This window comes from Aquisphaera insulae (genome assembly GCF_011064615.1).
Taxonomy (GTDB): domain Bacteria; phylum Planctomycetota; class Planctomycetia; order Isosphaerales; family Isosphaeraceae; genus Aquisphaera; species Aquisphaera insulae.
The window spans coordinates 1-57,671 of sequence record NZ_JAALJH010000030.1 but is presented as its reverse complement, the minus strand read 5'-3'; the positions used below and the strand labels follow the sequence as shown (position 1 = coordinate 57,671).

36 protein-coding genes are annotated in these 57,671 nt (G+C 68.5%); 16 read left to right on the top strand and 20 right to left on the bottom strand.

The features are described 5' to 3' along the window. Nucleotides 1–190 precede the first annotated feature (190 nt). Nucleotides 191–3,133 carry a beta strand repeat-containing protein gene (locus G6O54_RS17195; RefSeq protein WP_165226892.1) on the top strand — a complete coding sequence of 981 codons (2,943 nt, stop codon included), beginning with the start codon at nt 191–193 and terminating at the stop codon, nt 3,131–3,133. A gap of 204 nt (nt 3,134–3,337) precedes the next feature. Then, nucleotides 3,338–4,306 (top strand): tryptophan--tRNA ligase, encoded by a 969-nt coding sequence (trpS, locus tag G6O54_RS17190; RefSeq protein ID WP_165226891.1) that lies wholly within the window; start codon nt 3,338–3,340, stop codon nt 4,304–4,306. 49 nt (nt 4,307–4,355) lie between these two features. Here the strand turns inward: trpS and G6O54_RS17185 are convergent, their stop codons facing one another. The 6 genes from G6O54_RS17185 to G6O54_RS17160 all read right to left on the bottom strand — a co-directional run bounded on the left by G6O54_RS17185 (nt 4,356) and on the right by G6O54_RS17160 (nt 12,840). Then, entirely contained in the window at nt 4,356–5,570 is a 1,215-nt protein-coding gene (locus tag G6O54_RS17185) for a prenyltransferase/squalene oxidase repeat-containing protein (RefSeq protein WP_205678868.1), read from the bottom strand. A gap of 117 nt (nt 5,571–5,687) precedes the next feature. Beyond that, nucleotides 5,688–6,098, bottom strand: a complete 411-nt coding sequence (locus G6O54_RS17180; RefSeq protein ID WP_205678866.1) for a peptidase associated/transthyretin-like domain-containing protein — start codon at nt 6,096–6,098, stop codon at nt 5,688–5,690. Then, nucleotides 6,088–7,203: a DUF1559 domain-containing protein gene (locus G6O54_RS17175; RefSeq protein WP_165226890.1), complete on the bottom strand. Its 1,116-nt coding sequence runs from the start codon at nt 7,201–7,203 to the stop codon at nt 6,088–6,090. Before G6O54_RS17175 ends, G6O54_RS17180 begins: the two co-directional genes overlap by 11 nt. A gap of 131 nt (nt 7,204–7,334) precedes the next feature. Further along, nucleotides 7,335–7,817, bottom strand: a complete 483-nt coding sequence (locus G6O54_RS17170) for a hypothetical protein (protein WP_165226889.1) — start codon at nt 7,815–7,817, stop codon at nt 7,335–7,337. A 403-nt stretch (nt 7,818–8,220) separates the two neighbouring features. Continuing rightward, a complete protein-coding gene (locus G6O54_RS17165) occupies nt 8,221–8,664 on the bottom strand; it encodes a phosphopantetheine-binding protein (protein ID WP_165226888.1) in 444 nt (147 codons plus the stop codon). Between the two features lie 264 nt (nt 8,665–8,928). Continuing rightward, nucleotides 8,929–12,840, bottom strand: a complete 3,912-nt coding sequence (locus G6O54_RS17160) for a hypothetical protein (RefSeq protein ID WP_165226887.1) — start codon at nt 12,838–12,840, stop codon at nt 8,929–8,931. A 240-nt stretch (nt 12,841–13,080) separates the two neighbouring features. Here G6O54_RS17160 and G6O54_RS17155 point away from each other — a divergent pair, with 240 nt between their 5' ends. Together G6O54_RS17155 and G6O54_RS17150 are read left to right on the top strand one after the other, a co-directional pair. Then, nucleotides 13,081–14,433: a glycosyl hydrolase family 28-related protein gene (locus G6O54_RS17155; protein WP_165226886.1), complete on the top strand. Its 1,353-nt coding sequence runs from the start codon at nt 13,081–13,083 to the stop codon at nt 14,431–14,433. An 18-nt stretch (nt 14,434–14,451) separates the two neighbouring features. Continuing rightward, nucleotides 14,452–15,222, top strand: a complete 771-nt coding sequence (locus tag G6O54_RS17150; RefSeq protein ID WP_165226885.1) for an SDR family NAD(P)-dependent oxidoreductase — start codon at nt 14,452–14,454, stop codon at nt 15,220–15,222. 16 nt (nt 15,223–15,238) lie between these two features. On the opposite strand, the gene G6O54_RS17145 is transcribed toward G6O54_RS17150, so the two are convergent. The 3 genes from G6O54_RS17145 to nadD form a co-directional block, all read right to left on the bottom strand. Next, the gene (locus G6O54_RS17145; RefSeq protein ID WP_165226884.1) at nt 15,239–16,489 is read right to left on the bottom strand and encodes a uroporphyrinogen decarboxylase family protein; all 1,251 of its coding nucleotides are present in this window, start codon (nt 16,487–16,489) and stop codon (nt 15,239–15,241) included. Between the two features lie 86 nt (nt 16,490–16,575). Next, complete coding sequence (locus tag G6O54_RS17140) at nt 16,576–17,949, bottom strand: Gfo/Idh/MocA family protein (protein ID WP_165226883.1); 1,374 nt, start codon at nt 17,947–17,949, stop codon at nt 16,576–16,578. Between the two features lie 128 nt (nt 17,950–18,077). After that, nucleotides 18,078–18,671: a nicotinate-nucleotide adenylyltransferase gene (gene nadD / locus G6O54_RS17135; RefSeq protein ID WP_165226882.1), complete on the bottom strand. Its 594-nt coding sequence runs from the start codon at nt 18,669–18,671 to the stop codon at nt 18,078–18,080. A 201-nt stretch (nt 18,672–18,872) separates the two neighbouring features. On the opposite strand from nadD, the gene priA reads away from it, so the two are divergent. From priA to G6O54_RS17110, 5 genes are all read left to right on the top strand, one after another. Further along, entirely contained in the window at nt 18,873–21,257 is a 2,385-nt protein-coding gene (gene priA / locus G6O54_RS17130; protein WP_165226881.1) for a replication restart helicase PriA, read from the top strand. A 440-nt stretch (nt 21,258–21,697) separates the two neighbouring features. After that, nucleotides 21,698–22,366: a PEP-CTERM sorting domain-containing protein gene (locus tag G6O54_RS17125; RefSeq protein WP_165226880.1), complete on the top strand. Its 669-nt coding sequence runs from the start codon at nt 21,698–21,700 to the stop codon at nt 22,364–22,366. A gap of 443 nt (nt 22,367–22,809) precedes the next feature. After that, on the top strand, nt 22,810–23,487 hold the full coding sequence (locus G6O54_RS17120; RefSeq protein WP_165226879.1) for a sigma-70 family RNA polymerase sigma factor: 678 nt from the start codon (nt 22,810–22,812) through the stop codon (nt 23,485–23,487). Beyond that, on the top strand, nt 23,459–27,787 hold the full coding sequence (locus G6O54_RS17115; protein WP_165226878.1) for a WD40 repeat domain-containing serine/threonine protein kinase: 4,329 nt from the start codon (nt 23,459–23,461) through the stop codon (nt 27,785–27,787). Before G6O54_RS17120 ends, G6O54_RS17115 begins: the two co-directional genes overlap by 29 nt. Nucleotides 27,788–28,202: 415 nt before the next feature. Next, nucleotides 28,203–28,568 carry a hypothetical protein gene (locus G6O54_RS17110; RefSeq protein ID WP_165226877.1) on the top strand — a complete coding sequence of 122 codons (366 nt, stop codon included), beginning with the start codon at nt 28,203–28,205 and terminating at the stop codon, nt 28,566–28,568. 22 nt (nt 28,569–28,590) lie between these two features. Here G6O54_RS17110 and G6O54_RS17105 read toward each other — a convergent pair whose 3' ends face one another. The 3 genes from G6O54_RS17105 to G6O54_RS17095 form a co-directional block, all read right to left on the bottom strand. Then, entirely contained in the window at nt 28,591–29,433 is an 843-nt protein-coding gene (locus G6O54_RS17105) for a glycoside hydrolase family 16 protein (RefSeq protein WP_165226876.1), read from the bottom strand. A 20-nt stretch (nt 29,434–29,453) separates the two neighbouring features. Then, nucleotides 29,454–31,790 (bottom strand): glycoside hydrolase family 127 protein, encoded by a 2,337-nt coding sequence (locus G6O54_RS17100; protein ID WP_165226875.1) that lies wholly within the window; start codon nt 31,788–31,790, stop codon nt 29,454–29,456. Between the two features lie 106 nt (nt 31,791–31,896). Further along, entirely contained in the window at nt 31,897–32,601 is a 705-nt protein-coding gene (locus G6O54_RS17095) for a hypothetical protein (RefSeq protein ID WP_165226874.1), read from the bottom strand. Between the two features lie 131 nt (nt 32,602–32,732). Between G6O54_RS17095 and G6O54_RS17090 the strand changes: the two genes are divergently transcribed. After that, complete coding sequence (locus G6O54_RS17090; protein ID WP_165226873.1) at nt 32,733–34,109, top strand: O-antigen ligase family protein; 1,377 nt, start codon at nt 32,733–32,735, stop codon at nt 34,107–34,109. On the opposite strand, the gene G6O54_RS17085 is transcribed toward G6O54_RS17090, so the two are convergent. Then, on the bottom strand, nt 34,078–35,184 hold the full coding sequence (locus G6O54_RS17085) for an AF_0692 family protein (protein ID WP_165226872.1): 1,107 nt from the start codon (nt 35,182–35,184) through the stop codon (nt 34,078–34,080). The two genes, G6O54_RS17090 and G6O54_RS17085, sit on opposite strands and share 32 nt — an antisense overlap. Before the next feature lie 391 nt (nt 35,185–35,575). Between G6O54_RS17085 and G6O54_RS17080 the strand changes: the two genes are divergently transcribed. Next, a complete protein-coding gene (locus G6O54_RS17080) occupies nt 35,576–35,998 on the top strand; it encodes an SET domain-containing protein-lysine N-methyltransferase (protein WP_165226871.1) in 423 nt (140 codons plus the stop codon). Then, nucleotides 35,995–36,804, top strand: a complete 810-nt coding sequence (locus G6O54_RS17075) for a hypothetical protein (protein WP_165226870.1) — start codon at nt 35,995–35,997, stop codon at nt 36,802–36,804. Before G6O54_RS17080 ends, G6O54_RS17075 begins: the two co-directional genes overlap by 4 nt. A gap of 76 nt (nt 36,805–36,880) precedes the next feature. Here the strand turns inward: G6O54_RS17075 and G6O54_RS17070 are convergent, their stop codons facing one another. From G6O54_RS17070 to pyk, 3 genes are all read right to left on the bottom strand, one after another. Then, a complete protein-coding gene (locus tag G6O54_RS17070) occupies nt 36,881–42,283 on the bottom strand; it encodes a patatin-like phospholipase family protein (RefSeq protein ID WP_165226869.1) in 5,403 nt (1,800 codons plus the stop codon). 354 nt (nt 42,284–42,637) lie between these two features. Then, complete coding sequence (locus tag G6O54_RS17065) at nt 42,638–44,350, bottom strand: glycoside hydrolase family 140 protein (RefSeq protein ID WP_165226868.1); 1,713 nt, start codon at nt 44,348–44,350, stop codon at nt 42,638–42,640. Nucleotides 44,351–44,388: 38 nt separating this feature from the next. Then, the gene (gene pyk, locus G6O54_RS17060; protein WP_165226867.1) at nt 44,389–45,891 is read right to left on the bottom strand and encodes a pyruvate kinase; all 1,503 of its coding nucleotides are present in this window, start codon (nt 45,889–45,891) and stop codon (nt 44,389–44,391) included. A 252-nt stretch (nt 45,892–46,143) separates the two neighbouring features. Between pyk and G6O54_RS17055 the strand changes: the two genes are divergently transcribed. The 3 genes from G6O54_RS17055 (at nt 46,144) to G6O54_RS17045 (ending at nt 51,836) form a co-directional block, all read left to right on the top strand. Next, on the top strand, nt 46,144–48,099 hold the full coding sequence (locus tag G6O54_RS17055; protein ID WP_165226866.1) for a hypothetical protein: 1,956 nt from the start codon (nt 46,144–46,146) through the stop codon (nt 48,097–48,099). Between the two features lie 95 nt (nt 48,100–48,194). Next, entirely contained in the window at nt 48,195–49,199 is a 1,005-nt protein-coding gene (locus G6O54_RS17050) for a hypothetical protein (protein WP_165226865.1), read from the top strand. Between the two features lie 273 nt (nt 49,200–49,472). Then, nucleotides 49,473–51,836 (top strand): TRAFAC clade GTPase domain-containing protein, encoded by a 2,364-nt coding sequence (locus G6O54_RS17045; protein WP_165226864.1) that lies wholly within the window; start codon nt 49,473–49,475, stop codon nt 51,834–51,836. A 159-nt stretch (nt 51,837–51,995) separates the two neighbouring features. On the opposite strand, the gene G6O54_RS17040 is transcribed toward G6O54_RS17045, so the two are convergent. From G6O54_RS17040 to ribB, 4 genes are all read right to left on the bottom strand, one after another. Beyond that, nucleotides 51,996–53,399, bottom strand: coding sequence for a redoxin family protein (locus G6O54_RS17040; protein ID WP_165226863.1), 1,404 nt, complete (start codon nt 53,397–53,399; stop codon nt 51,996–51,998). A gap of 206 nt (nt 53,400–53,605) precedes the next feature. Further along, complete coding sequence (locus G6O54_RS17035; protein WP_165226862.1) at nt 53,606–54,034, bottom strand: VOC family protein; 429 nt, start codon at nt 54,032–54,034, stop codon at nt 53,606–53,608. Nucleotides 54,035–54,149: 115 nt separating this feature from the next. After that, nucleotides 54,150–54,395 carry a GlsB/YeaQ/YmgE family stress response membrane protein gene (locus G6O54_RS17030; protein ID WP_165226861.1) on the bottom strand — a complete coding sequence of 82 codons (246 nt, stop codon included), beginning with the start codon at nt 54,393–54,395 and terminating at the stop codon, nt 54,150–54,152. Nucleotides 54,396–54,459: 64 nt separating this feature from the next. After that, on the bottom strand, nt 54,460–55,752 hold the full coding sequence (ribB, locus tag G6O54_RS17025; RefSeq protein ID WP_165226860.1) for a 3,4-dihydroxy-2-butanone-4-phosphate synthase: 1,293 nt from the start codon (nt 55,750–55,752) through the stop codon (nt 54,460–54,462). A gap of 551 nt (nt 55,753–56,303) precedes the next feature. Here ribB and G6O54_RS17020 point away from each other — a divergent pair. Further along, a complete protein-coding gene (locus G6O54_RS17020) occupies nt 56,304–56,912 on the top strand; it encodes a Uma2 family endonuclease (RefSeq protein ID WP_165226859.1) in 609 nt (202 codons plus the stop codon). The last annotated feature ends 759 nt before the right edge of the window (nt 56,913–57,671 follow it).

The following is a 57,671-nucleotide window of genomic DNA, read 5'->3' as shown; positions in this document are numbered from 1 at the left end:
GACATCGTAGCATTCCCCCTGGGCCCGGCCAAGGTATCGCGGCCTCGCCCGGGGATCGGCCCGGGGCCGACCATGACGCTCGGGCGATGAATCGGGAGCCTCCGAGTTGCTCGACGGCTTTCCCGTCCTAGCTTGCTACTGTCGGCGCGTCGTGCAGTCCCGCGGCCGCGAGTCTCCTGGAGGCAGCATCATGAAATCGCACGTCCTCGCCCGCGGCTCGGCATCCCGGCGGATCAGGCCGCTTTTCAAGACTCCGCGAAGGCCGACGCGGCGACGCGAGGTCCACGACCTGGAAGCCCTCGAAGACCGGAGGCTCCTCTCCACCTTCGCCGTGACGAATCGTCTCAATTCGGGCGAAGGTTCGCTCCGCTGGGCCATGACGTCGGCCAACGACCGACCCGGCACCGACACGATCGAGTTCCGCGTCGCCGGGACGATCCGCGTCGCCGGGAGGTCCCTGCCCGCACTCACCGGGACCGTGACGCTCGACGGCTCGACGGCCCCCTCCTTCGCCGGGACGCCCGTCGTGACCATCGACTTCGGCGGGACCCGCGGCCTGAGATTCGAGGGCGGATCCGACGGATCGTCGCTAACCTCCCTGGTGCTGATCCGGGCCGGCAACGCCGGCGTCACGCTGAATGCCTCTCACGTGACCGTTCAGCAGAACTGGATCGGACTCGGAGCCGACGGCCGGGTCGCCGGCAATCGCGGCGACGGCATCCGGATCAACGCGTCCTCCCAGGGCAATCTCATCGGCCATTCCGACCCCGTTTCGAGGGTCCGGTATGACAACGCCGACTCGGTCTCTCCGGGGCCGGTCACGGCCTGGCAGGGCATCCGGAACGGCGACATCCGCGGTCGATACCTGATCGCGGGGACCTCGGGCACGAACGGGCTCCTCTACGTAGGGCCGATCTCGGGGGTCGGAGGGACGAGCTATGATGTCAACGTGCCCGGCGCGACGTCTTCCAGCGTGTATGGCCCGAACCTGCTCCCCGACGGCTCGATCCAGCTCGTCGGCAGCTACAAAAACGGCACGGACACGGTCAACGGCTTCCTCTATCAAGGGACGACCGCCGATCTCTCGGACGCGGCGAATTACACGACGATCGACTACCCCGGGGCACAGTACACCTACGTCCACAGCGTGATGGGTGGCCTCGCGGTCGGCAACGCGGACGGCCCGGAAGGGGACGCCCCGCTCGGCACCGGGCACGCCTTCCTCTACAACATCGCGGCCGGTACGCTCAGCGACATCGTCTATCCCGGCGCGACGACGACCACGGCCTACGGCATCTGGGACAACGGCCGCTCGAGCCTCACGATCGTCGGCGGCTACAGCGCCCCTGGCGATGTGGGCGACGGCCTGAGTCACGGCTACATGGTCGACTATGACGCCTCGACCGGAGAATATTCCCACTGGTCCTCGTTCGACTATCCCAACGGGGTCGTCGGCAAGGACTACATCACTCATTTCGAGGGGATCAGCAGCGACGAGAAGGGCGTGTACACGCTGGTCGCCGATTCCGTCCAGCGAGGGACCGCGAACCCCGCCCAGGGCTCGTGGGTGAGCGTCCGCCGCAACACCGACGGCTCGTTCGGGAACGGCCGATGGGTCGACCTGAACGCGCCGGGCGCATCGAGCCCTTCCATCAGCAGCGCCAACTCGGTGGCCGGTAACGTGGTGGTCGGGCTGGTCATCGGAGCCTCGGGCACCGCCCCGTACCAGGCGGAAGTGCAGACGAGCTTCCAGCTCTCGAACGTCATCAGCGGCAACGGTGGGAATGGCATCGGGATCTACGGGAGCTCGCACAACCAGGTCGCGATGAACTTCATCGGGACCGACGCCAGCGGCTCTTTCCGCCGCGGCAATGCCAAGCACGGCATCCTCATCACCAACGGCGCGACGGATAACCTCATCGGCGGCGAGGCGACGGGCGGGAACGACCCGACCGGCGGCGTAATCGTCCGTCCGCCCCAGGGGAACCTCATCTCCGGCAACGGTGGCGACGGCGTCCGCATCACCGGAGCCGCCGGGCGGAATCAGCTCAGCGGTAATTTCGTGGGGACCTCCGCCTCGGGGCTCTCGGCCCTCGGCAATCGCGGCGACGGAGTGGCCATCGTGAAGGCCGACGGCAACTCGCTCCTCGGCTGTACGTTCCAGCAAGATCCCTTCGTCTTCTACAACGTCATCAGCGGCAACGGCGGCAATGGCCTGCGGATCACGGATTCCGACGACACGACCGTCCAGGCCAATTTCCTGGGCGTCGGCGCCGACAACGCGTCGATCGTGGCCAACAAGGGGGACGGCCTGCTCGTCTCCGGCACCTCCGCCAACACCCAGGTTGGAGGGGTCATCCCGCTCGGCAACGTGATCGCCGGGAACGATCGGAACGGGATCGAGGTGCGAGACAGGGCCAGCGGATTCGTCTCGTTCAACACCTTCGCCGGACTCTTCGCGTTCTCCACCGCCGCCCCCAACCGGAAGGATGGGATCCTGATCACCTCGACCGGGGGGAATAACCTGATTCGCACGTGCATCGTCTCCGGCAACCTCAGACATGGCATCGAGATTACCGGCCGGGCGACCGGCGTCCAGGTCACGGAGACCGCGATCGGCACCAACACGAATATCAACGCGGCACTGCCCAACGGCGGTGACGGCATCCTGATCGCCGGTTCCGCGCACGGGAACGCCATCGGCGGATTCCAACCCTCGATCGAGCCACAGGTGACGGTCTCTTCGAACCGCGGCTATGGCATCGAGATTGCTGGCCGTGCGCGAGACAATCGGATCGTCCACACCCGGATCGGCACGTCCGCCCTGGGCACGAACCGGCTGGGCAACGCCCTCGGCGGGATCGTCCTCCGCCCGGGGACCTCCTCCACCCGGATCGGGGGAGCCTCGGCCGCCCTCGCGAACCTCATCCGCTACAACCGGGGCAACGGCGTGACGTGGATGTCGACCCGATCGGCGAGCCTGGAAGGGAACACGATCGCGCAGAACCTGGGTTACGGCCTCCGGGCGACCGGCAATTGCGCCGGCTCGACGCTGCAAGCGAATACGATCCTCGACAACGAGGGCGGGAATGTCAACCTGACCGGATCGCGGGGGATACACGTCTCGGCGTGACGGTCCCTGTCGGGATTCTGGCCGGCCATGCCACGGCCAGGCGGGTCGGGCCGATTGGAAGGACCTTGGTGAAGCTGGTAGAATGAACGCGAACCGGCCTGCGAAGGCGGCCGAGAACGCGGGGCCGGATGTTCGGGCGGGCGCGGTCCGCGATCGGGAGCACGGCGCCGTCCGACACGAACGTTCGAGCGAGTCATCCTGGCCATGCGGATCCTCTCGGGTATCCAGCCTTCGGGCGCGTTGCACATCGGCAATTACTTCGGGGCGATCCGGCAGTACATCGCGCTGCAGGAAGAGCACGAGGCGTTCTACTTCATCGCCAACTACCACGCGCTGACCTCGGTGCGGGACGCGGCGACGATGCGGCGGAACACGTTCGACGCCTTCGTCGACCTGCTGGCCCTGGGCCTGGACCCGGCCAAGGCGACCCTATTCGTCCAGTCCGACGTGCCCGAGACGGTGGAGCTCGCCTGGCTCTTGACCACGGTCACGCCCATGGGCTGGCTCGAGAAGTGCGTCAGCTTCAAGGACAAGGTCCAGCAGGGCATCCCGGCCGAGCACGGCCTGTTCGCCTACCCGGTCCTGATGGCCGCCGACATCCTCCTCTACGATGCCGACCTCGTCCCCGTCGGCCAGGACCAGCGGCAGCACCTGGAGATCACCCGCGACGTCGCCGAGCGATTCAACAACGTGTACGGCCCGGCCGAGGTCTTCCGCCTCCCCAAGCCCTACATCCTGGACAACGTCGCCGTCGTGCCGGGCCTGGACGGCCGCAAGATGTCCAAGAGCTACGGCAACACGATCGAGATCTTCGACGATCCCGCCGTGATCAAGAAGAAGGTCAAGAAGATCGTCACCGACAGCGCCCCCGTCGAGGCCCCCAAGGACCCCGACAAGTGCTCGCTGATGGCCCTCTACCGCCTCTTCGCCGGCGCCGAGGACCTGGACGACGTCGAGCGCCGCTACCGCGAAGGCGGCATCGGCTATGGCGAGATGAAGACCCGCCTGGCCGACGCCATCATCGCCCGCTTCGACGGCCCTCGCGCCCTCCGCGCCGAGTGGGTTGCCGACCCCGACCGGGTCGCGAAGGTCCGCGCCGAGGGCGCCGAACGCGCCCACGCCGCGGCCCGAACCGTGCTGGCAAGGGCACGCACGGCGTGCGGGATGGCCTGATTGGCTCCCGGGAGTGATCGGGGCATCGAGTGCCAATCGGCCCCATGGTTCAGCTCTTGCCGCTGCCGGCCGCGTGGCCCAGCGCGAGCAGGGCGTAGGCGGTCACGAGGTTCGCGTCACCTTCCATGAAACGGTCGGTGGCGTTGACCCAGCTCCCCTCCTTGCTCTGCCGCTTCCCGAGCGCCGAGATCAGGTCGGCACGCCAGTCGTGAGCGACGCCGTTGCCGTCCACGATGGTCGGCTCGCCCAGGACCGCGAGGGCCTTGGCGAACATCACGTAGTAGTAATACAGGGCACGGTCGCCGGCCCCGGGATTGGCCTCCACGGTGTAGGTCTTGCGGATGAAGCCGAGGGCCGCCGCGACGCGGGGGTCGTCCTTCGTCAGGCCGGCGTAGATCATGCTCTTGAGGCCGGCATAGGTCATCGAGCCGTACGACAGGGGATGACCCTCGGGGGTCTTGCCGGCGATGCTGGTCCCGCCGTTGGCGACGGTGTAGATGAAGCCGCCGTCGTTGATCTTGTCGGCCCAGGGCTGGTCGTTGAACTCGCTCTTGAGGTTCTGGCAGCGGGAGATGAACAGGACGGCCCGCCTGAGGGCGGGGTCGTCGGCCGGTACGCCCGTGCTGCGGAGCGCCTCGATCATGAACGACGTGTTCGAAAGGTCGGGGCGAGGGGCGCGGGGCGTGGCCGCCTTCTTGGTGGCGGCGTCACTCTTCGCGGCTGGCTGCGGCGGTCGAGGTCCGCCTCCCGGTCCGTAGCCGGCCCCGCCGTAGTAGGGGTTGTCGGGCCTCGTCCCGTTCGACTCGTCGAACTGCGTGGCGCGGAGGAACTGCTGCGCGGCCTTGATCGCGGCGTCGTACCGGCCGGCTCGGTTGGCGTCGCGGAAGGCCAACAAGGCCACCGAGGTTGAGTAGCTCGAGTGGGCCCCCTTGCTCAGGCCGCCGTCGGGGCCGAGGAAGCTCTCCAGGTAGGCCAGCCCCTTCGCGACGCTCGGCTCCGCGGGGGTGACCTGCCCCGAACGCAGGAGCGCCGCGACGACCAGCGCCGTGATCCCGGGCTCGCCGCGGTCGACCGACCAGCTCCCATCCGCGGCCTGCCGGCCGCGAAGGTACGCGACGGCCCGGGTGATCAATGGCGTCGCATCCGCACGCTGCCCGTCGCCTCGTGCGACGAGCGGCCAGGCCCAACCGCCCGAGAACCCGAGTGTGCCGGCCACCCCGGCGGTGCCGCGAAGGAAGGAACGGCGCGATCGTTCGCTCAACATGAAAACCTCTCCCGATGTGGAAATGGAGACCCCTGGTTCTGGTCACGGGAACCGATCCGGACCACGGAAGCTGATCTCTTCGAGACGCGATTCAGAGGACGACCGACAGCCATCGACTCAATCGAGGTGGAACGGCTCGAGGGTGGTCTCCGACGAGCCGATGGTGACTTTCGGGGCACTCTCCGGGTTTGCGTACTTTCCCTTCCAGGCATCGAATTCCGTGTCCAGCCCCCGCTTGTCGGCCCCCGCCCGCATCAGTTCGAAGGTGACCGCGTACTCCCCCGGAGGCGCCCCGTCCACGGGGGCCGCGGTGCTGAGGAGGAACCGGCCGTCCTTGCCGGTCACCCCGTTGGGGGTGAATTGCATGCTGAATGTCGGGTGGAAGGTCACCTTCACCCCCTCGGCCGGCTTGCCCTTGAACAGCACCGTGCCCGAGGTCGGCACGGTGCGGGGGGCCGAGATGCCCTCGCCGCAGCCGACCATCACCACGCCGACGAGGGCGACCATCACGACGCGGTTAGTACTCACTGATCACCTCGCTGCCGTTCCGGCTCCCGAGCGCCTGGTAGGTGGTCGGGTTGATCGACTGCTTGATGAACTTCACGCTCCCGTCGCAGAGCAGGAAGTTGCACCCGCCCGGATGGGTGCTGCGGAACGAGTAGATCGGGCTCTTGTAGAGGATGTCCCGCAGGGCGGCCGGGTCCGTGACGCTTCGGCTGTAATAGGGGCCGGTCAGCGTGTTCATCGGCACGGTGGTGCGGCCCTCGCTGTAGTAGTCGCCGCCGCTCGATCCCCAGGCGATGGGACCGCCCGACGGGACCGGCGTGGTGCCGATGGACACGCTGTTGACCGTCGTCGTGGTGTACCCCTTGAGGATGTTATGCATGTCGCCGGCGGCGATCGTGTTGGAGAGACCGTCGGTGATGCTGACGAAGCTGATCCGGTACGTATCCTCGGGCTGCCACCAGGTCGGGTCCGCGACGTGCCTGGCCGCCAGTGACTGGCCGGTGGTGTAGTCCATGCCGGCGTCCATCCGCGAGATGAACACGCCGTTGGAGGGCGTGAATCCGTACGCCTGCCCCGGCTTGTAGATGTCGCCCGGCTGAGCTGGGGAGTGGACCTCGCAGTTGCCTCGATTCCACCCGTAGCTCGCATAGTCGGCGTACACCGGATTGACCGGCTGCGGCATGGACGGGCACAGGAAGACGGTCAGCGGCGAGCTGGCCAGTTGGGCGTTGGTCGGGCCGCCGTCCAGGCGGGGGACGGTGGAGGTCGCGGCGAGGTTGAGGTTGAACTTGTTGTAGAGGTTGCCCTGCTCGAGGTGCGGCAGGAGCTCGAAGGCCACCGGGTAGTGGCGAAACCGGTAGTAGATGTTCTGCATGCCCGGGTTGGTGTCCTCGCAGCCGCCGCCGCAGAAGCTCATGTTCGGCAGCTTCTGATGGATGTCGTGGAACTGATGCACGGCGATGCCCATCTGCTTGAGGTTGTTCACGCACTGCATCCGTCGAGCGGCCTCGCGGGCGGCCTGGGTGGCGGGCAGGAGCAGCCCGATGAGCACCGCGATGATGGCGATGACCACCAGCAGCTCGATCAGCGTGAAGCCACGCCGGGGTCGTCGAAGGGGACTCGTCATCAACAATCACCTTTCTGCGATAAGAAATGAGGCCACTCTGCGATCGGTCGTGCTCGGTCGGATCGAATTCGACGTTCCTCGCCCGCCTCGTGGTTCGGCGCGGCGGTTCTTAGAAGAGCCGGGCCGGGCGGTCATTCCCCCGGCGTCTCGGGGCTCGGAGTCGTGGCCACCATCCCGGCCGGGGCGTCCAACCGGAGGGGCACCTCGTTCGTGCCGGGACCGACGGTGACGCGCCAGGGGGAGCTCGCCGGGTCGGCGTACCGGCCCTCGAACCGGTCGTGCGTCGTCTCGCCCGGGCACTCGTCACCCGGCGGCGAATCCTCCGGCCAGACCACGGTGACGGCGTAATCCCCGGCGGGGGCGCCGTCGCCGGCCGCGTAGGTCATCAATCGGTAGCGGCCATCCGGACCGGTGCAGCCGACGGGCAAGGACTCCCCGACGGCAACGCGACCGAGTGGGTGGTAGGCGACCATCACGTGGGCCGCCGGCCGGTCGCGGACTGTGAGCGTCCCCGCGACGGGATGGACGGTTGCCCTGCGCGGGCCGCCGCAGCCGGCGAGGCCCAGGAGAAGGCCCGCGTGGATCGACCTGGCGTCAACGAACACTCGGCGCATCGGCGTGACACCTCGTCGGCCCTGGACTTCACTCTGGCGCCCATGTCGGTGCGGCAACTGGATGAGATGGACCGGTCAGGTCCCATCCGAACTTCACCCACTGGTGAGCTGGCCGTCGCATGGTGGCCAGGCTTCGCAACCCGCATGCCAGGGCTTCCCGGGCGTTTTTCGCGGGCTTTTCGCCGATTCGTCGCTCCGACGAAGGACAATCCTTGTCCAGCGGTGGCGACGCAGCAGCCACCGCACGGGGCTCTCGCGGGTCCGATTCGCGAGTGGCGCCGCGATGCCGCCGCGACCATCGAATCGGATGCTTCCTCGACGGACCATGGGGAATGGGCCCGAGGAATCTCGAGGGGCACGAACGTGGCTCTGACGAGGTCGACGCGAGCCGTCCGCCCGGCCCTCAACCGTCGATCTGCGGATCCCACATGACGTTCGAGCCGGCCGGCGACGTGCCGCCCGCATGCGCTCGGATGTAGCCGAGGAAGTCACCGACCGTCAGGAGCCTTTCCGCGACGGCATCGGTGAGGATGATGCCGAATTGACCCTCCGCTTCCATCACCCATTCGATGTGGTCCAGAGAGTCGGTGGAAAGGTCGCGGAACGTGGTCAGAGCGGTGAGCGAGCGGAGGTCCAGTCCCTTTTCCTCGGAGAACTTCGAACGGAACCAGCTCAGGAGTTTTCCGCATGTCGGGCAGAGAGCGTCGTCGTCGAGGGCGAAGCTGCCGGGCTTTTCAGAGCAGATCAGGCAGACGGGACTGCTCGGATTCCCCGGATACGACGCCTCGACGAAACTGACCCGCCGGAACGGCCTCGATCTCGGTTGATCACCGTTCTTTGGTTCCATTGGAACCTCCTTCCAACGCGTGAGCCTTCATCTCATGGCATCGGCGATCGCCCCCTTTCCCTGACCCTCCCCCACGGTGTGGGGAGGGGACCAGAGAGCTCGCCACTGTCAGAAGGCATCCGCGCTCAGCACGGCTTGGAGTCCGTCCCGAAAAGGCGAGCGGGGGGCGTCAGCCCCCGGTCCGGAACCGAAAAGACAGGGGGCTGACGCCCCCCGCTCGCCTCGGAACCCGACTCCCGGTACAGGCTCTTACTCCCCACAGCCTCACTTCGAGGATTCAAGATCATACGCCAGGCTCGTCGCCAGCGTCGTCAGCCGCATCTCGGCCCAGCAGCCCCAGTCGGCGGTGGTGTCGTCGTGAGGGCCTGGGTCGGCGATCAGTTCCAGGGAGACCCGGCGGCCGGCCCACCGCGAAAGGTCGGCCTGGAAGGGTTGCCACGCGTAGGTCTTCACGAGGGTCTCCGCCGCGACGGTGGACCGGCCCGCGTCGTCGCGAACGACCAGGCGATAGAGGATCCCATCGCCCTGGTCGCCGCCGTCCTGCTTGCCGACGAAGGCACGAAACGCCGCGGGCTCGCCGGCCGGCAGCGTCACGGGGGGCAAGGTCGCGAAGGCGAGGCCCGGCCCCCCCGCGTACGGCGGGTGCATGAAGAGGCCCGGCTTCGAGACCCCGCCGCAGGCGATGCTCGACCGCGTCTCCACGATCGCCCCAGTCCCGCTCATGTCCGACCGGCGGCCCCCGCCGCGAGGTATGATGCCCCGGGCGGTCGGCTCGCCCAACGAAGCGATCAGCCGTTGCTGGAGCGTCACCCGTGCGGAATAGGTCCGGCGAGCCTCGGCCCCCTCGGCCTGGACGACGAGCTCGAGGGGCTGCACCCCCTCGGCCTTCGGCGTCTCCAGGTCGATCGCCACGACGCCCTCGCCGCCCGGCGTGAGCTCGATGGTCTTCGATGAGCCCATCGCCTGGACCCGGAAGCTCGCCTTCGACGCGGCATGACTGGCGAGGGCCACCCGCAGCGACCGGCCCTCCAGCGTGGCCGAGACGTCCGCCACCGGGACGACCGTGAAGTCGATCGAGGCGCCCTCGAGGTCGATCCAGAGACGCTGGCCGGGCTTCGCGTCGCGCGGGATGGTCACTTCGTGACGCTCGCGGCCCTGGACCACGAGCCGCTCGCCCGTGTGGACCTCGTCGCGGTCGCAACGCAGCGAGTCCGCCTCGGCGGTCCCCCCCGTCAGCACGTAACGGAAGGCGCCAGGGACCGGGACCACGTACACGAGCCCTCGAGCGTGTCGGAGCGTCGCCGAGCCCAGCGGCTTGCCCTCGCGATCGAAGGCGTTGGCGGAGCTGGCGGCGATGGCGAAGCCGCATTCCGCCCCTTCGTGGAGCAGAACCTCATGGGACCCGTCCGGCAAGGTCCGGCAGATGCCGATCCCGTTTCCCGCGGCCCTCACTCCGCGATGGAATGTCCCCCGGCCGTTGACATACAGGTAGGCCGGCGAGGTCGATTCGGAGAACCGATGGCCGCCGCGGTCAGCGCTCAGCACGACGACGGACCCGTCTCCCGACCAGCCGGCGTAGCCGTTGGGTGGCAGGTCGATCGGATGGCCGAACGCGTCGGCGACCTTCATCCGATCCGTCCGGCTCCCGTTCGCCGCCGTGACCGTGCCGTCCTCGTAACGCGTGACGACCTGCGAGCGCCGGTGGGCGCCGGTCGCCACCGCGGCGGAGGTGTCCAGCAGGAGACCGGAGGCATCGGCGTAGCGGATCTCCCGGGCCGTCGCCAGGCAATAGCGACTGTGGAGCTGCTGGAGCATGTAATAGCTCTCGAGCGCGGCCGGCAAGCCCCCCTCGTAGGCGAGGAAGCCGGGATGGCCGAACGCGACGGTCGCCGCCAGGAACCGGTCGAGCCAGGCGGCCCGCTCCTCGGCCGTCCGGCTGGGCTGGGGACGATTGGCGTAGAACATCTCCGGATTCCCCATGCCGAAGTTGCAGCAAAGGTCGTGCATCTTGCGGAGGTCGAAGTCCACCAGCCAGGGATTCTCGGCCGGGAGATACGCCTGGTCCTGGCCGTAGTTGCCGTCGGTCAGGCCGGCGTAGAAGGCGTGATGGTTCCCCTCCGAGTAGACCGGCCCGTCCCACGCCTTCTTCTGGAGGAGCATGATCTCTCCGAACGCGTAATAGACCGCCGCGAACGTCCCCGCGCCCGGCACGCGGGGGTCGAAATCGACCCGGTCCCAGGGCGCCACGGCCGTGTGGACGTCGCAATAGGCCGTGCTGAAGTGGAACTTCTTCTGGATCTCCGGGGCGAGCCTCGCGCAGAACTCCACGGCCCGGGCGGGCTTGGGGGCATAGCAGCGCATCCAGGCGTGCTGGAGCTGGTTCTGGGGATCGCGGCTGATCAGGTCGGGCGTCCAGAACTCATTCACGGGGGCGAAGTCGGTGAAGTTGTTGTAGGGGCCGTAAACGAAGCCGAGCGTGTCCTGCATGGTTCGCGCGTAGTCGAACTGTCCCTTGTCTCCCCCCTTCCCCGGCGCGGGCTTCGTGCGGAAGGTGAAGCTCTCGCCGCCGTCGCGCCAGCCGGTCTCGTGATCGGTGACGACGACCTGGGTCATCCCCCAGCGCCGGCAGTCGGCCCAGAACGCGACGTCCTGCTCGCGATTGGACGCGCCGTGCGCTCGCCAGAGGTGCGTGCCGGTGACGTGCTTCCAGGGCGAGACCGGGTTGGCGATGGTCGGCAGCGTCTCCTCGAACGTCGGGCTGACGCTGACGAAGAACCGCTCGAAGCAGCCGTTGCGCCGGCCGTCGGCCCTGGCCACGTAGCGCGAGCCGCCGTTGTACAGGACGCCCGCGTCGGAGGTGTCGTTCGCCGCCCAGAGGGTCGACGCGTCCGAGAGATACCAGTCTGCGTTCCCGGCCACGAAGAGCGGGGAACTCTCGGCCCCCGAGACGACCACCGCCGGCCGGCCGCCGTGGAGCGGATAGAACGGGATCGTGACGAGCCGGGGCTCGGCCAGCCCCACGGCCCGGCCGAAGCGGACCTCCGCGACATTCCCGCCGGGCGCCAGGACGTCGATTACCAGCGACTTGTTCCAGATTCGGTATCGATACGTGATATCCTGAGCAACGTTCTTGCCTTTCAAGCTCCAGCGTGAATCCACGACATCTCCCCGAATCTCCGTCCCAAGGTGCTGGGCGTGCTCCGGGGGGACGGCGTCGGCGGGGCCGGCGAGCCAGACGCCGCCGCCCTCGCAGGGCCGGAAGGTCGCGTCGCGACGGCCGTCGGTCCAGTGGGCCTGGATGTCGCCCCAGGTCCCGGTGCGAGGCTCGATGCGATAGACGAGGCGGCCGTCCGGGCCTTCGTAGGAGAGGTTGAAACCGCCGCGGTCCTCGACGATCCTGGTCCGGAAATCGGCATTCTTATTCGCCGGCAAGATCGTCTCGGGCCGGGTAGGGAAGGGCAGCTTGCCGGGGCCGGTATTCGTGCCGGAGTCGCCGCCAGGCAGCATCGCGATCCCCCGCGCGGGGCGAGGCTCGAAGCGGAGCGGCGGCAGCTCCTCGACGAACACCGCGAGGTTGTCCACGTAGATCGTCCGATCCTCGGTGTTCCGTCCGTTGCGGATCGAGAGACCCTCGAAGCTCGCGCCTCCGTGGCGGACGCGCCCGATCTCGGCCGGCTCGAGCCGACGATGCAGGAGCGACCACTCGGTCCAGTCGACGGAACCGAGGGTAACCTCGAACGGCTGGCCGGCGGAGTCGCGGCAGAGGGCGACGACCTGGACTGCGGGCGTCTTCGGGTCGGGCGCATACCCCCAGTTGTTGCCGTACACCCAGATCGTCACGGTGTCGAAGGGGGTCGAGATGGGGACCGGCTTCGGAGGCACGACCCGGACGTCCGGGCTGGGGCCGGCGGCTCGATAGACGAGCCGGCCCACATGCTGATCCCAGATCTGTTGCTCTCGGGTGCCACGGAACGTCGCCACCGCGTCGTGCGGTTCCGCCTTCCAGCCGGCCAGGTCCTCGAAATCGACGAGCGGCGGATGCGCCTCGTGCGTGCGCCCGGCCCAGTCCAGCTCGTAGGGCCGTTTGCCGACCGGATTCGAGGCATCGTCTCCCGCGATCGCCATTGCCGAAAGCCACCCCGCGACCATGATCCCGCACGCCGCGATACGCATCATCGTTCTCCGATCCGGGCCCGGACGATGACCATCGCGTCGTTGCGGTCTCCGGCGACCCTCGTCCTGCATCGTCGCGCCCGGCGCGGGCGAGAGCAAGCATCGACCGCCCCCCGGACCGGGGACGGGGGCGAGAACCGGACCGGCGCTGCCGCGCCAGGGCGTATCCCCGCATCATCGGGGCTGCTAGGATCCGGCGTTGGGAGGCCCTGTTTGACTCTCGATGAATGCGGAGACTCCACGATGTCGTGTCTTCCTCTTCGATGTGCCCTGATCCTGGCGCCGATGCTCCTTCTGCCCGCCGCGAGCCGAGGCCAGGCCCCCGCGCCGCCGGCCGCGCCGGGCCCGATTCCGACGGCCTCCTCGATGGGCCGCGACGTCCTCGACGCCCTGGCCTTCGGCGCGAAGGCCGACGGCGTAACGGACGCGACGGCGGCCGTCCAGAAGGCCCTCGATGCGGCCGGCAAGACGGGAGGCATCGTCCGCCTGCCGGCGGGTCGCTACCTGGTGGCCGGCAGCCTGAGGATCCCGGTCGGCGTCGCCCTGGTCGGCGTGCAGCAGGCCCCGGTGGCCATCGAGCCCCTGATCGGGACGGTCGTCCTGGCCACGGGCGGACGCGATCGGGAAGACGCGCCGGCCCTCTTCGAGATGGGGAGCTCGTCGGTCGTGCAGGGGCTCACGGTCTTCTATCCCGAGCAGAAGATCCAGGACATCCACCCCTACGCCTGGACGTTCCACCTCCAGGGATTCGACAACACGGTCGAGAACGTGACGCTCATCAACAGCTACAACGGCATCCGGATCGGGCCGGAGCCGAACGTCCGGCACCGGATTCGGAGCGTCGTCGGCTGCGTCCTGCGGCGGGGGCTCGAGCTCGACAACTGCACCGACATCGGCCGGATCGAGAACGTGCAGTGGCATAACCACTGGTGGAGCGCCACCTCGGTCGGCGGCGACTGGAAGGTGCCATTCGATTACATGGCGAAGCACTGCGAGGGCTTCATCTTCGGCCGATCGGACTGGGAGTACGTCACGAACACGTTCATCTTCCCCACCCAGATCGGCTACCACTTCATCGCCACCCCCAACGGCTCCATGAATGGCCAGCTTTGCGGCATCGGCGCGGATGCCGCCAACCGCTGCGTGGTCGTGGATGCCATCCAGCCGATGGGGCTGCTCATCACCAACGGCCAGTTCGTGGCCTTCACGGGCGAAAACCCGATCGAGGTCGTGATCGCCGCGACCGCGAAGGGCTCGGTCCGCCTCCAGAACTGCGACTTCTGGGGGCCCGCCGCGCAGAACGTGGTGACCCACGGGCCGGGGTTCACGTCGCTGAGCAACTGCTACTTCAGCAGCGATCACCCCGTCCCGCCCGGCAAGGCCCTGGTCGAGGCGGACGACGGCAAGCTCCAGGTCCAGGGTTGCAGCTTCGGCAGCGACCTGCCCGCCATCCTGCTGGGCAAGGGCCTGAAGCACGCGATCGTGACCGGAAACAACGGCGTGAAGGGAGTCGCGATCATCAATCAGATCGGCGATCGGGCGATCCTGACCGCCAATGAGGCCGCCGAGATTCCCGTACCTACGAAAAAGCCGTGAGCACCGAGGGACCTGGAAATGCTGAGCAAGTTGTTCGACCTGACGGGACGTGTGGCGCTGGTGACGGGCGGGTCGAAGGGGCTGGGCAAGGCCATGGCCATCGGCCTGGCGGAGGCCGGCGCCGGGATTGTGATCGCGAGCCGGCATGAGGACGAGCTGAAGTCCGCGGCCGAGGAGATTCGCACCGCCGGAGGAGGGCGCGTCGAGTATGTCGTCGCCGATCTCAGCAAGCGGGGCGAGGCCGATCCGCTCGCCCAGAAGGCCATCGAGGCGATGGGCCGGGTGGACATCCTCATCAACAACGCCGGGGTGAACATCCCCCAGGCCATCGACGAGATGAAGGATGAGGTCTGGGACCAGGTCCTGGAACTCAATCTCACCTCGTGCATGGCGCTGACGCGGGCCCTTTCGCCGTTCATGAAGGAGCGGAAATGGGGGCGGATCGTCCACCTCTCGTCGATCATGGGGCTCAGCTCGGCGGCGGCGCGGAATCCCTATTCGGCCACCAAGAGCGCGCTGCTCGGCCTGGCGCGGGCCAGCGCCAATGACCTCGGGATCCACGGCATCACGGTGAACTGCATCGCGCCGGGGCCGATGCTGACCGACATGCCCATGAGCGTGCTGTCGAAGGAGAAGCAGGACGAGTTCGCCCGCGGCACCGCCCTGCTCCGCTGGGGCCGGCCGGACGAGCTCGTCGGCCCCGTGCTCATGCTGGCGAGCGACGCGGGGAGCTACATCACCGGCACGGTGCTCGTCGTCGATGGGGGGTGCCTGGCGAAGGTGTTCTGATCGATGGTCCGGCGTTTCAGGCCACGGCTCCGTTGAACTCGTGGACCGCCTCGTACATGGCCACGATGTTCCGCGGCGGGACGTCGGCCAGGATGTTGTGGACCGTGTTGAACACGAAGCCGCCGCCGGGGGCGAAGATCTCCAGCCGCTCCAGGACGTGCGCCCGCACCTCCTCGGGCGTCCCCAGGGGCAGGACGCGCTGGGTGTCGCAGCCGCCGCCCCAGAAGCAGATGTCGCGGCCGAACTCGCGCTTCAAGTGATCCGGCTCCATGTGGCGGCAGCTCGTCTGGACCGGGTTGATCACGTCGAAGCCCGCCTCGATCATGTCCGGCAGGAGCGCGGAGATCGACCCGCAGGAATGGAGGAACGCCTTGATGTTGCTGTGCTTGTGCAGGTAGTCGCAGAGCATCGCCTGGCGGGGCTTGATGTGGCGACGGTACATGGCGGGCGACATGAACGGGCCCGAGTTGGTGCCGAGGTCGTCGCCGAACTGGCAGATGTCGACGACGTCGCCCACCGCGCGGCAGACATTCTCGAGGGTCGCCATGTGGCGTTCCATGAGCGCGTCCAGGAGTCTCTCGACCGTATCCGGCTCCGAGCCGATGTCCATGAGGAAGGAATCGACCCGGCGGAGGTAGGTGCCCCACTCGAACAGGTTGCAGCCCACGCCGATCATGATGGCCCGGTCCGTGCTGGCCCGCAGGGCCAGCGCCCGGGTCCGGACCAGATCCCAGAAGTCGGGGGCGTCGGCGTGGTCCCAGGGGCCGGTCGGGAAGGCGGCCCAGGGGGTCGCGTTCATCGCCGATCCGAGGTCGCGAAAGTCGTCGGGATAACCCTCGAGATAAGGGAAGTTGCTCTGGTCGAAGAACCAGCCGCCCCGGGGCATGTGGGCGAGGTCCGTCCCGTCCTTCGCCCGCGCGATGATCGTCCCGTCGGCCGCCACCTCGGGATGGAACCAGGCCGGGTACTCGGCCTTCTGGCCGTCGGCGAGCGTGGTCTCGTGCCAGCGGGAATCCTCGCGATTGAAGGCGCGGGCGAAGTCCACGGCGTCGATGCCGAAGCGGTCGAGGATCTCGTCCTCGGGGAGGGCGAGCTGCTGGACCACGTCGTAGACCCGGTTGTGTCCGCCCTCGATCCCGAGGTGTCGCTTCAGGTTGCCGTAGGCGATCGCCGAGATGCCCGTGCTCCGCATGGCGCCCAGGTCAATCGGCACGCGGTCCGGCTCTCGATGTTCGATGGCGGCGAGGATTCGCTCGCGATGGGTCATCGGGCAGGTTCCTGATTCTGACGGACGGCCGTCCCCTCCACTCGCTGCGCCGCGGGGGAGGGAAGCGGCGGGGTCACGGATGACGGCTAGATCTCCCAGCCCTTGCGGAAGTAGGGCTTGAGATACTGGCTGGCCTTCTCGCTGTTGAGGATCCGCCCGGAGGCCCCGTCGTATTCGATGGCCTGCTCGGAGCGGACGGCCACGTTGCCCAGGAGCATGGACTCCGTGAGGGCGGACGCGAAGTCGAAGTTGGAGTAGGCCAGCTCCGGCTTGCCGGCCCGGACGGCCTCGATCCACTCCTTCTTCATGTTGTCGTCGTCCTTGCCGCTCCCCTTGATCCGCGGCAACGTCGGCGTGGGGGCCTGGTAATCCCGGAACTCGGCCTCGGGGAAGAGGACCTGGCTGGTCCCGTTGTCGCTCGGCGAGTAGAGCCGGCCCTTCGAGCCGAGGAAGAGCGAGCCGCTATCCGCCTTCTTGAAGCCCGAGGGAAAGAGCTCGTCGGGGGGGAGGTTCCGCTCACCGTTCCTGGCCCCCTCGTGCCAGACGAGCTTGACCGGCGGCCGGCCCTCGCGGGCCGGGAACTCGTAGGTGATGGTCGCCCAGGCCGGGAAGGTCTCGGAGTTGATCTCCGAATGCTCGGCGGAGACGCGCGTCGGCAGGCCGAGCTTCAGGCCGCGGAAGGCGAGGTTCGCCGTGTGGCAGGCCATGTCGCCCAGCGAGCCCGTGCCGAAATCCCAGAACCCGCGCCAGTTGTGCGGGTGATACGACGGGTGATAGGGCCGGTCCGGCGCGGGGCCGAGGAACTCGAACCAGTGGATGTGATTCGGGATGCCGGGCGTCTCCCTGGTGCGGGCCACGATGTCCGGCGCCTGCTTCCAGTACTTGAAGGGCCGGTTGGTCCAGACATGGACCTCGGCGACGTCGCCGATGGCCCCCGACTGGAGGATCTCGACGCCCCGGCGGAGGCCGGGACTGGCCGACCCCTGGTTCCCCATCTGGGTGCAGACCTTCTTCTCGCGGGCGGTCTCCCGCATCAGGCGGGCCTCCCAGACCGAGTGCGTCAGCGGCTTCTGGCAGTAGACGTGCTTGCCCATCCGCATGGCGCGGACGGCCGCGGGGGCGTGGTGATGGTCGGGCGTGGAGACCACCACGGCGTCGATCTTGGCCCCCATCTCATCGAGGAGGGCCCGGTAGTCGTGATACCGCCTGGCGTCCGGATACCGCCGATAATTCCCGGCGGCGCGCACGTCGTCGATGTCGCAGAGGGCGACGACCCGGCCATGATGGCCGGCGTGCTCGGCGTCGCTGGATCCCTTCCCGCCCACGCCGATGCAGGCGATGTTGATGACCTCGTTGGGGCCGACCCCGCCGGCGAATCCGCGGCGACCGTTGGCGAAGATGCCGAATCCGGCCACGGACGCACCATGCAGGAAGGATCGACGATCGACCGACGGGATCATGGCAGATGCCTCCTGGGGAGGGTGGGCGAGGCGGGGCGGGTCCGAGCACGCCGGCCATTATCCGACGCCGGCTGCGCTGATGCCATCCCCTGCCCGCCCCCGTCCCGGCCGGCCACTGCCGGACCGGATCAGCCCCGGTAGAGCCCCTGGGCCACGATGTACGCTTCCACGGCCCGGGGCATCATGTACCGGACGCTCTGCCCCCGCGCCAGCCGCCGCCTCAGGTCGGTGGAGGCGATGCCGATGGGGGGGATCTCCACGACCTGGAGCGGCCTGGCCCCGGGGCCGAAGTCCGGGAGCTTGCCGCCGTCGGGGAGGGGCGAACCCGGCCGGTTGGCCACGACGATGGTCGCTCGCTCCGCGATGCCCGCCGGGTCCCGCCAGGTCGGCAGGTCGACGAGGCTGTCGCCGCCGATGAGGAAGTAGAGCTCATCCGCGGGTCGCTCCCGGCGGAGCGCCTCGATCGTGTCCACGCTGTAATGCGGCCCGGGCCGGCTGGTCTCGATCTCGGAGACCTCGAACGATGGGTTGCCGGCGATCGCGATCCGGACCATCTCCAGCCGATGCGCCGCGGGCGTGCGCTCCCCGCGCTTGTGGGGGGGCTCGCCGGCGACCACGAACCAGAGGCGGTCCAGGCGGCAGGCCTCTCGACAGTGCTCGGCCAGGATCAGGTGGCCGACGTGGATGGGGTCGAAGGTCCCGCCGAAGAGTCCCAGCCGCATGTCCGCACCGCCCCCGCACAATCCGCACGATCGCCCCGGATCTGCCGCCGCCGGGGCCACATTCCTGTGGACAAACGTGCAGAAATCCGATGAACTGGCAGGGGTCGAACCCTGCCGCCCGGACGAGGCGCCCGGGGCCGGACCGGCTGACGGTCGGCGGCGATCCTCGACGATAGGGGTGGGCCACGAGCCTTGTCAACCATGTTCGAGGGCGAAGGACAGGCCGGCGAATCTTCCCCCGAAGAATCGCCCGAGCCCTGGTTCGGGGCGGACCGCGTCGCCCCTCGAGCGGGGGGCGGGCTGTTCGCGGGGATCGTCGTCAATCGCCCCATCGATCAGGTCCTCACCTATCATTGCGGCCTGCGGCTGGCGGCGTCGATCCGGCCCGGCCAGCGGGTCCGGGTCCCGCTGGGCAGGGGGAACCGGCCGGCCGTCGGCTACTGCGTGAGCGTGGAGCAGTCGCCCCCCGACGGCCTGGACCCGGCGCGATTGAAGGAAGTGATCGAGGTCCTCGACCCGGCCCCGCTGATCGACGCGGGGATGCTCGAGCTGACCCGCTGGATGGCGGACTATTACGTCTGCTCGTGGGGCCAGGCGCTCGACTCGGCGGTGCCGGCGGGGGTCCGGAACCAGGCGGGCACCCGGGTGGGAACCTTCCTCCTGGTGCCGGAGGAGACGCGGGAGGCGCTCCGGGATCAGACCCTCAAGCCGCGGCTCTCCCCCAAGCAGGCCGCGGCGCTGGAGACCCTCTGCCGGGCGACCGGCCCCCTGACGATCGCCGACGTCTGCCGGCGGGCGCGGTGCACGACGGCCCCGATCCTGGCGCTCCGGCGGCTCGGCCTGATCCATTCGGTGAAGCGGCGCGTCGGGCTCTCGGAGGCCACCGAGCCGGACGACGTCGAGGGCGAGGGCGAGCCGGACCTGAGGGTGACCAACGGACCGCCGGTGCTGCCCGATTCGCACCCCCGGGGGGGATCCGGCCCGACGCTCACGCCGGAACAGGATGCGGTGATGGCCGCCCTGCGGCCGGCGCTGGCGGGTGACGGCTTCGCCCCGTTCCTGATCCACGGCGTCACCGGGAGCGGCAAGACGGAGGTCTACCTTTCGGCCATCGAGCAGGCGGTGGCGCGGGGCCGCGAGGCCATCGTCCTGGTGCCGGAGATCAGCCTGACTCCCCAGACGATCCGCCGGTTCCGCCGCCGGTTCGACCGGGTGGCCGTGCTCCACAGCCACCTCAGCGACGTGGAGCGGCATCGGCACTGGCAGAGCATCGCCGAGGGGGAGGTGCAGGTGGTGGTCGGTGCCCGCTCGGCCATCTTCGCCCCGACGCGACGGCTCGGCCTGATCGTCATCGACGAGGAGCACGAGAGCACGTTCAAGCAGGAGACGGTGCCCCGGTATCACGCGCGCGACGTCGCGGTGAAGCGGGCGCAGCTCGAGCGCGTCCCGGTGCTCATGGGCTCGGCGACGCCGGCCCTCGAAAGCTGGCGGAACGCCGATCGCGGCCGCTACGTCAGGCTCTCGATGCCATCCCGGGTCGAGGGCCGGCCGATGCCGGACGTGGACATCATCGACCTCCGGAGGGAGAAGAAGTTCACGGGGGGGCTGAGCGAGAGCCTCCGCACGGCGGTGCATCGGGCCCTCGAGGACGGCGGCCAGGTGATCCTGCTCCTGAACCGGCGCGGCTTCCACACGTTCGTGATCTGCCCGCACTGCGGGGGCGTGGTGAAGTGCCACGCCTGCGACGTGGCGATGACCCACCACAAGGGGAGGCGGCTCCTCCTCTGCCACACCTGCGACGCCGAGCGGCCCTGCCCCCCGGCCTGCCCGTCCTGCGGCGCCCAGGGGCTGCATTACGGCGGCATCGGCACCGAGCGGCTGGAGCGGGAGGTGATCGAGGCCTTCCCGGGCCGCGTGGTGCGGCGGATGGACTCGGACACGATGCGGCGGCCCGGCAGCCATGAGGAGGTGCTGGCCGCCTTCAAGGCGGGCGAGGTCCACATCCTGCTCGGCACCCAGATGATCGCCAAGGGCCTGGATTTCCCCAACGTCACGCTGGTGGGCGTGGTGAACGCCGACACGGCGCTCCATCTGCCGGACTTCCGGGCCGCGGAGCGGACGTTCCAGCTCGTGGCCCAGGTCGCCGGCCGGACCGGCCGGGGAGAGAAGCCCGGCAGGGTCCTCGTCCAGACCTACACCCCCGAGCACGCCGCGATCGCGCACGCGGTGAATCACGACTACGAAGGCTTCGTCGCCGTCGAGCTGCCCGAGCGGCTGACCTATGAGCGGCCCCCCTTCTGGCGAATCGCACGCGTCATCGCGCGTGGCCCCGAGGAAGCGGTCGTCGAGGAGTACATGAAACGACTCGGATCGGCGCTTCGCGAGGCCGCCGAGCCCTCGGTCCGGTTCCTCGGGCCCGCCCCGGCACCCATCCTCAAGATCCGCAACCTCTACCGCTTCCACCTCCACCTGCGGTGCCTGACGGCACGGCCGCTCCAGACCCTGCTTCATGCCGTCCCGGCGCGCGTGCCGCCGCCGGGGGGCGTCGAGCTGGCCATCGACGTGGATCCTACAAGCACGCTGTGATGATCCCGAGACGGCCTCCGGAATCCGAGAAAAATCGCGAGGAAAGACTCAAGATCCGCCAAACTCGAATTTACAGCCCCGCCGGTTCGGAGTATCTTCCCGCCGTTCGCTCACACCCGGGGCAGGCGACGACGGAAGACATGGCCGAGTTTGGCGAAGGAGGGCTCGGATGCCCGGCATTCGATCACGTCATTGCTCCCTTCGTTCACGGCCATGCTTGACCCGACCTCGCCGGCCCGCCCGAGTTGCGTCCGGGCCTCGCGGGATGTGACCCGATGTCACGTGTCGTTCGTCTTCCCTGCGTCCCCTCGGTCTCGACCGGTGTAGCCGGCGAGGCGGTCCGCAGTCCAGGAAGGGATGTCACGCCTCGAGTCCAGACGATGACCTTCGCGACGTGAATGGATTGTGAGGACACAATCCCAGCTTTTCAGGAGGAAAAGATGCGCAGAACTAGAGGGTGGACCGGGCTGCGGAACGCGCTCATCGCCCTGGGACTCGCCGGCTGTGCCGTATCCGGTGCGTCGGCCGCGGCTCTCAAGACCGATCCCAGCATCATGAGCTATTCGACCGCCGTCCAGGTCGACTCCACGGGGATCACCGGGGCGAACGTGATCAGCATCCTGCCGGCCACGAACTCCGGCATCCAGATCACCGGCAAGGATAACCTGGCGCTCGGCACGTTCGTGATCGCCGCCAACAACGGCGCCACCACGACCTACAAGAACACGCCGTTCAGCGTCACCCTGAACCCGATCTCGCTCGGCGACAACGCGCTGACGACGGAGCCGATCAAGATCACCGGCGTCCTCAACGGCACGGTGACCGGGAACTACCATTCCACCGTCGAGGCGACCTTCAACAACCTGTCCGCCTCCTCCTTCAAGCTGGGCAACGGGACCGCCAACCTGAGCCTGGTGGACAATCCGAAGCTGCTGGTGCCGTCCTCCAGCAACGGCGGCCAGACGACCATCGAGGCGCAGCTCGTCTCGAACAACGTGGCACCCCCGGCCGTCCCCGAGCCGAGCACGGTGGCCATGTTCTTGACGACGATCGGCGGCCTGGGGCTTCGCCGACACGTCCAGAACCGCCGCCGCATGGCGGCCGCCTGACCACCCCGGCCCGCGCCTCGGGTCCATCGAGCACGCCTCCGGCCTCCCGCGTCGACCCGCGGGAGGCCTTTTCTTGCGCGCGGGGATCGGGTGCGGAGGGGCGGTGGGCCGGAGACATCCCGGCCGCTCTCGCCCGGCCGTCCCCCGTTGTCTGGCCGTCCCCCCTGCCCCTTCCTCCTCACACCTCTTCTCGCCCCGGATTCTCGATCCCTCGCTCCCGGCTCCTCCCTCGTCACTCCCCATTCCCCGAGGCATCGGGGCTTGTCGCCGGGGTCTCGGCTTCGGATCATGGTAGGCAAGGTCGTCCGGCGCCCCCGCAGGATTTCCCACCACCCGGGTCCAGGTCAGTCCCGGCTGACGCCTATTTCTCTGGGAGAGGGCGACGGGCCTTCGGGACGGCGGGGCAGCGGTCGGGCGGCAGCCTGAAAGAAGAGCCGACTCCGATGGCCGACGGTCCGATCGAACTCATGTCCAGGGCGCGGGCGGGCGAAACCGAGGCGCTGGGTGAGCTCTGCGCGCTGTATCGCAACTACCTGCGGATGATCGTGAGGACCGGGCTGGGGCCCCGGTTGCGAGAGCGGCTGGAGCTGTCCGACGTGGTCCAGGAGACGCTCATCGAGGTCGTCCGGCAGTTCCCCCAGTTCACCGGCCAGAACGAGGCGGCCCTGGTGGGGTGGCTGCGGCGGCTGGTCAGCCAGAAGCTCGCGGACCTGGGGCGGTATCACAGCCGCTCCAAGCGGACCGGCGGCACGCGGACCCTCGCCCTGGATGCGCCCCTGGACCTGGAAGGGCCCGGCCACCTCTCCTCGGAGGGGGGCGGCGGGCGGCTGCTGGACATGCTGGCGCTGAGCCAGACGAGCCCGAGCGAGGTGGCCAGCCGCAGGGAGCTCGTGGTCCTGCTGGCCGACGCCGTCGGCGCCCTCCCCGTGGACGAGGCGGACATCCTCTGGCTCTATCACGCGGAGGGGCTCTCCTTCGAGGCGATCGGCGACAGGGTGGGGCTGAGTCGGAAGTCGATCCGCGGCATCTGGGCGCGCGGGCTGAAGCGGCTGAAACGCACCCTCGAGGGCCCCCCGGGAGGATCATTAAGATATGAGAATGAGCCACCGGGACGAGAATGACCGCCGCCGGGCGGACCCGGACCGCGGCGAGGCCGGCCCCGCCGAGGGAACCGATCGCGGCGCCGACGACGACGACGAACGCCTGGGCGAGGTCATCGAGGCCTACCTCTCGCTGGTGGAGAACGGCGAGGCCCCGGACCCGGACGAGTTCGCCGACCGCCATCCCGACATCCGCGACGACGTCCGGGCCGCGCTCGAGGGCCTCGAGCTGGTCCACGGGCTGGTGGGGAGCGGCTCGACGCCCGGCGGGGGCCCGGGGCGGAATCTCGAGTCGGGGAGGAGGATCGCCGGCTACCGGGTGGTCCGCGAGCTCGGCCGCGGCGGCATGGGGACGGTCTACGAGGCCCTCCACGTGGGGCTGGACCGGCCGGTGGCGTTGAAGGTCCTGGGGACGCATGCCGCCCCCGACTCCTCGGCCCGGCGGCGTTTCCTCAACGAGGCGAAGACCGCGGCGGGATTGCACCACACCCACATCGTCCCCGTCTTCGACGTGGGCCAGGCCGGCGGCCTCTGCTATTACGCCATGCAGCGGATCGAGGGGAGCGGCCTGGACCGGGTCCTCCGCCACCTCCGCCAGGCCCGGCCCGGCGCCTTCTCGACGGGACGATCGGCCGTCGGCAGCGGCCACGACGGCGGCTCCGGGCTGGGCGGGTCGACGGACATCAGCTCGCGATTCAATCGGCTCTGGGTCCGCGTCTCGTCCGGACTCCCGTGGCGACGCACGCACGCGTCGTCGAGCGACGGCTCGCCGTCCCCGATCCCATCCCTGGGCGACATCTCGCCGCCGCGACGATCCCCCGGGGCCGGCGACGACCCGACCGGCTCCTGGCAGGGGCTGAGCGGGGGGACGCTCGATCGCGGGCGATCCCGGCTCCTCGAGCTCGAGCTCCTGGAGACGGGGGTGGGGAGGACGGCCTCGATGCTCCAGGCGCATCCGCACGCCCAGGACGACGCGGCGGCCACCCCCTTCGAGCCCCCGCGCGGATCGGCCTACTTCCGCTGGGTCGCGGAGGTGGGCCTCCAGGCCGCCGAGGCCCTCGGCCATGCCCACCACCAGGGGGTGATCCACCGCGACGTCAAGCCGTCCAACCTCCTCATCGACGCCCAGGGGAACATCTGGGTGACCGACTTCGGCCTGGCGCGACGGCTCGCCGATCCGGGGATGACCCACCACGACAGCCTCCTGGGCACCCCGCGTTACATGAGCCCGGAACAGGCCCGCACCGGACGCATCGACGCGCGGACCGACGTCTACAGCCTGGGCGCCACGATCTACGAGCTGCTCACCCTCCGACCTCCCTTCGACGGCTCGAGCGCCGCCGAGCTGCTCGACCAGATCGGCGGGCGGGAGCCGATCCCGCCCCGCCAGCTCAACCGGCGGGTCCCGCTCGACCTGGAGACGATCGTCCTCAAGACCCTGGCCAAGCGCCCCGGCGACCGCTACGAGACGGCCGTGGCGCTGGCCGAGGACCTGGCCCGGTTCCTCAACAGCGAGCCGGTCCGCGCCCGCCGGATCAGCCCCGTCGGCCGGGCCTGGCGGGTGGCCCGGCGCCACCCCGGGATCACCACCGTCACGACGGTGGCGACCGTCGCGGTGCTCGGGATCGCGACCTATGCGTACGGCCGGATCCTGGCCGAGCGCGACGAGGCGAGGCGAGCCGGCAAGGCGACCGAGGTCGCCCTGGGGGAGAAGGCCAGCGAGGCCGAGAAGGCCCGGGCCGCCGCCCGCTGGGCGCTCTCGGCCAACGCGGCGAACCTGCTGGTCTCCGACCTGCCCGATCGGAGGTCCAAGGGGCTGGACCTGATCCGCAACATGGGCAACCCGGAGGCGGCGGCCACGGCCGACCAGGCCTCGGCGCTCTCGCCGGAGAGGCTCCGCGAGCAGGCCGTCGAGTTCCTGATGCTCCGCGACGTCGTCGCCCTCCCGGCCTTCCCGACCGGGTCATCGCGGGGGATCGAGCTGGGATCCGACGGCTCGGTGCTGGCGGCCCTGTCCGAGAACGGGTCCGAGATCAGCCTCTGGAACGTCCCCCAGCGGCAGCGGTTCGCGACCATCGGCCTGGATGCCGCGCCGTCGGCCTCACCGGCCGCGGCGGACGCGGCGAATCCGACGGCAGGAAACGCGTCCGGATCCAGGCCGAATTCGCCCGGGGGCAAGGGCATTGGCCCGGGATTCGGCGGCCGGGGCGGCCGCTGGTGGGGCCGGCACATGACCCTGGCGCGGAACGTCCTCTTCGCCCTCCTGCCGGAGGAGGACGGGCCGCGATCCGACGACGTCCTGAGGCTGTACGACATCCGCAACGGCTCGGTGATCCGGGACGTGGTCCGCCCCGGGCGGCGGGTCCAGAGCGTCTTCGCCAGCCCGACCGGCGATCGATTGATCACGATCGAGGAGATCGCCGAGTCGCCGCGCGGCCGTGGCCAGGGCCGGCGGGACGCGGGCGGTCCCCCGGGGGGACGCCCCGAGGGCCCCGAGCCCGAGATCCTGCTCTGGGACACGAGCCACCTCGAGCAGCCGCTGGCCACCCTCCAGGCCTCGGGGGGGGATAGCCCGCGCCGCGGGGGCATGTTCATGATGCCCTGGCCGGCCTTCAGCCCCGACAGCAAGTCGGTCGCCATCGCGCAGTTCCACGGCACCACCCTCTCGGTCCTCCTCCACGACCTGTCCGACGGCCAGCTCCGGAACCAGATCGACACCCAGTCCGAGATGGTCCTGTCGGTCTCGCTGGGCGCGAACAACCTGATGGCCGTCGCCGCGGGAAACACGATCCAGCTCTGGGACCGGGACCGGGAGGGGGGACGGCTGCTCACGAGCCTGGCGGACCCGCGGGGCACGCCGCGGCTGATGCGGTTCAACCACCAGGGGACGCTGCTGGCGACCGCGACGATCAACAGCCTCGAGATCTGGGACGTGGCCTCACACCGGGTCGTGGCCGTGCTGCCGGTCGCGGACTTCATCACCGACTTCGGATTCACGCCCGACGGCATGACCCTCTTCGCGTCCGGCCGCATGTCGACCACGCAGGTCTGGCGGGTGAATGACTCGGCGGCGCGAGTCCAGATCGGCGGGTTCGATTCGTGGCCCCTGTCGATGGACTTCCGGCCCGGCGGCGGCCTCGCCATCGGCTGCGCCAACGGCGACGTCTGGTTCTATCGGGACGGCGGCAATCGCTGCACCGGCGGGCGATCCGACCCGGGGACGGCTCCCGAGGCCGCCCCGCGCGGCTCGGAACGGGGCCGCAATCGAGGCCGAGAGATGGACGGCAAGAACACGGTCCGGTTCGACTCCGAAGGCCGGCTCGTCGCCCTCGATTCGCGTACCCTCCGGATCTGGAACGACGGCACGGATCCGGGCGGTCGCCCCACGACCCTCGAGCTGCCCGGCCCGTGGATGATGTCCCAGTCGCTCCTGGCCCGCTCCTCGGACGGCCGGCACATGGCCGTCGTCCGGGGCGGGAACGCCTGGGTCTGGGAGGCGTCTCACCCGGACGTCCTCCGCACCGTGATCGCGCCGCCTCCGGCCGACGACGCCAGCCCCGGCCTGGAACCCGAAGCGCCCCCGCCCCGCGAGCCGGCCGGCGGCCGGCCCAGGCCGGGCGACGAACCGGGACCCGGGCCGGGCCCCGGCCCCGGCCCTCGACCCGGCGGCGAGCCCAGGCCAGGCGGCCGGCCGGGCCCCGGGGACCGACCCGGGGGCGGCCGCGGCGGACCGAACAAGCCGGGGATGTCCGCGGTCCAGATCTCTCCCGCCGGAGACCGGCTCTACTTCCTGGGCGATTTCTCGCGCCTCAGCAGTTGGGCCCTCGAGCCCGGCGGCGAGAAGGGGAGCGACGACGACCCGATCACGGCCCGACGGATCGACCCTCCCGCGCTCCCCGACGGCCTCTCCAGCCTGGCCCTCCGGCCGGATGGCGGCCTCCTCGCCATCGGCGATCGAACGGGCCACATCACGCTCCTGGACACCCGCCGTTGGGCCGTCGTGAGCCGCCTGGCCCCGCCCGAGGGTGAAGGACAGGGGATCCTGACCGGCCTGGCCTTCTCTCCGGACGGCCGGCGACTGGCCGCCGGCTCGTACCTGGGGAAAGTCCTCGTCTGGTCGGTCGCCACTCCCACGCGGCCGGCCCTCGACCTGAAGCTCCCCGGGCGCGCGAACATCTGGAGCCTGGCCCTCGCCTTCAACGACTCCGGCCGCCGACTCGCCGTGCCCGTAGTCGGCGGCACGAGCGAGCCCACCGTCGAGATCTGGGATCTGGACCTCATCGATCGCGAGCTGATTCGCCTGGGCCTGGGCAATCGCTGACCGCGACCCGAGGAGCGAGATCGTCTCCAAAGCGACTCGGAGGTGCTGTGGCTGGTCGGGACCGCAGGGCGGCCCGACGATGACGTTTTCGATGCGAGACGCGACGGCCGGGAGAGCCGATCCGCCGGACGGCCGAAGTCGCGCCCCCCACGGCTGATCGCCCGACCGGTCTCCGAGTCGCCGCGTTCATCGGGCGGCCGGTCGCCTGGCGCGGTCAACCGTCGGCACGCGGAATGGTCCCCGCCAGGACCGAGCGGCCGGGCCGAGTTATCAACCGGCCGGTCGAGCTGTTAGACTGACCCGACCCTTCGGGGCCGGCCGTGCGACCGATGGGCGGTCACTCGAGCGGCGAATCCGCGGAGAGAAACGGCCACGGTCCGTCACGACCGCGGGTCAAGCGGGATGGACCGACAACATGCAAGCCGTCCTGCTGGTCGCCCTGGTTTCGGCCATCGAGCTCGGATGGGCGTGTTCTTACGCCCTGAAGTACAGGAACTGGCGACGGGTGCGGCGTCTGGCCGAGTCGAGGAACGGCGGGCCGGTCCCCCTGGACGACCGAACTCTGCTCGCCATCCAGGACGTGGGCCAGCTCAACCGGGATGAGTCCTGGTTCAATGCCTTTCTGCTCTATCACCTGCCCGTGTCCGTCCCGATTCGACTGGCGACCGGACGATTCCACGTGTTTCATCGGGGGGGATGGAAGGTCTTCGTCCCGACCTCGGCCGGCACCCTGGCCCTGTATGCCTCACTCGCCTGGTGGCTCTTCGGCTCCCGAGGCTGACGCCATCGGCCTTCCGAGCCTCTCACCGCCGGACCCCACGGCCGGCCTGCGACGGGGTTGCGGTATCGGCCTTCTGGTAGATCCGCACGTAATCGATGAGGTATCGCTGCGGGAAGATCGCGTCGTCGATCCCCTTCTGGCCGCCCCAGCCGCCGCCGATGGCCAGGTTGAGGATCAGGAACTGGGGGCGGTCGTAGGGCCAGGCCGCGGTGCCGCTCCCCTCGTTCTTGTAGGTGAAGTAGACCTTGCCGTCGACCGAGAAATCCATCTTCGTGGCGTCCCATTCGACGCCGTAGACGTGGAATTGCTCCGACGCATCGGGGAGCTTCAGGCTGCTCCCCTTGCCGTTCTTGTTCACGTGGTTGTACTTTTTGGTGTGGATATTCGCATGGACAAGGCCGGGGTCGTAGCCGACGAATTCCATGATGTCGATCTCGCCGCAGGCGGGCCAGCCGGCCCTGTGGATGTCGGAGCCCAGCATCCAGATCGCCGGCCAGGTGCCGCGGCCCTTCGGCAGCTTCGCCCGGACCTCGACCTTGGCGTGGGTCCAGGCGTGCTTGCCCTCGGTCGTCAGCGAGGCCGAGGTGTAATCGGCCTTCTTCTCGCCCTCCTTCCACGGCTCCTTCCGCGCCTCGATGATCAGGTGGCCGTCCTCGACGCGGGCATTCTCGCGGCGATCGCGGGTGTAGAACTGCTTCTCGCCGTTGCGGACGAAGCCGTGCTCGTGGCCCCATTTCGCCGGATCCGGCGCACCGGCGCGGTCGAACTCGTCGCTCCAGACGAGCTTCCACCCCTGGGCTTGGGCCGGCGTCGGGCCCGTGAAGGCGATCGCAATCGTCGCGGTCAGAGGCAAAAACCATTTCATGAGGGTCGCTCCAATCCTGTTCACTTCCCGGTCCGGAGGACGCGGATTCCGAACGCTCCGCCCGCCATGTGACCGGGATGAGCCTGGAAGGTCACCGTCGCCCGGTCCTTGCCGCGGGTGAGATCCTCGGGGATCGAGTAGGCCTGGTCGTAGAACTCGTCGGGATGGTTCCGCTCCAGGGTCTCGGTGGCGATCTTCGTGCCATCCACCAGGACGTCGAAGACTCGATGGTTGGAATCGCTGCCCCAGTAGGTGACGCTCAACACCTGGGGCCGGTCCGGGAGCACCTTGACGACGTAGCGGAAGTAGCCGCCGTCGCTCGCGTCCCGCCAGGGGCGATCGACGAAGAGCCCGGCGTTCGACTTCTCCCCCTTGAACGCGTGGTCCCGCTCGCTCTGGTCCTGGCCGGGATGGACGCGGTCCACCGTCCGCTCGTCGAGCTCCCGCCGGCGGGCCTGGTCCGCCGCGTACTCGGCCTGCTTCTCCTTCCAGCCCTCGGCCGTGAAGCGATCGAAGTAGACCGTGTATCGGACATCACCGGGCATGCGGTACAGGGGCCTCAGCACCAGCAGCCGGCCCGAATTCGCGGCGTATCGAAAGACGTCCGGCGAGGCCGAGAAGGTCGAGGGTTGCCCCTCCTGGAGGCCGAGCGAACGCAGCGCCTCGCTCGGATCGCCGACGATCGCCGGGATGGCCTGATCGGGCGCCAGGCCCGCGGCCAGGACCAGGGGGCCGTGCAGGAACGCGAGCCGATCGGGGTTGTCCTTGAACGCCTCGACGTGGAGCGCGAACGGCAGCGAGACCTCCACGGTGTCGCCGTCCTTCCACTCGCGGCCGATCTCCGCATAGCTCCCCGGCACGCTCCGGTCCGCGATGTCCTCGCCGTTCACCTTGACGGCAAATCCCGCCCCGGCCCACGACGGGTGCCGCAACCTGAGCCGGAGCGGCGTCGGCTTCTCGCACGAGATCACCAGCCGGGTCCCCTGCTCTTCCGGGAACCGCGTCTCCTGCCGGAGGGTCAGCCCCCGCTCCTTCCACGACAGCACCGACGCCACGAACAGGTTCACGTACAGGATCCGGTCGCCATCGTGAACATAGATGCTGTCCCCATACTTCGCGTGGTTCTCCACGCCCGTCCCCGTGCAGCACCAGAAGGAATTCTCGGGCTCGTTGAAGACGCGCTTCGAACCGGGCCGGAGCGGCAGGTAGTACACCATCATCCCGGTCTCGGCGTTCTGCGACGGCAGGATGTGGTTGAAGAGCGCCCGCTCGTAGTAGTCGGCGTACTGCGCGCGCGGCTCCCAGGTGAAGAGGTGCCGCGTCAGCTTGAGCATGTTGTAGGTGTTGCAGGTCTCGGTCGTGCTCGGGCCGAAGGCCCGGGAGAGCGTCTCCTTGGGCGAGAACATCTCGCCGTCGGAGTGGCCGCCGATCACGTAGGATCGCTCCTTCACGACCGTGTCCCAGAAGAACGAAGAGGCGGCGCGATACGCCGGCCGGCCGGTCAGCTCGTATTCCTCGGCCGTGCCGATGAACTTGGGGATCTGCGTGTTGGCGTGCAACCCGGTCAGGATGTCGCGGCCCTGGGACATGGGATCGATCACGGCCCGGTGATTGAACCGCTCCGACAGGTCCAGGTACTTCTTCTCCCCGGTCCGGGCGTAGAGGTTGGCGAGGCACTCGTTCATCCCGCCGTGCTCGTTGCCCAGCATCCCCTGCATCTGATCGTCCGAGAGCTTGTCGCAGCGGGATTTCACCCAGTCGGCGAACTTCCGGGCCGCGTCGAGCGCCTCGGAATTGCCGCAATGGGTGTTCATATCGATCAGCCCGGCGAGGATCTTGTGGAGCGTATAGTAGGGGGCCCAGACCGGCTTGCGGCCCTCGACGCGGTCGATGAACTCGTCGGGGAAGGCGCTCAGGTATCCCGAGCCGATCTTCTTCTGGCACGCGACGAGGCCGGTGACGAGCCTGTCGCCCTTCTCCTTGAATCGCGGGTCGCCCGTGCTCGCGTACAGGAGCGCGCAGGCGCTGAGGTAGTGGCCGACGAAGTGGCCCCGAACCTCGACCGCGGGGGCCTCCCAGCCTCCCAGCGGCTTCGCGGCCGAGGGCAATCCCGCGTTGAGCCGGAAGACGTGCAGGAGCCGATCGACGTCGAGGTCGAGGATGTACTTCTCGTCCAGCTCCATCGCATGCCGCAGCGGGCCGTCGAGCAGCCGGACGTTCTCGAGGGGGAAGAATGTCGCCCCGAGCGGGACGACGGGCTTCACCGCGTCCGGGACCGGCGGGCCCGAATCTCCCCGGGCGGGGATGACGAGCAACGTCGAGACGAAGACACCGCAAGACACCGTAATCGCACGCATCAGGATCCTCCTGAAGCTCATTAGAACCGGCGTCAAGCGGTGAAGATAGAGGATGCCAGGCGGGGGCCGGGAAGCACGCCTCGGAGCCGGCTCGCCCCCCGTCAAGTCAGCCGGTCAGCCACGCGACGAGCTCGGGCACGGCGAGCAGGAGCACGGCGATCGCGAGGCGTTGGAGCCGGGCGGTGATGGGATCACGGCGGGCGGAAGTGGTGACGCTCGCCACGCGATAGCGTCGAACCCCCATGCCGTCGTCGCGATCGGCCCGAACGGCCGCGGAGTGCGTGGCCAGGGACCAGGCCAAACCCAGGAGCATCAGGCCGAGCCCGGAGAACCAGAGCGACCAGTAGACGCCGTAGTGGAGGTCGATGTTGTGGAACGAGATGATCTCCAGGGTGAACCCCAGGAGCGCGACGATCGTGCCGACCACGGTGATCCTCGCCGCAACCGGCCAGCGCCGGGTGCGATGGGCCAGCCACGCAACCAGGCCAACCGCGACGATGACCGCCCCGGCGACGACGAATCCTTGCCAGGAGTGCCGGCTGGCCACTGCCCGACTCCCCAGGGTCACGCGGACGAGCTCCCGCCAGTTTCCCATCAGCCGATACCGGACCGACAGGCCCATCTCGATGAACGCGACGGGCCCCAGCACGGCGAGTGTCCACCAGAGGCGCCGGGGGGTGGAGCCGGCATCCGCGCGGCGGAACAGGAGGGCCGCCGCGAGCAGGCCGACCAGGCACCAGCAGGCCCGGGTGAGGAGGAGCAGGACGTTGGGGGGGAACGTGTTCCAGAATCGATCGAACGCGTCGATCATCGGTCAGCTCCTCCGGCGACCGGCTCGACCGACCTTGGCCGGCGAATCGCCGTAGACTAGAGTAAGTCGCACGCATGCTCGCCGTCCATCCGGCCTCTATCGTCCCCTCCTGGATCGAGCACCTTTTGCCGATGTCGCTCGCAGCCCTCGTCCTAGCCGCCTGGATCCCGATCTCGCTGTGCCTCTACGGCAAGCTCGGCCCCACGCGAGGCGCGTTGATCTCGCTGCTGGCGGGATGGATCCTGCTGCCGAACGAGGCCTATCCCGTCGAGGCCCTCGAGCTGGCCACGAGCCAGAATCGCTTCGTGGTCCACTCTCTGGCCCTGGCCGCCGACCCGCTCTGGAACAAGGCCTCGGCCATCGGACTTGGCTGCCTGCTGGGGATCGTGCTGTTCGACGCCGAGTCGCTCCGCCGGCTTCGTTTCCTGGCGCTGGATGGGGCGTTCCTGCTCTTCGCGGCGATCCCGATCCTCTCGGCGTGGTCCAACGGCTTGCCGATCGCCGGAGGCCTGGCGCAGGCACGACACCTGATCCTGGCCTGGGGCGTTCCGTACCTGGTCGGCCGGACCCGGTTCGCCTCTCCCGAAGCCTTGCTGGAGATGGAGAAGGCCTGGGCGATCGCCGGGCTTGTCACGGCCCCGGCGGCGCTACTGGAGTTCGCGACGGGCCCGGTCTTCTACGATTGGGTCTACGGCCAGAATCCATATCGGGCGGACGGGATCTCCCGAACCCTCGGGCATCGGCCCCTGCTGTTCATGGAACAGGGGAACCAGTGGGGGATGTGGGCGGCTTCCACGGCACTCGCCGCCGCCTGGCTGTGGGCGGGCGGGGAAAGGGACCTCGCCCGCGTCGGGCAGTTGAGGATACCCACACGTCGGGCGGCGATCATCCTGGTCGTCGTCGCCATCCTGGGGCAATCGCACAGCAGCCTTGGCTGGCTCGCCTGCGGCCTGGCCTGGATCGCGGCGATCCGACTGAGGATCCCGAAGCGGGCGATCCGGGCCGCCATCGCGGCGGGCGCGGTGCTTGTCGTGCTCGCCGCGGCAATCCTGGTCGTTCGCTCCGGGGGGCCGGGCGCCCTCCGCAACAACGTCCGCGGCTTCTTCGTCGGCCTGGGCAAGACCTCGTTCACGTGGCGGCTGGCACGGGTGGCGGAGCATCTCGAGGCGATCCGGGAACGGCCGATCCTGGGGCATGGCCTGGCCGACTGGTCGCCCATGACGCCGGACGGGCGGTTCATCGCGCCGGTCTCCATCGCCTACCCGCTCATGGAGGCGGGATTCCACGGGGTGATCGCGGCCCTGGCGTCGATGGCGGTCCTCGCCGCGCCGATCGTCCTGGCCGCGCGGCGCCTGGCCCGATCGGGCCGCGCGAATGCAGCGGTGGCGGCTGCCGTTGCCATCCTCGCCATCAACCTGGCCGACCTGTTCCTGAACAGTTGCCTCCTGCCCCCGATCCTGGTGGCGGCCGGCGGCCTCACGGCCTGGTCGACCAGCGAGCCTGAATAGCCCGGCCGAGGACCACGAGCGGCAGGATGGCGCTGAGGGCGATCCAGGCGGCGAAGGAGATGATCGCCGGGGCGACGATCAGCGGATTGCCCGGGGCCAAGGACAGGACGAGGCCCAGCCCGAGGATCGTGGCGAGCGTCGCCTCCGCCGTCCGCAGCGAGCGCGGATCCACGTCGATCGCGGCCGTTGTCGGGGACCGTCGTTGCTGCAACCAGAGACCGAGGATCGCCAGCCCGTAGAGGGCGAGCGTCCCCCACTGGACGCGCCCGGACGGGAGGCCCTCCGGCCTGATCCCGAAATAGGTCAGGGTGTAGAGGACGGCCAGATAGATGCACAGGCCGACCAGGCCGGGCCGACCGAACTCGAGGATCGCCCGCCCGTCCGAACGTATCCGGGCCGGCCGGGCCAGGCGGCCCAGCACCAGGAACACGATGACCAGGAACAGGGAGTTGAGGGCGATGTTGAGCGGCCCGCCGCCGTTCATGGCGACGATGGGGGCGAAGCTCATGACGAGACAGGCCCGGACCGCGCCGGCCCGGCGCGTCCGCCGCAGGTATGGCCCGAGGTCGGGATAGATCCGCAGCAAGGGGGGCCAGAGGAGGCACGCCACCGCGAGCGGGACGATGAAGGACAGGATCGGGTGAAAGAAGAAGACCATCGTGATCTCGGCCAGGCCGTAGGGCCCGATCTTCCCCATCTGGAGCCGGCCGTCGCCGTTGAACCCGTACCAGATGACCTTGGTGATCCAGGATTCGTAGAGCCCGTAGAGGACGCCCCAGAGGTAGAGCGACCCGAGCGAGGTCCGGCCCGTGCGGATCGAGAGGGTCGTGAACAGGAAGAAGTGGCAGAAGTAGAGCCAGTACGTCAGCAGGAGCGTCCAGGGATGCCAGAGCCCCATCCCGAGAGAAGCCCCCGAGAGGACCTCCGCGCCGACCAGGACGACCCAGCCCACCAGGAGCCGGGCCCGGACGACCGCGGGGGGGCGCTCGCCGGGGCCGCCATCCGTCGGCCAGGGATCGCCCACGTCGAGGATCGCCCCGGGAAGCTCGTCAACCGTACTCGCAGATCCGTCCATCAGAGCCTTCGAAGAGGAATGGACCACTTTACAGGGACCAGATCGACGTCCCTTTCGGATCGAAACCCACCGGAGAATACCCCTCGGACCCGTCCGGAGTTTCGCGATTCGAGGGCGCCCGGGGTCGACCGTCAACCTGCGGGGGCTCGGGATCGTGGCCGGGCTCTCCCGTCAGGACCGGACGTGAAGCTTGCGCAGGCTCTCGGAAACGACGTGCCGAGAGGACATCCCTCACGCTGCCGCCCCGGAGGTGACCGTCGCGTCGGACGAGTCGAGCACTTGTAAACGGGGCCATCGTCGGCGAATATCATAGGGGTGGGGGCGAAGGTCCCTGATCGGACCGATTCGCCGCCCGGGACCATGCGTCATCGGCCCTCTACTCCACGGCGTCATGGCCAACGAAACCGAATGGGAGCAGTCCACGAGCGGGCATGCGACCCTGGTCTATGCCCGCCTCCAGCCCTCTCCGATACACGGGGTGGGCGTCTTCGCGATCCGCCGGATCCCCGCAGGGGTCTACCCCTTCGAGCCGGACCCCTGCGACATCCTCTGGATCCCGAAATCCGAGGTCGACCGGAGCGAGCCCCGGTTCGCCGAGCTCTACCGCGACTTCTGCATCCCGAAGGGGGACATGCTGGGATGCCCTCGGAATTTCAATGAGATGACCCTATCCTGGTATGTCAATTTTTCGAGGCATCCGAATCTCGCCTGCGACGCCGAGTATCGATTCTACGCGATCCGGGACATCCTCGCGGGAGAGGAGCTGACGCTCGACTACACAACCTACAGCGACTACCGGCCCGACGATGCATGACAACTCTCGTCGCCGACCCCGATGGCTCTCCAGGGATCTACGTCGAGCTCGCCTCGGCCGTGGAGGCACTTCGGGTCCGGGCGCATGATCCCGAGCTCCGCGGGCGCGTCGAACGCTACCTCGGGCAGGCCGTGCCGTTCCCGTTCCGCGGAGGGGCCGGCCGGGCATGCCTGGCGAGGCAGGTCGTCAGCCCGACCCTGGAGCTGTTCCGGTTCCTCGAGCTGGCCGACCGGTCGGGCCTGCCCCCGCTCTGCCTGAGCTACGAGGCGGACCGGATCGTCCTGGAGAACGTCTCCAAGCGATCCCTCTGCGAGATCCAGATCGCCGGCCCGCGCGGCGACGGATCGGTGCCCGGCCCCCGGAGGATCGTCGACTTCCGCCGAGCGGCGGGCCGGCGGTTCGACGAGACCCGCACGCTCTGGGGCGAGCCCCTCGTCCGTTTCCATGCGAAGGCGCTGCGGGCACTCGCGCCGACGGCCGCGGATCGGGCCTTCGACATGTCGGACTGGCTCGCGTGCTGCGGCGGCGGCGCGAAGACGACCGCCTATGCGAGGTTCCTGGCCCTGTTCGTGTGCCACGGGCTCCTGTTCGAGAACTACCTGACCGATCCCGGCGACCGCGGTTCGGCCGGCATGCGGAGGGAGGCCGCGTTCACGGAGCGCGTGGTGATCCCGTCGATCCGATCGGTCGTCGATGCGGTCGGAGTTCCCCCCCTGATCGTGCGGCTGATCCCGCCGGCCGCCTCGACGGAACCGGATTGGGACTACTATCCTCCCGAGATGATGCGGATCTTGCCACCACCCTGAGGGAGGCCGACGCCACGGCGGTGATCGAGCCGGACCCTCGCGACCGAGATCCCGGCGGCGGGGGCCGCGAGCGGACTCACTTCGGCATCCGGGCGAACCACCAGTCGCGGACCAGCTCGCGGCGCCGCATGTTGTTGAAGACGTTCGTGTAGAGCTTCTTGGTCTCCCCGAGGCCGTCCACCGCGCCCGTGGCCGGGTCGTCGAACCTCAGCTTCTTGAGCTCCTCCAGGTAGATGGAATTGAGCTGCATCATGTAGTTGTTGACCGCATCGGTTGGACTCTGCTGCTTGTCCTGCTCGTAGCGGACATTGGCCAGCAACTGTCTCCGCTGGATGTCTTCCCGCACCTGGAAGGTCATCACGTTGCGGAAGAGGTCGTCCCCGAATTCGAGGCCCATGCCGCGCCTGATCTTCTCCCTCGCCTCGTTGGTGAGCTTCCAGCTCGTCGATGCGGGGACGGGGCACTCGAAGACGACGGTCCGGAAGAAATCAGGGTCGTCCCTGGACGTCTTCCGCGCGCTCATCAGCTCGTCGAACAGCTCGATTTGCTCATCGTTGCGGAAGGACATGCTCCACTCGCGGGCGTTGGAGATCCCGTTCAGCGGCGTGGTGATCGGATAGGCGCCGGGATCCAGGACGTCGGGCATGACGTTCCAGGTCAGGCGAGGGAGCATGCTCGATTCGGTCGATTCCGTCTCCTTGGGCACGTCGAACCCGAGCTCCGATCGCGTGTCCTGGCTGACGCTGTCGCGGATCTGGATGATGAGGACCCCCGAGGTGTTGTCCTCGATCCAGTCCCGCATCTCGGTCAGCCATTGCGCCGCGATGTTCACCCCGTAATTGTCATAATATCCGGCATCCACGACCCGCCGAGGAGGCTTCGTCGGCAGGCTGGCGGCCGGAGACACGAACGGGAAGGTCGCGCTCATCCTGGCGGCGGTGCTGATCTGGAACCTGGCCGCATTGGGGAAGAGGCGGAAGAACTCCACGGCCGACAGCGAGTAGAGCGCATCATTGGCCCGTTCGTAAGGTTCCCGGGGTCGCAGGTCCCGGACATAGGTCGGATCGACCTTCCTTGTCTCCGTGTCCCATTCCATGAGCAATCGGCCATAGTTCCGGGTGGCGAAGCCCAGGTCCAGGTTCGAGATCAGCAATCGGCGGCCGTCCTCGACCATCATCGGCGTGAAGATCAGCGACGGGCACCAGCCGGCTCGCTCGCCGGCGGCGAGATCGCGGAGGCTTCGCGCGAACTTGCTGGCATTCGGGTCGCCGAATCCGTCGGCCGTGATCCGCTTCCAGGTCTCCTCGAGTCTCCGGCCGCGATCGGTGCCCCTCCGGACGGGATTCAAGAGCGCGGGGATGTCGTTGAAGGCGAGACAGCCGGCGACGGAGTTCAGTTGGTCCTCGGCCAGGGATTCGACCCATCTCGCGAGATCCCGCGCCTCCTTCCCGGCCTCGAGCGCCAGCCGCCTCTCGGCCGGGGAAGGGAGGCTGGCCACATAATGGGCCGCCGACACCATGCCACCCGACGCCCCCGTGATCAGCCGCACGTGGTAGGGGAAGGTCGGGCCGAGGTCCCGCTCGAGGCTCGCCAGGACCGTCGCGGTCCAGACCGAGGCGCGGATCCCTCCGCCGCTGACCGCGACGACCACGAGGGGGGGGCGAGAATTCTTCGTCGTATTCAAGGGCGCCCGATCGGACAGCTCGCCCGAACTCTGGGCCTCGCTTTCACTCCGCGTCCCATTCGCCTTCACTGCCTTCTTGAATGCTGGCTGCTTCTCCGTATCGAGCGCATCGTCCTTCCAGGCCTCCAGGACGTCCTGGTTGTCGAGCGTGGACAGGATCTCCCAGGTGCCGTGTTTCCCCACGAGAAATTCACGGGCTTCCCTCCGCTCACGGAGTGTATCGGCCCTCTGGCCCGGAGCCCGTTCCCAATTCAGGTCGAGCTCGACCCGGCTGATCCCCCGTCGGGCCGGTCCGACACGCGCGATGCGGACCGTCGCGGACTCCGGGAGGTCGCCTTGGTGCTCACCGGGCCAGCGGAGGATCAGGAGGTCGCCGTCACGGACCCTCTCGCCCCGTGCCAGATCGACCGCCAGCTCCCTGGGATGGCCCTGATAGATCCCCCTTCGATACGACGTCCTCAGCGAGAGGTCAACGTTGGGGGGAGGATTCTCGCCCTCGACATGGAGCCGATCTCGGACGATATCCCTGAGAGATTCTGCGCTCAGCGTCATGGACGTGGGCAGATTCTGGAACTGCTCGGAACCGACGGCGAAGGTGCCCAAGGTAATCGGACGGGATGGCACGCCCTCCCTCGAACTCGAGGGGTAATGTTCGAGGACGTAGCAATCCCCGCCCCCTCCGCTGCTCTTCGTGTCCTCGTCCGTCTTTCGGGCCCAGGCCACTGCGTCCTCATACCGCGCGAGAGCGACCGAGGGCTCGGAAGACTCCATCCCCACAGACTGACCTTCGACCGTCCCCGGAAGCACCGCCGGTCCTGAAGCGACGGCACAATCCTTCGTCGTCCCGCCGGAGGTCGGGGGCCACTCACTCGGCGTCAGGACGAGATGTGATTCATCCAATTGATCTCGAACGGCACCCTTGATGTGCTCCGCATCGAGCACGCTTTTCAGGGTCTGGTCATCGATGAAGTCCTCGAGTCCTCCGACCTCCAGCACCAGGGGAGAATCGGGCAGGAGCTTGCTCGTCCGCTCGAGAGTCAGCTTCTCGAAAACGGCGGCGACCCGAGCCGAGGTCTGGACCGGCAAAGGCGGCATCAAGACTCCGGTTAATTTGATCTCAATGTCGTCACCCTCCGGCGCGACCACGAAGGATGGGCCTCCATTCTTGGGAACTTTCCGGCACTCCAGGAGTGAGGATCGGGTTCGAGCGGTCCCTTTGTCCGACGCCTGTTCCCACGTCACCGCGCTATCGAATCGAAGCCGCAACGCGGAGCAGTTCCTGAACGTCCATTGCCAGAACTTGTGTTTCAGACGTACGGGCTGACTGAACCCGCCCGGGACGTTCGTCAGCCGAGGTGCCTTCAACTTGAGGGTCAAGGACCCGTTCGCGTTCTCGATGCTGAGCGACTTCTCCACGATGTAGAGCGCGAGCCGGTCCCCCGCCGCGGCACGGAAGCAATTCGCCTTGTCCTTCAACTCGAGCAACAGCCTGGGTGACATCGTCTTCGGGTCCAGTCCGATCCGGGGCTGGTAGACGATGGCCCTGGGGAGCCGCTCGACGCGCTTGCCGGCCCCTTCGCTCCATTCCTCGAAGTAGTCCTGGCTGAAGAGCTTGACGACCGAGGACGTCGTCGACCGGAAGTAGGCCTGGGAATTGAGCTCCGCCGGGAAGTAGGCCGGATTGTCCCGCCCGCCGAGCTCCGGGTAGAACTCCTCCATCCCGGGGAACTGGAGCTTGTACTGGTTCGGCTCCACCAGCCAGGCGTTCCCGTTCAGCAACAGGGGCACGAGAATAACGAGGGAGGCCAGGATCGAGCCGCGGTTGCTGCTGAACTTCACCAGCATGTAGAGCGCGGCCACCGTGCCGAGCACCAGGGCCAGGGACGCGCCGGCCGGCAGGAACGACTGGATCCGCTCCGGCAGGCCGGCGTAGAAGGTCGCGAATGCGACGAAGGCGAGGACCGAGGACGCCGGATAGATGCGGCCCACGGACCGGCCCTCTCGCGAACGATGGCCCTGGGGCATACTCGCCAGCCGTCTCAGGAAGGCGGAACCGGACATGATCAGCGCGATGCAGAGCAACGACGACGCGATCAGCGCCCAAACCACGGGACGCGCATCCTTGGGCAGCAGGAACGGTACGAAAGCCCCGTTGACCCCAAGAACGACGATCAGGGCTATCATCGCCTTCCGTCGCCCGGCGGGCACGGGCGCGATGAGGGCCACGATGGCCACGCTCGCGCAGATGGCGGCCACCCAATGGTGAGTCCAGTTCGCGGCATTGGCCAGGAATGCAAGACCCAGGGCCACGCACAGCGCCGCGAGGATCATTCCGAAGGATGAAAGTTGCCTCGAGTTCGCCGCCGTGGCCACATGGAACGGAACCACCCAGATCATGAAATAGACCGCCAGCAGCCCTGCCGCCAGGAGAGCCACCAGCGCAGCCCAGGCCAGTTGCTCCCAGTCCGGCGACGAGGCCGCCAACCAGATCCGGTATCCGACGACCGCCGTCAAGATCACGAGAGCGGCCAGGATGACCCATTCCGGGTGGACTCGAATGCTCTGGATGAGCCTCCCCGTGCGGGAGTCCCTGAGATACCTCCCGATCCGCAGCAAGGGAGCGATCGATCCCCGGCGTGATTCCGGAATCAACCACCGCCAGTGGATCAATCCGGCGATCAGGAGGGCCAACGTGAGCTCGAGACTCAGGGCCCCCCAGCCGGAATTCGGGATGAACCGCACTCCGGGGAGCTGAATCCGATGGGGGAATAGAAGCGACACGACGGCGATCAGCAGATGAATGAGCAGGAAAGCGACGCAGATCGATCGCCCCAGGGCCCTCCAGTGTCCGCGACTGCTCAGGTCAATCCCGGCCCCGTCGGCGGCATCCGCGGTGCTCCTCGCGGCATCCAACGCGCTGAGGCCCGCGCCGTACGGGGCGTCCCACGCCCCCTTGTTGAATTCGAAGATCCGAGCCGTGGTGAGACCGGTCAGCCAGACGGCCGCGAGTGCCCCCACGGAGACCCCCAGGAACCAGGCGGCAACCCGCACCGCCTGCGCGGCGTCGGTCACGAACAGGGGGAAGACCCCGACGAGCATGACCTCGGGGATCGCATAGGTCGCCACGACGGCCGGAGCGAAGAGCAGCCGAAACCACGGACTCTTTAACACTCCGCTCAATTCCGAATTCGCCTCGGCCCGCTGCGCATGGTGTTCCTCGTGCAATTCCTCGATTTCACCCAGGATCGCGGCGCATCGATCGCGGTTAAGTTGCTGGAAGAGTTCATTCCCCAATGCTCGGCGAGCAAACGCCCGCGCCCACGGTGGAAGCCAACTCGCGACTACGAGCACCGTCCTTGTCGCGATCTCCAGTGATTTCATCCAGCCGAAGCCCTGGGCATCCAGGATGAAGTACTGGACGATCAGCGAGAGCACGAGCAGGGAGAGCAGGACCCCCAGCTCGAAGGCGATGAGGGGATTGTTCTCCAGGAACAGGTCCTGCATCCCGAATCCCTTGCCGACGACCCCCCACACGATCAGCATCAGCGACAGCAAGACCACCGAGGGCACGGGATAGCGAAACGCCCAGAGCGTGAAGTCGCGCACCGGCCGGAACCTTATCCGCGGGATCGAGATCGACCAGAGCCCACCGATCATCAGGACCAGGACCAGTGATTTCGGCACATCGGCGGTGCCCTCCCACAACATCGCCCCGGCTCGCGTCGGGAAGGAACTCAGGAAGAGGACGAATTCACGCCATACATCAAGCCAGGACTGGGCGATCTGATCGATCATCGAGTCGTCCTCTTACGAAGGCTCGATTTGCTTCCGATGTGCTATGTCAGTTTATTCAAACCCATTTCCCGACCCAGATCACGCAAAATCTTGAAAAACCAGGACGAAACGTGGCAATGCTCGAACAGGATATGGCGATCGTATGACTTAACGCGGCTGAGACTGCTCGTAGCGGAACGTTTCAACCACATGCAGGTGGCGCAGCCGAACGCGACGGATACACCCCCGTCCTGCACGCAGCCGCCCCGAGGGAGGGATGAAACGCCGATGAGCACTCGAGATCGGGCGACGCGACCCGGTCGAGGGCCATGAGGCCAGGACCGGCTCCGGTGCGGCCCGGACCCCGGGGTCGAATCACCGTGGCGTCGCCGCCTCCGGCTTCACCACCAGAACCCAGTCGCCCTTCGTCCCCGCCGGCGGCTCGACCTGCGCCGCCCCCGCCGCATCGGCCTGGACGGGTGGGCCATCGATGGTCGTCCCCTGCACGGGATCGAAGACGCTCCGCGTGAAGCGTCCGCCCGGCGCCAGGTGAGTCAGGCGGACGGCGCGAGCGAGCGGGACGTAGGTGATCCGGACGTCGCCGGGGATGCCGGCCGTGTACGGCTCCTCGGCCGGGAGGTGATTTTCGGAGCCGGCCCAGGTTGCCCATTCGGGATGGGGCTCGAACCGGGGCCAGGGATAGCGCTCGAGGAACTGTTTCCCCTGGCCGATCTGCTTCGAGCCGGGGAGATTCATGGCCTCGTCCCAGGGGATAAGGCCGTAGTTGCCCCCGTGGGGGGACTTGCCGTAGGGCTGGTCGCGGCGGTTGAGCTGCCAGATGCCGTTGGCGCCATAGGTGTGGCCGGCGGCGCCGGAGAGGACGCAGCTCCAGAACATCATGCGGGGGATCTCCGCCGGGATCGTCCCCAGCAACGCCTCATAGGCGACCTCGCCGTTGACCACCGGCATGATCGGCCTCGCCTCGAGCGACGCCCGCAGGGCGTGGATCGTGGGCGCGAGGACTTCGCGCTGGCCGTGGCCGGTCTGGAGCATGTCGAAGTCGAACAACCCCTGGTCGGGATAGAGGAGCCGGCCGCTCAGCGGCTCGATCCCGGTCGGGTGGACGGTCATCAGGCGGCCGAGCCCGTTGATCGACCGGGCATAGCGGATCACCTCTTCCCAGTCCTTCGTCTGCTTCTCGCCCCCTTTCGGGAACCCCGGCTCGAGGTAGTACGGCAGGTTCACCTCGCCGGCCATGCACCAGACCACGGGGAGGGCGCCGTAGCGAGCGATCACGTAGCGGACGTGCCGCTTCATCGCGTCGATGCCGGTCCAGGGGAGATGATAGCCCCAGGCCATGACGACGCACGGGAGGAGCTCGTGATCGACGAGCTCGTTGAGGCGAGCGTCGGCGCGGTCGAAGTACTCGGGCCGGATGGTCGTGTATTTCTCGGCCCAGGGGAACCCGGCCTCGTTCCTGCCTCGCGGATCGAAGGCGGGCATGTCAGGGTAGAGGCCCGCGACGATCTGGACGACGTTGAATCCCTTCGCGTGACGGTCCGCCGCCAGGGTCCGGAACTCGTCCGGGAAACGGAGTCGATCGCAGAGCCCCATCCACCAGGTATCGCCCAGCCAGAGGAACGGCGTGCCGTCGGCCTGCTCGAGGTGCCGGCGGTCCGCGGCCACGCGGAGCGGCCCGTGGCGATAGAGCGAGTTCGTCCCGGCACCCGGGACGATCTCAACCTCGCCTTTCACCTCGTGCAGGCCGACCTCTCCGGTCTTGTTGCACGACGTGACGAACCGGTGCACCCCGACCTCGGGCGACGCATAGCGGATCTTCCAGGCATTGCCGCCGGCCCAGAAGCCCGGAATCCTGATCGACTTCCCCGACGGCGTGGTGAAGGTGGCGTCCACCTCGACGCTCCGGAACGGATCGGCGATCGGATGGCCGGCGTCGAGGGCGATCTCGACCACTCGGTTGGTTTCCCCTTTCCTCGCCGTGGGCGAGTCCGCACGGGCCCAGGCGGCGAGCGTCAGCAGGACCGGGAAGGCGACGACAGGCGCGAGGCGGGAGAGGTTGGCTCGCATGGCAGGTCGGCTCCGGATGGGGTTTCAGGACTTCTCGGTCACTCCACCTCGTGGACGAGGAGGGCGTTGTGGTTGGGGTTGTTGGGGATCACGCCGCGGACGATCACGAGGTGGTCTCCCGAATTGATCAGGTCGTGGGTGCGGCACCACTCGTCGGCGAAGGCGAGGACCTGACCGGTCTGGAAGAGCTCCGGGATGTGGAGCGGGGTGACGCCCCAGTAGAGGGACATCGCCCGCGCGACCTCGACGTCGTCGGTCAGCGCCAGCGTCGGGGAGGCGTTGCGATGCTTGGACACGGCGAGCGCGGTCCGGCCGGAATGGGTGGCCACGACCATCAGGGCGGCCTTGAGCCGACGGCTGACCGTGCTGGCGGCGTCCACGATCGCGTCGGTGACCGGGAGCACCTGGCTGACCCGGGCGACGGCCCCGGTCTCGCCGTCCTTCTTCCCCCCCCTCACCGCGCAGCAGGTGAAGGGGATGCCCCCGGGGTTGCCGGAGAAGATCAGGTGCTCCGCCTCGCGGCAGATCTTGCTCATGGTGGAGACCGCCGCGACCGGGTATTCGCCGATGGCCGTCTCGCCGGAGAGCATCACCGCGTCGGTGCCGTCGAGCACGGCGTTGAAGACGTCCGAGGCCTCGGCCCGGGTGGGCCGGCTCGAGGTCTCCATGCTGTTGAGCATCTGGGTCGCCGTGATCACCGGCACCCGCGCCTTGCGACAGGCGTCGATGATCTGCTTCTGCACCGTCGGCACCTTCTCGACGTCGATCTCGACCCCGAGGTCCCCGCGGGCCACCATCACGGCGTCGGTCACGTCGACGATGGCCTCCAGGTTGGCCACCGCCTGCGGCTTCTCGATCTTGGCGACGATCCGGGCCCGGCAGCCGCGCTTCTCCAGCTCATGGCGGAGTCGCGTCACGTCCTCCGGACGGCGGACGAACGAGAGGCCGACGTAACCCACCGAGTGCGTGGCCGTCCAGTCGAGGTCCGCCAGGTCCTTCTCGGTGAGCGCCTCCACGCTCAGGGCCGCGCTCGGCACGTTGATCCCCTGGTGCGACCGGATCCGGCCGGGCAGGGTCACCTTGAGCTGCGCCCACCCCTCCCCCTTCGCCGTCACCTCCATCCCCACCGTGCCGTCGGCGAACAGGACCGCCTGGCCGACCTCCAGGTCGTCCGGCAGATCCTTGTAGGTGCAGCTCAGCTCGTGAGGATCGTCCGCCCCCTTTTGCTCGCTCGACAGGCGGAACTCGGCGCCGAAGTCGCACTCGACCGCCCCCCCCGGCAGGTCGCCGAGCCGGATCTTGGGCCCGCACAGATCCTGAAGCACGCAGACCTGCCGCTGCATCTCATCGGAAATCCGCCGGATGTTCGTCAGCGACTCGGTGTGATCGTCGTGCGTCCCGTGCGAGAAATTAAGCCGAAAAACATCCACGCCAGCATTGATCAACTTGCGGATCATCTCCGGGCTACGCGAGGCCGGGCCGAGGGTGGCCACGATCTTGGTGCGAACCTGCCCGAGCGGCTCGAGGAATGAATCGGTCATGGATCGAGGAGACTCCTTCATGCATGCGTGCCGACGCGGCCTCCCTGGGAACCGCATGGGCGGGTATCATAACCGCAGCCGGACCGGCGCTGAAACCCGGCTAACTCCTCCAAGCCTAATCTTCACAACAACATAAGTGGTCAGATCTGGGGATCCGGGTAAGATCGGGGCCGCGAATGCGAGTATAATTCGGACGTGTCTGGTTCGGCCGTTCGGTCGGGTCGCATCCGCGGTCGGAAGTCTGGGGGTCGGATGAAGCGTACATTCGCCCTGGTCGTGCTGCTTGCCGCCCTGGGCGTGCTGAGCAAGCTTGCGCTCAAACCGCGGCCGATCGCGCCGGTCGACGCGATGCCGGGGCCCGAGTCCGCCCAGGGTCAATCCCCATCCTCGACCGTCCCGGACGTCCAGGCGACCCTGCTCACGCGCCACCGGGGCGGGTCGGCGGAGGATCGTCGGTTGGTGGCCCGGGTCGCGGACCGATTCCGGCAGACGGCGGTCGCGATCGACCAGAGCGACGGCCTGCGCGGACTCCGGCTGCTGGACCGGCTCGATCTCGAGGCGGTCTACCTCTACGAGAAGCATCCCGCCGAGTTTCGCCGCCTCCGGGACATGCTCGACGACGCCTCGGCGGCCGACCTGCTGCTCCACTGGCGGGAGTATTTCGGCCTGAAAAGGGCGGATGACACGGATCGGGGGATCCTGATCGCCGAGCTGGCCGGCCTTTCGCCGTCCCACCGACGACTGGCCGCCCGTTATCCCAGCGCCTTGCCCCTCATCCTTGCGGATCCCGAGGGACTGACCGAGCTGTTCGGGAGCATCGGCGACGACGAGAAGGAGCTCGCCGAATCCCTCACCCTGCTGAGCCTGATCAGCCTGGAGAGCGGGGCCTCCGACCTCCGTGCCGCGATCCGGACGGTCGAGAATCACCGGACCCTGGCGCTCGACGCGTTCCGCCGCCACGGGCTCGAGGGGTTCGCCATGGTGGGCCTCTACGGCCCGGTCCTGGAGGCCATGGGCGGTGCCCTGCCCCTGGACCAGGCCCTGATCCTGCTCCAGGTGAATTCGGACTACGTCGACGAACTCTTGCGGACCCACCGGCCCGAGACGATCGCCGGCCACCTCGGCCACGTCGCCTCTCGCGGCCTGGTCGAGGCGGTCGGGGGCAGCCCCAACGGCCTCCGCCTGGTCGTCGAGTTCGGGGCGTCGGGCGAGAAGGCGGTGGAGAAGGCCGGCCCCGACGCGGCCGACGTGGTCTTCGACGATTTCGCCCCCGGGGTCCTGCGAAACCGGGCCGTCGCGGCCCTGGGCGAGCACGGCCCGATGGCGCTCGTCATCCTGGACAAGTACGCGACCGACCCGGGCTTCCAGGAGATCCTCCGGGCCCACGGGCCCGCCGTGATCCCGCCGATCGCCGCGGCCGACACCGGCCCGGAAGCCCTCGCCTATCTCCAGGGGAAGGAGAAGCGGACTCTCGGCGAGTCCCTGGCCAAGCTCGCCCTGCTGGCCACGGGCGACAACGGGCAGGCTGTGATCGGCACCATCAAGAAGGATGGGATCGAACGCGTGGAGAGCCTGGCGAGCAGCCAGGTGGGCTTCTACCAGTTCCTCCCCCTCTACGACGTGAGCCATCTGGCGAACGTCCTGGCCCGGGGCTACTCGCCGACGTCCGGCGAGATGACCTGGGCCCTCATCGACGGCTGCTTCGTGGTGGCCGACGTCCTCAGCCTGGCGGCTGTCCAGCCGGAGGGTGCCGCCGCCGCGGAGCTCGCCCGATCCGAGGTCAAGGCCGCCGTCCGCGAGGGGTCTCGGTCGATCGGCCGCGACCTCGCCGAGGCCGGCACGGCCGCCGCGGGCAAGGCCGCCTCCGCGGGCGCCGCCGGGGCCTCGCGGAAGCTCGGCCGGTGGTGGGCCGTGCGGTCGGCCGGCGGATTCTATCGAATCCTCGAACGCCTCCCCGACGCGCTACCGAAGCTGAGCCTGGAGCAGGTGGCGAACCTTGGCCGCCCCCTCTGTGCCAAGGCCGGGCTCCGCCTCAGCGCATGGAAACCGGTGCAGCTCCTCCGCGACGGCGCGGCCGTCGCCTTCCGGATCCCGCCCGAGAAGGGGCTGAAGTATCTGGGTGCCCAGGTCTTGCAGGCCTCCGTGGGCGTGGTCGGAATCCAGAAGATGGAGGAGCACCTCTCCTCCCGACGCCCGCGCGGCGGCTGACCGCGGAAGCCATACCTCCCCCGAACTCCCCGGCCTCGACGAGCGTACTCATCGTCGAGTGCGCCGTTCCGACATACGAAAGTGAGGCGAAGGGCATGCGATCCTCGAACACGATCCTCCGCGGCCGGCTCCTCGCCCTGATCGTCGCCGGTGCGGCCGCGACGTGCCTGATTCCCGGCGGGGTCGTCCGGGCCGGGAAGCTCTCCTGGCTCGACGACGTCGTCCGCGAGGTCATCGCCGAGACGAAGGCCGGCGGCAAGGCCGTCCTCCGCGGCGGCGAGGCGGCGCGGGCCGAGGCCCGTGGCGCCGGCCGGCTCTTCGTTCGCCACGACGCCGAGGAGGGACTGGAGCAGCTCGTCAAGCGATCCGACGACCTGGCGCGGGCCGGCCGAAAGCTCGAGCAGCCGTCCGAGGCCCTTCTCGAGGGCCGGTTCGCCCGCCTGCTCAGTCATGACGCCGAGGCGGCTCGCTCCTTCCGGGGCCTCAAGCCGGCGGAGAAGCGGCTCGTGGTGGAGATGGGCGAGGCCGCCCAGCGGCTGGCCCGCCGCTATCCGCAGGAGGCGGAGGCCATGGCCCGCCAGCTCGGTCCCGAGGGGTTGACGGCCGTCCGGGTCTTCGGCGACGACGTGGCCGAGGTGATCGCCAAGGAGGGCCCGGAGAGCCTGAACGTCCTCCGCAAGACCGGCCGCGGCGGCTGGGAGTTCTTCACGAGCCAGGTCCTCCCTCACAAGAAGAAGCTGCTCGCCGCGGGCGTCCTGGCCGCGTTCCTCGCCGATCCCGACAAGTTCGTCGATTATGCCGGCAAGGCCACCGAGTACGCCGCCCACGAGTTCGCCCGCGCCGGCATCAGCCTGGCCACCGCCGTCGGCTCCGGCGCCGCCTCGGGTCTCGAGTCCTCCATCGGCGCGGCCCTCGCCGCCCGCGGCCTGAACCAGCCGGCCTTCCGCTATGCCGGCATGGCCCTCGCCAGCGTCATCGCCATCGCCGCGCTGTTCGTCCTGGTGGGTATCCCGGTGCGGATCATCCTGCGGCCGTTTACGATCGGATTCGGCATCGTGAATCGTCTCTTCAAGAGCCTCGCGGGGATTCGCACCACCTGAGCCGTACTCAATTGCGAATGCCTTGTCTCTTCTGAAATCAACGTCTTGATGGGCATGGCCGCGGGTTGCGATCTCGAGAAAGCGGGTGTCAAAAGAACTTCCTAACAGCAAGAAATGCTCTCGACGCGATTGCCACACTGCCGAATCCTTGAACGATGCGCCGCGCCGAACTCGACGGTCGGCGCGACCTCACATCCAGGTCGACGCACCAATCGGCGAGACATATCGTAACGGGAAGGGACTTCCGTATAGCCCCCTGGGGCCGGTCGGACGATGACGGAGCCGGAGAAGACACGCCTGGATGCCCTTGAGGCCCGCCTGACGGGACCGAAGAAGATCGCGCTCTTCGGGCACCGCAACGTGGGCAAGACCACGCTGCTGGCGATGCTCTATCGCGAGGCGGCCGGCGGGAATGTGCCGGGCGTCCGGCTGGCGGCGGCGGACGCCCAGAGCGCGGAGTACCTCGCGGAGAAGATCGCCCAGATCGAGTCCGGGCAGCCGATGGCCGGGACGCTCGCCGAGACCGAGCTGCACCTGAGGCTCTATCACGGGCCGGCCCGATTCGACATCGTCGTCAAGGACTACCAGGGCGAGCACGTCACCCTCGGCTCCGACGAGCCGATCCAGGAGTTCTTCGCGGGCTGCGACGCCGTGCTCTTCTGCCTCGATCCCGAGGGCTCCGCCAGCCCGGCGGAACGAAGGCGACGCCAGCAGGAGGTGGAGAACCTCCTGGAGCGCTACATCGAGCGCTCGGAGGACCTCAGCACCGATCGGCCGGTGGCCCTGCTCCTGACCAAGTTCGACCGCGTGATCGCCGAGGAGGTCGACGGCCGCGACACGGACGAGGCCCCTGCCCTCGCCGGCCCGTTCGTCGAGCGGATCGTCGACGAGCGGTACGGGATGACCCGCCACGCGCTCCGGCAGCACGCACCGGACAGCGCGATCTTCGCCGTGAGTGCCTACGGGCCGGGCTCGACGGGGAACCGGCCCCCAGCGCTGCTCCGGCCGATGGGCCTGGAAGGGCCGCTCGCCTGGCTGGCCGAACGCATCGAGGAACGCGACCGCGCCCAGATGGAATGGCTCTGGGAGATCGCCCCGAAGGACGTGCCTCGGCTCGAGCGCTGCGTCGCGGCCTATGAGCGGCGATATCCGCGGTCGAACCGATCGTACGAGTTCCGCGGCCGGCTCAAGGGTCTCTCGAAGCGCCGCGGCCGGGGCCGACTCCTCCGAATCGCCGCCATCGTCGCGGGGATCGTCCTGGTCGCGGCCGGCTATGACTTCTGGGGCTATCGCCGCGCCGAGGCGTTCGAGCGCCAGGCCGGGAACTCCCCGCCGTCGATCGCCCGCCGCTGGACCGAGCTCGTGGCGGCCCATCCGTCCTTGCCGTTCTTCTTCCCCGCGCTGGCCCGCCAGGCGGAGCTGCGGAAGGCGGAATGGGCCGTCAAGGCGGCCGACACCCAGGTGGCCGTCGGCACCGCGCCGGCCGACCTGGAGCGGCACCTCGAGGGGATCAAGGAGCAGGCGCCGCAGCTCGCGCCTGCGATCCGCAAGGTCGAGGAGGCGCGCGAGCAGTCCAGGCACGAGGTCCGCTGGAAGGACGTCCGTGCCGGGGCCCTCTCGCTCGCGGCCATCGACGAGCCCGAGGGTCCGCTCGCCGAGCTCGACGCCTTCCTCCGCGAGTTCCCCGACACCGCGCACCGCGCCGAGGTCATGGAGCTGGCGAAGACGCTCAAGGACCAGGTGGCCGCGCGGCGGACGGCCGTCGAGCGGCGGCTGGTGGACGACCTGGCCCGCTCCGAATCGCTCCCCAACGCCTCATTCCCGGACCTGATCGAGAAGGCCCGCCAGTTCCTGGCGGACCACCCCGACAGCAGCTATCAGGGCGAAGTTCAAGCGAAGCTCGACGGCTACGTCAAGAAGCTCGACGAGCGCGACATCGAGCGCGCCCGGGACTACTCCCGCCGCTACCCGACGAACTTCGCGACGCGCATCGAGCGGTTCCAGGACTACCTGAAATCCCACCAGGCCGGCGGCCTCTACCTGGGCGAGGCGATGGAGGCCCGGGACCGGATCCTCCGCGAGTGGGACGGCCACGCCTACCGCCAGGCTTATGACCACGCCGCGGCCCACCCCGACGACGTCGCCGAGATCGCCCGCCGGCTCCGGGATTACGTCCGCGATCACCCCGACGGCCAGTACGTCGCGGACGCGAAGTCCTACCTGGAGTGGTGGGACAAAATCTCGATCCCCGGCGAGTATCGGGTCACGCTCCGCCGCGGCGAGGTCGAGCCGACCGTGGGCAAGTATTTCTCGGGCGGGGCGCCCGACCTGGGCGTCGTCCTGGACGTGGGCGGCGTGACCTACGGTCCCTCCTCGGTGATCCGCGACTCGCACCGACCGATCTGGGATTACACCTTCCCGCGGCCGATCGTCTGGAAGCTGGGCGACCCGATCACGATCCGGATCATCGATTACGACTGGTCCGCCAGCGAGATCTACAACCTGAACTCCCCCCACGGCGACCCGCTCGCCATGCGACTCCTCTCCGGCACGGTGCGGCCGTCAAAGGGAGGCGCCACGATGCTGGTCTTCACCTCCGACTTCGACATCCCGACCCTGCCGCGGCCCTCGGAATAGGGACGAGGGGCGAGGGGCGAGGGGCGAGGGGCGAGGAGGACGGGGGGGAACGACGAAGCCTGGCCGGTTCCATCGATCGCCCCACTCCCGTCCCAAGCCCTGTCAACCGATCTCAGTCTCCCCGTCCCTTCCTCCTCGCCCCTCACCCCTCGCCCCTATTTACTTGCCCTTTTTCGGGGCGAGCGGCTTGCCGGCGAGGAGGGATTCGATCTCCTCGGTCAGCTTTTGGCGGATGTCCGGGGCGAAGCCGACGTGGACGGATTGAACGATCCCCTTCTCGTCCAGGACCGCGAGCGTGGGGAAGGCCTCGACCTCGAACGCCTTGGCGATCGTCCCGCTGGGATCGAGGGCGATCTGGCCGACCGGAGTGCCGGTGAGGTCGATCTTCTTCTCGGCCAGGGTCTTCTCGACGAGCTTCCGGACCTCGCTCAGCTCGGACGGCTCCGAGTCCGCGCTGAGCGCGACGACGGCGACGTTCTTCTTCTCCTTGGCGAGGGCCTCGATCAGCTTCTGGATCTCCGGCAGCTCGGCCATGCAGGGGGGGCACCAGGTGGCCCAGAAATCGATCACCACCACCTTGCCCGCGAGCTCGGCCTTGGTCACGGTCTTCGTCTTGCCGGCGCCATCGAGCACGGTGAGCGTGAAGTCCGGCGCGGGGCTACCGATCTTCGCACTCGCGGCGAACTTCGGCTCCTCCTCGCCCCCCTGCCGCTCCATCAGGTCCTTGACCTTCGAGTAGTCCTTGGGGATATCGAGGGCGAACTTGAGGTCCTTCGCGTCGGCCTTCACCTTGCCGGCGATCCAGCCGAATTGCTCGATCGTGACCTTCTGGCCCGCCGGGGCGCTCTTCGCCAGGGCACTCGGATCGACGTCGAAGTCAATCCGCGTGAGCAGCTTCGTGGCGGGGTCGATGACCAGCTTCAGGTCCGGGCCCTCCTGCTGATCGATGACGACGACGGGCCCCGGCGACTTCGGATTCGCCGGCGCGAGCTGGAGCGACCCGCCGAGCTGGTCGAGGGACGCGACCGGATCGGCCGAGGTCAGCATGTTGAGCAGCACGAACATCGGCGCGCCGGTGATGCCGCCGAAGAGGATGGCCCCGGTCGGCCCCTGGCGAAACGTCTCGAAATTGATCGCCTCCGGGGCATCGACCGTCGTGTACTTCTTGAGCGGAACGACGGCCGTGGTCATGGTCTTGCCGTCGCTGACCAGGTGCACGGGCCCGGCGTCCAGGTCCAGCTTGTTGGGGCGGACGAAGGCCAGCTTGAGCGGGAGCGTCTGCTTGTTGACCTTCTCGCCGATGGTCATGGAGACCGTGAACTGCCCCTCGTCCGCATACGAGCCCAGCGCCTTGTAGGCCCTGCCCACCTCTTCGAGGAGGGCCTTCGCTTTGGGATCGGCCGGTTTCTGGCCCGCCGCCGCCTTCGCCTTCGGCTCGACGCCGGGGGGCTGGGCCCGGAGCGAATCTTGCGGGAAGACGAGGCCGGCCGCGAGGGCCAGGGTGCCGGTGATCGCGACCAGGCCCTTGCGGCTGGCGACCGGGTTATGGGGCGAGAGCGACATGAGCGCAACCTTCCAGCAAGAGCTGAGGACCCGCGACCGGGCCCTGAGCCGACTGCTCGCCCGACCGTGCGCGCCGGAGCGGCCGGCGGCACGATCATTGTAGACGCGGAGCGGGTTGCTCGTCGAGCGAGGCGGATATGGGCTGGCCCGGACCTCGGGGCACCTCGGATCGACGGCCCGGCGGGCGGATCGACGGCCCGGGCTCGTCAGCTCGACTCGCCGGGGACCATGACCATCCACTCGATCCCGAATTGGTCCTTGAGCATCCCGAAGCAGGGCGACCAGAAGGTCTTCGTCAGCGCCATGAGCACGCGGCCGCCGTCGGTCAGGCCATCGAACGCCTCGCGGGCCTCCGCCTCGGTCGGGACGGAGAGCGCCAGGTGGAACCCATCGGAGTTGGCTCCGTCGTTGCAGCCGTCGGCCATCATCAGCCGTACGCCCTTCACCACGACGGTCGCGTGCATGACTTTCTTCTCGAAGCCCGCCTGCAGCATCCCTTCCGGGGTCGGGTCCGGACTTTCCTCGAATCGCATGAGGAACTCGACCGTGGCGCCAAGAGCCTTGCCGTAGAACGCAATGGCCTCGTCGCAACGGCCGCCGAAGAACAGATAGGGCGTGATCGTCGTTCCGGTCATCCGAGGTCCCCCATGGCTCTGCATCCGTCCGCCGTGGGCTCCCGGCGGCCGATCCGCCGGGTTGCGCCGCACCTGGTCGAGCGGGGGGACCACGTTTCGACATCGTGGCGGCGAATCACCGCCGCTTCTTGAGCTGCCGAAGCCCTGCAATCAGCACGACCGCCCCGAGCGTCGCCGTGATCAGGCTGCCGAGCAACCCGCTGGCCGAGAACCCGAGGAGGCCGATCAGGAACCCGCCGAGGATCGCGCCGACCACCCCGATGATGAGGTCGCCGACGACCCCCTTGTTGTCGGTCTTCATGATCTGCCCGGCGAGCCAGCCGGCGGCGATGCCGATGAGGATGAACCAGATCAGTTGCATGGGAGGACCTTGGAGGAACAGGGTGACGAGTGGTCATGAGCGGTCGCGGACGTCGCGGCCCGGCTCAGTCCGCCCGCAAGCCCTGGATCGAGCCATTCGGTGCCTCGGCGGATGACGAGCAGGACGCGGCCCCCTCGCCGCAGCAGGGACGCGGCGGGAGGAGATGGCCCATCTTGTCGCGCTTGGCATCGAGGTACTTCTGACGCTCGGCGACGACCGGCGCGATGATGGGGACCTGATCGACGACGGTCAGGTCGTAACCATAATACACGAAAGCGTCGGTCTTCTTCGGATTATTCGTCAGCAGGCGGACCTTCGTCAGGCCCAGGTCCTTGAGGATCTGGAGGCCGATGCCATAGTCGCGGAGGTCCGCCCGGTGGCCCAGGGCGAGGTTCGCCTGGACGGTGTCCATGCCGCCGTCCTGGAGGTTGTAGGCCCGGATCTTCTCGATCAGGCCGATGCCGCGCCCCTCCTGAGGCAGGTAGATGAGCGCGCCGGCCCCCTCGTCGGCGATCATGGCGAGCGCCATGTGGAGCTGGTCGCCGCAATCGCAGCGGAGCGAGTCGAGCAGGTCGCCGGTGAAGCACGAGGAATGCAGCCGGACCAGGGGGGCCTCGGCCGAGGCGAGATCGCCCATGACGATGGCGACCGGCTCGTTGCCGGGCTCGTGCTGGACCGTGTAGGCGATGATCCGGCCGGGGCCGTAGCGGGTGGGCAGGTCCGCCTCGGTGGCCCGGGTGACGAGCTTCTCGCGGAGCCGACGGTACTTGATCAGAGACTCGATCGAGACGATCGGCAGGTCGTGCGCCCGGGCGATCTCCCGGAGCTTCTCCCGGCCCGCCATCCGGATGCCGTCGGTGATCTCGCAGATGACGGCCGCGGGCGTCAGGCCCGCCAGCCGGGCGAGGTCGACGGCCGCCTCGGTGTGCCCCGCGCGACGGAGCACGCCCCCTTCCTTGGCCACCAGCGGGAACATGTGACCGGGCCGCGAGAGGTCGCCGGGCTTCGTGGCCGGGTCGACGATCGCCCGGACCGTGATCGCGCGTGCCTCCGCGCTGATGCCGGTGCCGCTGCTGACGTGATCGACGGGCACGGTGTACGACGTCTTGTGCAGGGCCGTGTTGTGATCCACCATCATCGGCAGCCGGAGCCGTTCCGCCACCTCCGGCAGGATCGGCATGCAGACCTGCCCGCGCCCCTCCGCGATCATGAACGCGATGATCTCCGGCGTGACCTTCTCCGCGGCCACGACGAAATCCCCCTCGTTCTCGCGGTCCGCGTCATCCACGACGATGATCACCCGCCCTTCCTTCAGGGCGGAGATCGCCTCCTCGATCTTCGAAAGCTCGTCCGTCATCTCCCCGGCCTCTCTGTCGGCTCCTCGAACGGCCCGGGTCGGGGCTGATTCCCCACCTGGCGTCGGCCGTCGAGTCATCAGATTGTACAGGAGGAGTGAACCCCGATCGCAGGCCGGGCCGGAAGAGACCACAGCATGCATGAATCCACCCCGGATCGCGTCCATACTACACCGACGTCAAGGCGTAAGATTCCGCTCACCACTCGGGATACTTCCTTGGTCCTTGACGCCGCAAAGACGGCCCTGCTGGGTCCTGTCCCGCGAGGGTCTTCGTGTCGAGCGTGAGCATGCCGTGGTATCATCCGCGTGGACACCGTGACGCGTGGAGAGCCCGTGACCTCCCGCGAGCGTTCGGCGGAGGGTAAGCCCGTGACGGCCACATGGACCGCAGGAAAGGCGGTACGACGAGGGCGGACGCCGGAATGGCATCGCCCCCTGCGGTTCCGGCCCTTGAAGCTGGACCCGCTCAGCGCGGCCATCATCCGCGGCCTGGTCGAGGAGTCTCCGGCCTCCTCCTCTCGTCCTCGTCCCTCGATGAGAGGCGGTGCCTGATGTCCACGACGACGACCGGCCAGCCCATCCCTTCCTCCTCGCCCCTCACCGCGGCCCCGCCGGGCCGGATCAGCCTGGCAGAGTACGAGGGGTGGATCGATTCGGGGGCGATCGAGGAAGACGCGCCGATCGAGCTGTTCGAGGGAAGGATCGTCCGAAAGATAACCAAGGGACGAAGGCACTGCGCGTCATCCTATCACACACGCCGGGCACTCGAGCGAATCCTGCCCGCGGGATGGCATGTGGCCCCCGAGGCGCCGGTCCGGATGCCGGCGTCCGCGGGGTTGCCGGAGCCGGACCTGTCCGTGACGCGGGGTGCCGTCGATGATTACGAGGTCCGCGACCCGGGCCCCGCCGACGTCGCCCTGGTCGTGGAAGTCGGTGACAGCTCATTTATCGAGGATCGCCGCCGGGCGGCGGTCTTCCTGGCCGAGGGCTATCCCGAGTACTGGATCATCAACGTCCAAGACCGCCAGCTCGAGGTGTTCCGCCGCGGCTCGGCGCCCGAAGTCCTCGCCGAGTCCGACGTGGCGGAGCTGATACTCGACGGGGACCCTGTCGGGAAAATCGCCGTTGCCGACATGCTGCCGCGCCGCAAGGCCGACTGAGTGGAGAGTTCGCTGGATCGGATGCGAGTGGTCGCGCACCCAGAATTGAGGATTTGGGGAGGCCGTCGAATGCGCCCCACCTACGGATCCTCGAGATGACTTGCCTTGAGTGCCTGGCCTTCGATGCCCCGAATCAGCTCAAGGGGCGGAGGCGGGTGGGGGTGGCGCGATGAAAGTTGAGTATGGACTGCCCCACAGTCGGGACCTGGACGTGACGGTTTCTGTTGCGCCTGACGTGGCCCGCGATGCGGTCGGGAACCAGGCCCCGGCGCGATCGCCAGCCGGCGCCTGGCTCGGCAGGAGCCTCGCCCTCCCTTCCGGAGAATAGCCGCTCCCAGCCCGGGAGGGCGAGGCTCCTGCCGAGCCAGGCGCCGGCCGCATGGATCGATGGCCATGGATCGATGGCCACGTGGATCGATGGCCACGGGATCGATGGATCGATGGCCACGATGGATCGATGGCCACGGGATCGATGGATCGATGGCCACGATGGATCGATGGCCACGCGATGGATCGATGGCCACGCACCCAAAATGGGCAGACTGGGAAAACATGGATCGATGGCCACGCACCCAAAGACTGGGAAAACATGGATCGATGGCCACGCACCCAAAATGGGCAGACTGGGAAAACAGGGGAGGCCGTCGGTCTTCAAACGCTGACTGAGCGGTCTTCGGCCGCTCGTTTTCGCACAGCATCGTGATCCCATCCCGAGGTCATGCAACTCCCGCGATCGGCTCCGAATCGCTCCGCGCCCGC

What these genes read in the sequence shown, in the direction of transcription:
- G6O54_RS17195 (WP_165226892.1), top strand. Translation starts at nt 191, where the DNA reads ATGAAATCGCACGTCCTCGCCCGCGGCTCGGCATCCCGGCGGATCAGG.
- trpS (WP_165226891.1), top strand. Translation starts at nt 3,338, where the DNA reads ATGCGGATCCTCTCGGGTATCCAGCCTTCGGGCGCGTTGCACATCGGC.
- G6O54_RS17185 (WP_205678868.1), bottom strand. Translation starts at nt 5,570, where the DNA reads ATGTTGAGCGAACGATCGCGCCGTTCCTTCCTTCGCGGCACCGCCGGG.
- G6O54_RS17175 (WP_165226890.1), bottom strand. Translation starts at nt 7,203, where the DNA reads ATGACGAGTCCCCTTCGACGACCCCGGCGTGGCTTCACGCTGATCGAG.
- G6O54_RS17170 (WP_165226889.1), bottom strand. Translation starts at nt 7,817, where the DNA reads ATGCGCCGAGTGTTCGTTGACGCCAGGTCGATCCACGCGGGCCTTCTC.
- G6O54_RS17165 (WP_165226888.1), bottom strand. Translation starts at nt 8,664, where the DNA reads ATGGAACCAAAGAACGGTGATCAACCGAGATCGAGGCCGTTCCGGCGG.
- G6O54_RS17160 (WP_165226887.1), bottom strand. Translation starts at nt 12,840, where the DNA reads ATGATGCGTATCGCGGCGTGCGGGATCATGGTCGCGGGGTGGCTTTCG.
- G6O54_RS17155 (WP_165226886.1), top strand. Translation starts at nt 13,081, where the DNA reads ATGTCGTGTCTTCCTCTTCGATGTGCCCTGATCCTGGCGCCGATGCTC.
- G6O54_RS17150 (WP_165226885.1), top strand. Translation starts at nt 14,452, where the DNA reads ATGCTGAGCAAGTTGTTCGACCTGACGGGACGTGTGGCGCTGGTGACG.
- G6O54_RS17145 (WP_165226884.1), bottom strand. Translation starts at nt 16,489, where the DNA reads ATGACCCATCGCGAGCGAATCCTCGCCGCCATCGAACATCGAGAGCCG.
- G6O54_RS17140 (WP_165226883.1), bottom strand. Translation starts at nt 17,949, where the DNA reads ATGATCCCGTCGGTCGATCGTCGATCCTTCCTGCATGGTGCGTCCGTG.
- nadD (WP_165226882.1), bottom strand. Translation starts at nt 18,671, where the DNA reads ATGCGGCTGGGACTCTTCGGCGGGACCTTCGACCCCATCCACGTCGGC.
- priA (WP_165226881.1), top strand. Translation starts at nt 18,873, where the DNA reads ATGTTCGAGGGCGAAGGACAGGCCGGCGAATCTTCCCCCGAAGAATCG.
- G6O54_RS17125 (WP_165226880.1), top strand. Translation starts at nt 21,698, where the DNA reads ATGCGCAGAACTAGAGGGTGGACCGGGCTGCGGAACGCGCTCATCGCC.
- G6O54_RS17120 (WP_165226879.1), top strand. Translation starts at nt 22,810, where the DNA reads ATGGCCGACGGTCCGATCGAACTCATGTCCAGGGCGCGGGCGGGCGAA.
- G6O54_RS17115 (WP_165226878.1), top strand. Translation starts at nt 23,459, where the DNA reads ATGAGAATGAGCCACCGGGACGAGAATGACCGCCGCCGGGCGGACCCG.
- G6O54_RS17110 (WP_165226877.1), top strand. Translation starts at nt 28,203, where the DNA reads ATGCAAGCCGTCCTGCTGGTCGCCCTGGTTTCGGCCATCGAGCTCGGA.
- G6O54_RS17105 (WP_165226876.1), bottom strand. Translation starts at nt 29,433, where the DNA reads ATGAAATGGTTTTTGCCTCTGACCGCGACGATTGCGATCGCCTTCACG.
- G6O54_RS17100 (WP_165226875.1), bottom strand. Translation starts at nt 31,790, where the DNA reads ATGCGTGCGATTACGGTGTCTTGCGGTGTCTTCGTCTCGACGTTGCTC.
- G6O54_RS17095 (WP_165226874.1), bottom strand. Translation starts at nt 32,601, where the DNA reads ATGATCGACGCGTTCGATCGATTCTGGAACACGTTCCCCCCCAACGTC.
- G6O54_RS17090 (WP_165226873.1), top strand. Translation starts at nt 32,733, where the DNA reads ATGTCGCTCGCAGCCCTCGTCCTAGCCGCCTGGATCCCGATCTCGCTG.
- G6O54_RS17085 (WP_165226872.1), bottom strand. Translation starts at nt 35,184, where the DNA reads ATGGACGGATCTGCGAGTACGGTTGACGAGCTTCCCGGGGCGATCCTC.
- G6O54_RS17080 (WP_165226871.1), top strand. Translation starts at nt 35,576, where the DNA reads ATGGCCAACGAAACCGAATGGGAGCAGTCCACGAGCGGGCATGCGACC.
- G6O54_RS17075 (WP_165226870.1), top strand. Translation starts at nt 35,995, where the DNA reads ATGACAACTCTCGTCGCCGACCCCGATGGCTCTCCAGGGATCTACGTC.
- G6O54_RS17070 (WP_165226869.1), bottom strand. Translation starts at nt 42,283, where the DNA reads ATGATCGATCAGATCGCCCAGTCCTGGCTTGATGTATGGCGTGAATTC.
- G6O54_RS17065 (WP_165226868.1), bottom strand. Translation starts at nt 44,350, where the DNA reads ATGCGAGCCAACCTCTCCCGCCTCGCGCCTGTCGTCGCCTTCCCGGTC.
- pyk (WP_165226867.1), bottom strand. Translation starts at nt 45,891, where the DNA reads ATGACCGATTCATTCCTCGAGCCGCTCGGGCAGGTTCGCACCAAGATC.
- G6O54_RS17055 (WP_165226866.1), top strand. Translation starts at nt 46,144, where the DNA reads ATGAAGCGTACATTCGCCCTGGTCGTGCTGCTTGCCGCCCTGGGCGTG.
- G6O54_RS17050 (WP_165226865.1), top strand. Translation starts at nt 48,195, where the DNA reads ATGCGATCCTCGAACACGATCCTCCGCGGCCGGCTCCTCGCCCTGATC.
- G6O54_RS17045 (WP_165226864.1), top strand. Translation starts at nt 49,473, where the DNA reads ATGACGGAGCCGGAGAAGACACGCCTGGATGCCCTTGAGGCCCGCCTG.
- G6O54_RS17040 (WP_165226863.1), bottom strand. Translation starts at nt 53,399, where the DNA reads ATGTCGCTCTCGCCCCATAACCCGGTCGCCAGCCGCAAGGGCCTGGTC.
- G6O54_RS17035 (WP_165226862.1), bottom strand. Translation starts at nt 54,034, where the DNA reads ATGACCGGAACGACGATCACGCCCTATCTGTTCTTCGGCGGCCGTTGC.
- G6O54_RS17030 (WP_165226861.1), bottom strand. Translation starts at nt 54,395, where the DNA reads ATGCAACTGATCTGGTTCATCCTCATCGGCATCGCCGCCGGCTGGCTC.
- ribB (WP_165226860.1), bottom strand. Translation starts at nt 55,752, where the DNA reads ATGACGGACGAGCTTTCGAAGATCGAGGAGGCGATCTCCGCCCTGAAG.
- G6O54_RS17020 (WP_165226859.1), top strand. Translation starts at nt 56,304, where the DNA reads ATGTCCACGACGACGACCGGCCAGCCCATCCCTTCCTCCTCGCCCCTC.